General features: G+C 60.0%; 53 protein-coding genes (1 of these 53 running past the window's edge). 36 read left to right on the top strand and 17 right to left on the bottom strand.

Annotated features, from left to right (window positions below; all coding sequences use genetic code 11):
• The 6 genes from C7H10_RS18790 to pilG form a co-directional block, all read right to left on the bottom strand.
• On the bottom strand, positions 1–2,480 hold the beginning of the coding sequence (locus tag C7H10_RS18790; RefSeq protein ID WP_106696074.1) for an Hpt domain-containing protein. The gene continues 5,119 nt to the left of window position 1, outside the view; only the first 2,480 of its 7,599 coding nucleotides appear in the window; it begins with the start codon at positions 2,478–2,480; its stop codon lies beyond the left edge, outside the window.
• A gap of 11 nt (positions 2,481–2,491) precedes the next feature.
• Positions 2,492–3,391: a CheR family methyltransferase gene (locus tag C7H10_RS18785; protein ID WP_106696073.1), complete on the bottom strand. Its 900-nt coding sequence runs from the start codon at positions 3,389–3,391 to the stop codon at positions 2,492–2,494.
• 27 nt (positions 3,392–3,418) lie between these two features.
• Positions 3,419–5,494 carry a methyl-accepting chemotaxis protein gene (locus C7H10_RS18780; RefSeq protein WP_058090782.1) on the bottom strand — a complete coding sequence of 692 codons (2,076 nt, stop codon included), beginning with the start codon at positions 5,492–5,494 and terminating at the stop codon, positions 3,419–3,421.
• A 94-nt stretch (positions 5,495–5,588) separates the two neighbouring features.
• On the bottom strand, positions 5,589–6,134 hold the full coding sequence (locus tag C7H10_RS18775) for a chemotaxis protein CheW (RefSeq protein ID WP_106696072.1): 546 nt from the start codon (positions 6,132–6,134) through the stop codon (positions 5,589–5,591).
• Positions 6,135–6,154: 20 nt separating this feature from the next.
• Positions 6,155–6,517 (bottom strand): twitching motility response regulator PilH, encoded by a 363-nt coding sequence (pilH, locus tag C7H10_RS18770; protein ID WP_011787171.1) that lies wholly within the window; start codon positions 6,515–6,517, stop codon positions 6,155–6,157.
• A 32-nt stretch (positions 6,518–6,549) separates the two neighbouring features.
• Positions 6,550–6,942: a twitching motility response regulator PilG gene (gene pilG, locus C7H10_RS18765; protein WP_058090780.1), complete on the bottom strand. Its 393-nt coding sequence runs from the start codon at positions 6,940–6,942 to the stop codon at positions 6,550–6,552.
• Positions 6,943–7,233: 291 nt separating this feature from the next.
• Here pilG and gshB point away from each other — a divergent pair, with 291 nt between their 5' ends.
• The 8 genes from gshB (at position 7,234) to C7H10_RS18725 (ending at position 14,180) form a co-directional block, all read left to right on the top strand.
• Positions 7,234–8,187, top strand: coding sequence for a glutathione synthase (gene gshB / locus C7H10_RS18760; RefSeq protein WP_061331965.1), 954 nt, complete (start codon positions 7,234–7,236; stop codon positions 8,185–8,187).
• Positions 8,188–8,233: 46 nt separating this feature from the next.
• Positions 8,234–9,100, top strand: coding sequence for an energy transducer TonB (locus tag C7H10_RS18755; protein ID WP_106696071.1), 867 nt, complete (start codon positions 8,234–8,236; stop codon positions 9,098–9,100).
• Entirely contained in the window at positions 9,097–9,663 is a 567-nt protein-coding gene (locus C7H10_RS18750; protein WP_061331963.1) for a YqgE/AlgH family protein, read from the top strand. The genes C7H10_RS18755 and C7H10_RS18750 overlap by 4 nt, the downstream gene beginning before the upstream one ends.
• Positions 9,656–10,087, top strand: a complete 432-nt coding sequence (gene ruvX / locus C7H10_RS18745; RefSeq protein ID WP_106696070.1) for a Holliday junction resolvase RuvX — start codon at positions 9,656–9,658, stop codon at positions 10,085–10,087. Before C7H10_RS18750 ends, ruvX begins: the two co-directional genes overlap by 8 nt.
• A 19-nt stretch (positions 10,088–10,106) precedes the next feature.
• Positions 10,107–10,616 (top strand): bifunctional pyr operon transcriptional regulator/uracil phosphoribosyltransferase PyrR, encoded by a 510-nt coding sequence (gene pyrR / locus C7H10_RS18740; RefSeq protein ID WP_058090775.1) that lies wholly within the window; start codon positions 10,107–10,109, stop codon positions 10,614–10,616.
• A 26-nt stretch (positions 10,617–10,642) separates the two neighbouring features.
• Positions 10,643–11,662, top strand: coding sequence for an aspartate carbamoyltransferase catalytic subunit (locus C7H10_RS18735; protein WP_061331960.1), 1,020 nt, complete (start codon positions 10,643–10,645; stop codon positions 11,660–11,662).
• Positions 11,659–12,954 (top strand): dihydroorotase, encoded by a 1,296-nt coding sequence (locus C7H10_RS18730; protein WP_106696069.1) that lies wholly within the window; start codon positions 11,659–11,661, stop codon positions 12,952–12,954. The genes C7H10_RS18735 and C7H10_RS18730 overlap by 4 nt, the downstream gene beginning before the upstream one ends.
• A 206-nt stretch (positions 12,955–13,160) precedes the next feature.
• Positions 13,161–14,180, top strand: a complete 1,020-nt coding sequence (locus C7H10_RS18725) for a putative solute-binding protein (protein ID WP_106696068.1) — start codon at positions 13,161–13,163, stop codon at positions 14,178–14,180.
• Between the two features lie 65 nt (positions 14,181–14,245).
• Here C7H10_RS18725 and C7H10_RS18720 read toward each other — a convergent pair whose 3' ends face one another.
• Positions 14,246–14,518, bottom strand: coding sequence for an HU family DNA-binding protein (locus tag C7H10_RS18720; RefSeq protein WP_058090771.1), 273 nt, complete (start codon positions 14,516–14,518; stop codon positions 14,246–14,248).
• Positions 14,519–14,791: 273 nt separating this feature from the next.
• Between C7H10_RS18720 and C7H10_RS18715 the strand changes: the two genes are divergently transcribed.
• Complete coding sequence (locus tag C7H10_RS18715) at positions 14,792–15,835, top strand: hypothetical protein (protein WP_106696067.1); 1,044 nt, start codon at positions 14,792–14,794, stop codon at positions 15,833–15,835.
• A gap of 26 nt (positions 15,836–15,861) precedes the next feature.
• Positions 15,862–17,928, top strand: coding sequence for a TRAP transporter large permease subunit (locus C7H10_RS18710; protein WP_106696066.1), 2,067 nt, complete (start codon positions 15,862–15,864; stop codon positions 17,926–17,928).
• Positions 17,929–18,011: 83 nt separating this feature from the next.
• Here C7H10_RS18710 and C7H10_RS18705 read toward each other — a convergent pair whose 3' ends face one another.
• The 6 genes from C7H10_RS18705 to mutM form a co-directional block, all read right to left on the bottom strand.
• Positions 18,012–19,547, bottom strand: a complete 1,536-nt coding sequence (locus tag C7H10_RS18705) for a phosphoenolpyruvate carboxykinase (RefSeq protein ID WP_106696065.1) — start codon at positions 19,545–19,547, stop codon at positions 18,012–18,014.
• A gap of 176 nt (positions 19,548–19,723) precedes the next feature.
• Positions 19,724–20,578, bottom strand: a complete 855-nt coding sequence (gene hslO, locus C7H10_RS18700) for an Hsp33 family molecular chaperone HslO (RefSeq protein WP_106696064.1) — start codon at positions 20,576–20,578, stop codon at positions 19,724–19,726.
• Between the two features lie 99 nt (positions 20,579–20,677).
• Positions 20,678–21,085 (bottom strand): ribosome-associated heat shock protein Hsp15, encoded by a 408-nt coding sequence (hslR, locus tag C7H10_RS18695; RefSeq protein WP_061331953.1) that lies wholly within the window; start codon positions 21,083–21,085, stop codon positions 20,678–20,680.
• Between the two features lie 63 nt (positions 21,086–21,148).
• On the bottom strand, positions 21,149–21,835 hold the full coding sequence (gene yrfG, locus C7H10_RS18690) for a GMP/IMP nucleotidase (protein ID WP_106696118.1): 687 nt from the start codon (positions 21,833–21,835) through the stop codon (positions 21,149–21,151).
• A gap of 91 nt (positions 21,836–21,926) precedes the next feature.
• A complete protein-coding gene (locus C7H10_RS18685; RefSeq protein ID WP_106696063.1) occupies positions 21,927–22,259 on the bottom strand; it encodes a hypothetical protein in 333 nt (110 codons plus the stop codon).
• A 105-nt stretch (positions 22,260–22,364) separates the two neighbouring features.
• Positions 22,365–23,177 carry a bifunctional DNA-formamidopyrimidine glycosylase/DNA-(apurinic or apyrimidinic site) lyase gene (gene mutM / locus C7H10_RS18680; protein WP_106696062.1) on the bottom strand — a complete coding sequence of 271 codons (813 nt, stop codon included), beginning with the start codon at positions 23,175–23,177 and terminating at the stop codon, positions 22,365–22,367.
• Positions 23,178–23,362: 185 nt separating this feature from the next.
• On the opposite strand from mutM, the gene C7H10_RS18675 reads away from it, so the two are divergent.
• Positions 23,363–24,541: a DesA family fatty acid desaturase gene (locus C7H10_RS18675; RefSeq protein ID WP_106696061.1), complete on the top strand. Its 1,179-nt coding sequence runs from the start codon at positions 23,363–23,365 to the stop codon at positions 24,539–24,541.
• Between the two features lie 75 nt (positions 24,542–24,616).
• Here the strand turns inward: C7H10_RS18675 and rsmD are convergent, their stop codons facing one another.
• A complete protein-coding gene (gene rsmD / locus C7H10_RS18670) occupies positions 24,617–25,249 on the bottom strand; it encodes a 16S rRNA (guanine(966)-N(2))-methyltransferase RsmD (protein ID WP_106696060.1) in 633 nt (210 codons plus the stop codon).
• A 159-nt stretch (positions 25,250–25,408) separates the two neighbouring features.
• Between rsmD and ftsY the strand changes: the two genes are divergently transcribed.
• From ftsY to C7H10_RS18630, 8 genes are all read left to right on the top strand, one after another.
• Positions 25,409–26,632, top strand: a complete 1,224-nt coding sequence (ftsY, locus tag C7H10_RS18665; protein ID WP_061331948.1) for a signal recognition particle-docking protein FtsY — start codon at positions 25,409–25,411, stop codon at positions 26,630–26,632.
• A gap of 28 nt (positions 26,633–26,660) precedes the next feature.
• Complete coding sequence (gene ftsE, locus C7H10_RS18660) at positions 26,661–27,353, top strand: cell division ATP-binding protein FtsE (protein ID WP_058090759.1); 693 nt, start codon at positions 26,661–26,663, stop codon at positions 27,351–27,353.
• On the top strand, positions 27,343–28,350 hold the full coding sequence (ftsX, locus tag C7H10_RS18655; RefSeq protein ID WP_106696117.1) for a permease-like cell division protein FtsX: 1,008 nt from the start codon (positions 27,343–27,345) through the stop codon (positions 28,348–28,350). The genes ftsE and ftsX overlap by 11 nt, the downstream gene beginning before the upstream one ends.
• A gap of 192 nt (positions 28,351–28,542) precedes the next feature.
• A complete protein-coding gene (rpoH, locus tag C7H10_RS18650) occupies positions 28,543–29,403 on the top strand; it encodes an RNA polymerase sigma factor RpoH (RefSeq protein ID WP_058090758.1) in 861 nt (286 codons plus the stop codon).
• 233 nt (positions 29,404–29,636) lie between these two features.
• Positions 29,637–30,569: an NAD(P)-dependent oxidoreductase gene (locus C7H10_RS18645; protein ID WP_106696059.1), complete on the top strand. Its 933-nt coding sequence runs from the start codon at positions 29,637–29,639 to the stop codon at positions 30,567–30,569.
• Between the two features lie 10 nt (positions 30,570–30,579).
• Positions 30,580–31,359 (top strand): hydroxypyruvate isomerase, encoded by a 780-nt coding sequence (hyi, locus tag C7H10_RS18640; protein ID WP_106696058.1) that lies wholly within the window; start codon positions 30,580–30,582, stop codon positions 31,357–31,359.
• A 103-nt stretch (positions 31,360–31,462) separates the two neighbouring features.
• Positions 31,463–32,143, top strand: coding sequence for a winged helix-turn-helix domain-containing protein (locus C7H10_RS18635; protein ID WP_011787144.1), 681 nt, complete (start codon positions 31,463–31,465; stop codon positions 32,141–32,143).
• Complete coding sequence (locus tag C7H10_RS18630; protein ID WP_106696057.1) at positions 32,130–33,611, top strand: HAMP domain-containing sensor histidine kinase; 1,482 nt, start codon at positions 32,130–32,132, stop codon at positions 33,609–33,611. The genes C7H10_RS18635 and C7H10_RS18630 overlap by 14 nt, the downstream gene beginning before the upstream one ends.
• A 3-nt stretch (positions 33,612–33,614) precedes the next feature.
• Here the strand turns inward: C7H10_RS18630 and C7H10_RS18625 are convergent, their stop codons facing one another.
• A complete protein-coding gene (locus C7H10_RS18625) occupies positions 33,615–33,887 on the bottom strand; it encodes a hypothetical protein (protein WP_058090754.1) in 273 nt (90 codons plus the stop codon).
• Positions 33,888–34,175: 288 nt separating this feature from the next.
• Here C7H10_RS18625 and greB point away from each other — a divergent pair, with 288 nt between their 5' ends.
• Positions 34,176–34,691 (top strand): transcription elongation factor GreB, encoded by a 516-nt coding sequence (gene greB / locus C7H10_RS18620; protein ID WP_106696056.1) that lies wholly within the window; start codon positions 34,176–34,178, stop codon positions 34,689–34,691.
• 109 nt (positions 34,692–34,800) lie between these two features.
• Positions 34,801–35,262, top strand: coding sequence for a hypothetical protein (locus C7H10_RS18615; protein ID WP_058090752.1), 462 nt, complete (start codon positions 34,801–34,803; stop codon positions 35,260–35,262).
• Between the two features lie 26 nt (positions 35,263–35,288).
• Here C7H10_RS18615 and C7H10_RS18610 read toward each other — a convergent pair whose 3' ends face one another.
• Positions 35,289–35,600, bottom strand: a complete 312-nt coding sequence (locus tag C7H10_RS18610; RefSeq protein ID WP_061331940.1) for a site-specific integrase — start codon at positions 35,598–35,600, stop codon at positions 35,289–35,291.
• Positions 35,601–35,742: 142 nt separating this feature from the next.
• Positions 35,743–36,003 (bottom strand): acyl-CoA-binding protein, encoded by a 261-nt coding sequence (locus tag C7H10_RS18605; protein ID WP_061331939.1) that lies wholly within the window; start codon positions 36,001–36,003, stop codon positions 35,743–35,745.
• Positions 36,004–36,274: 271 nt separating this feature from the next.
• Between C7H10_RS18605 and tssB the strand changes: the two genes are divergently transcribed.
• The 15 genes from tssB to tssI form a co-directional block, all read left to right on the top strand.
• Complete coding sequence (gene tssB / locus C7H10_RS18595; RefSeq protein WP_058090748.1) at positions 36,275–36,772, top strand: type VI secretion system contractile sheath small subunit; 498 nt, start codon at positions 36,275–36,277, stop codon at positions 36,770–36,772.
• Between the two features lie 61 nt (positions 36,773–36,833).
• Positions 36,834–38,315: a type VI secretion system contractile sheath large subunit gene (gene tssC, locus C7H10_RS18590; protein ID WP_058090747.1), complete on the top strand. Its 1,482-nt coding sequence runs from the start codon at positions 36,834–36,836 to the stop codon at positions 38,313–38,315.
• Positions 38,316–38,318: 3 nt separating this feature from the next.
• The gene (gene tssE, locus C7H10_RS18585; protein ID WP_106696054.1) at positions 38,319–38,756 is read left to right on the top strand and encodes a type VI secretion system baseplate subunit TssE; all 438 of its coding nucleotides are present in this window, start codon (positions 38,319–38,321) and stop codon (positions 38,754–38,756) included.
• Between the two features lie 337 nt (positions 38,757–39,093).
• On the top strand, positions 39,094–40,866 hold the full coding sequence (gene tssF / locus C7H10_RS18580) for a type VI secretion system baseplate subunit TssF (protein ID WP_061331937.1): 1,773 nt from the start codon (positions 39,094–39,096) through the stop codon (positions 40,864–40,866).
• Complete coding sequence (tssG, locus tag C7H10_RS18575; RefSeq protein WP_072676012.1) at positions 40,830–41,846, top strand: type VI secretion system baseplate subunit TssG; 1,017 nt, start codon at positions 40,830–40,832, stop codon at positions 41,844–41,846. The genes tssF and tssG overlap by 37 nt, the downstream gene beginning before the upstream one ends.
• Positions 41,847–41,863: 17 nt before the next feature.
• Entirely contained in the window at positions 41,864–43,198 is a 1,335-nt protein-coding gene (gene tagH, locus C7H10_RS18570; RefSeq protein WP_106696053.1) for a type VI secretion system-associated FHA domain protein TagH, read from the top strand.
• Positions 43,195–43,728, top strand: a complete 534-nt coding sequence (gene tssJ / locus C7H10_RS18565) for a type VI secretion system lipoprotein TssJ (RefSeq protein ID WP_058090742.1) — start codon at positions 43,195–43,197, stop codon at positions 43,726–43,728. The genes tagH and tssJ overlap by 4 nt, the downstream gene beginning before the upstream one ends.
• A complete protein-coding gene (gene tssK / locus C7H10_RS18560) occupies positions 43,728–45,062 on the top strand; it encodes a type VI secretion system baseplate subunit TssK (protein WP_061331933.1) in 1,335 nt (444 codons plus the stop codon). Before tssJ ends, tssK begins: the two co-directional genes overlap by 1 nt.
• A 3-nt stretch (positions 45,063–45,065) precedes the next feature.
• Positions 45,066–45,887: a type IVB secretion system protein IcmH/DotU gene (icmH, locus tag C7H10_RS18555; RefSeq protein ID WP_106696052.1), complete on the top strand. Its 822-nt coding sequence runs from the start codon at positions 45,066–45,068 to the stop codon at positions 45,885–45,887.
• Entirely contained in the window at positions 45,853–48,540 is a 2,688-nt protein-coding gene (gene tssH / locus C7H10_RS18550; RefSeq protein ID WP_106696051.1) for a type VI secretion system ATPase TssH, read from the top strand. Before icmH ends, tssH begins: the two co-directional genes overlap by 35 nt.
• A 249-nt stretch (positions 48,541–48,789) precedes the next feature.
• Positions 48,790–50,355: a sigma-54 interaction domain-containing protein gene (locus C7H10_RS18545; RefSeq protein WP_106696116.1), complete on the top strand. Its 1,566-nt coding sequence runs from the start codon at positions 48,790–48,792 to the stop codon at positions 50,353–50,355.
• Positions 50,352–50,993, top strand: a complete 642-nt coding sequence (gene vasI, locus C7H10_RS18540; protein ID WP_106696050.1) for a type VI secretion system-associated protein VasI — start codon at positions 50,352–50,354, stop codon at positions 50,991–50,993. The genes C7H10_RS18545 and vasI overlap by 4 nt, the downstream gene beginning before the upstream one ends.
• 10 nt (positions 50,994–51,003) lie before the next feature.
• Positions 51,004–52,446, top strand: coding sequence for a type VI secretion system protein TssA (tssA, locus tag C7H10_RS18535; RefSeq protein ID WP_106696049.1), 1,443 nt, complete (start codon positions 51,004–51,006; stop codon positions 52,444–52,446).
• Between the two features lie 24 nt (positions 52,447–52,470).
• The gene (gene tssM / locus C7H10_RS18530; RefSeq protein ID WP_106696048.1) at positions 52,471–56,064 is read left to right on the top strand and encodes a type VI secretion system membrane subunit TssM; all 3,594 of its coding nucleotides are present in this window, start codon (positions 52,471–52,473) and stop codon (positions 56,062–56,064) included.
• Between the two features lie 102 nt (positions 56,065–56,166).
• Positions 56,167–57,314, top strand: a 1,148-nt coding sequence (tssI, locus tag C7H10_RS18525; RefSeq protein ID WP_146136836.1) for a type VI secretion system tip protein TssI/VgrG, incomplete at its 3' end; no start/stop codon positions are given.

The raw sequence follows: 57,314 nt of genomic DNA, 5'->3' as shown, positions 1-57,314 counted from the left end.
CCCTTCAGGGTGTGGTAGGCGCGGCGCACTTCCGCCAGGGCGGTGCGGTCGTCGTGCTGGCGCAACAGCATCGGCAGGTATTCGCGGATGGTGTCGAGCACTTCCCCGGCTTCTTCGATGAAGATTTCCAGAATCTCATCGTCGATCAGGTCATCACTGTCACCGGCGTCGGTGGCGGCCGGCTGTGCAATCTCTTCCGACAGAGACTCATCCGGTTGCGCAGATTCGGGAACAGAACTGGTCTCAGGCTGCTCTGCTGGTGCGGGGGCTTCGTCTGCCTCGGCCCGGCGAGTAGTGGCCAGGGCTTCGGCCCGCTCGATCAATTCGGCAACGTCACCGCTGCTGTGGCCATCCCTGAATTCGTTAATCAGTGATGGAATTCGGCTGTTAACTTCGTCGACCAGCGCAAACAGGTCGTCACCGGGCTTGATGGTCTGATCGATCACCCGGTTCAGCAGGTTCTCTACCGACCAGGCCAGTTCGCCGATACTGGAAGCCCCTACCAGACGGCCACTGCCTTTAAGCGTATGGAACGCCCGGCGCACTTCGGTGAGTGCCTCACGATCGTCGTGGCTCTGGCGCAGTCGGGGGTAGAATTCATGGATGGTCTGGAGAACCTCTTCGGCCTCCTCCACGAAAATGCCCAGAATTTCGTCATCGACCAGCTCGTCATCCGATGCCTTGGCCACATCTGGCGTCTCGCCTGGCTCCTGAACGTCCACAGTCGGCACGGAGGTGGATTCGGACGCCTGCTGGTCGAGGTTCCAGGTTGGCTCCTGTCCTACCGGGAAACCAAGCCCTGCCAGGCTGTCTTCGGCCACTCTCAGAATGGAGTCGTTATCGCTGATGCCTTCCGCTAGGCGCTCCAGATAGTACTCGATACTGGTGACGGCATCGGCCAGGGTGTCCAGCTGTTTCCAGTCAGGCACCTGTTTGTTGCTCAGCAGGACATCGGAAACGTAACGCTCGGCCGAGGCCAGCATGTCTGCCACGCGATCCAGGGGTACCAGGCTCAGCCCGCCGCGGATGCTGTGCAACAGGCCGGGAACATGGTCGATTTCGCGGGTATCCCATTGCGAGGCAATGAAGTTGACGATGGCCGACTTGACCTGCTCGAGGGTGTTGCGCGACTCCCGGAGCAGGGCTTCACTGGCGTCGCCCAACTCGAGACTGCCCATGTTGGGGCGTTCGCCATCCTGGCTGCCCGACTCAACGTCAGTCCGCCGGTCACTGTCCAGGCCGGCAAGGCTGGCTTCGACATAGAGCAGTGCCCCGGCGATGTCCATCAAGGTGCCATCGTCGGCGGGCTCGGCCTGGCCACACAGTTTTTCGACCAGTTCAACCTGTTCGGTCACCACCTTGCGGGGAATGCCGAGGCCCAGAACGGCCAGGGTGTTGGCAACTTGGCGAAGGCCCGGTAGTAGCTCGTCAAGCTCGGTGTTCTGACGCAGTTCGGCGCGCACGAACAGATCGAGCTGATCTTTCAGGCGGGCCAGCTCCTCGTTCAGGGCGCTGACAACAGAATGGATGGCATCACGGCCCGGCCCGGACACGCGGGTACGGGCCGCGTCAACGTCGTCTTCGGACGGTAACGCACTGGTCAACTGATAGGCGTCCCTGAGCGCGTTGACCTGCGGGCTGTCCAGGTCACGGGCACGTGCCACGTAATACAGCAGGTGCTTGAACAGGGCTTCCGGTACTGGTTGCTGCAGAATATCGGCGTGCTCGTCGGTCAGCCGTCGAATCTCGGCGTCCAGCTCCCGCAACAGGGATTTGACGGCGGTATTGACCGGATTCACGTTGGCCCGAAGGGTCTCGACAAAGGCGCTGGCAGCTTTCCAGAGTTCACCGCGGGGTGTTTTCTGGCACAGGCGGATCAGGCGCTGGATGACCTTCTGCATGTAATCGAAATGGGCGGCCAGGTCGGCCTCCCGGACCACGCCGGCAAGGGCAAACTGATACATCTGCCGCAGCTTGCGCAGATGGCCGAGAACCTTGGGGTCATGCAGTCGTTCGGAGACTTTGCTGCTTACCCGGATTCGGGACGGACTGAGATCCGGCTTGAACAGTGACGTGTCTGACAATAGGGCTTCGCCCCGGGCGGCCCGGAGATCGTTCAGCAGCGGCAGCAACACCATCGGAAAATCGTCACGACTGCTGCCGAGGTGTTCGAGGTACTGGGGCAACTGCAGGATGGCCTGCATGAGGACATCAACGGCTTCGTCAACATTGGTGACGGTTTCGTTCAGGATGGCCTGGGTCAGCTTTTCCATCTCTTCGGTCAGCAAGGCCGCACCGTAGAGTTCCACCATCTGCAGGGTACCGTGTACCTGATGGAGGTAGTTCAGGCAGAAGCGCAGGCGCGCGGTATCGTCACGATTATCGACGTACGCTTCAAGTGCATGCTGGCCCTGGGTCAGCGTGTCCTGTATTTCGCCCCGAACCCAGTCGAGGGCGATACTGTCATGGTGATTGCCCATAACCACTCCGGTTATTCTTCGTCGGACTGACGTTTGATCCACGCCAGCACATGTTCCGAGGGAAGCCTCTGCAGGCCCGGTGGCTGCCAGTCGGTCAGTTCACCCTGGCCAAGCACCAGTAACCCCCCCGGTGCCAGACGCTCTGCTAGCCGTTTGACAATTTCCCGCCGGCGCCAGCGGCGGAAGTAAATCAGCAGGTTCTGGCAGAAGATAATGTTCATGCCGTGCATCGGTGCCTTGTCCAGGTCCAGGACATTGAGCCTGGTAAAACAGACGCGGTCACGGATGCTGTTCACAATCTCAACGGTATTCCGTTCTGATGGACGGAAATACCGGGCTTTCATGTCTTCGTCCATGCCCAGCAATTTGCGGGCATTGAACTGGCCCTGGCGTGCCTTTTCGATGGCGGGCAGGCTGATGTCAGAGCCAGTGACGCCAAACAGGGGCTGCAGTGCCAACTGCCCCATGCATTCATTGAGGATCATCGCCAGGGTGTAGGGCTCTTCGCCGGTTGAACAGCCAACACTCCAGGCTTCCAGGGCACGTTTTCTGAACTGTTCCCGGGGGCGGGTCAGAACATAGTCTGCAACCAGCCGGAAGGCGTCAGGGTCCCGGAAAAACCGGGTTTCCTGAACCGTCAGGCGATCAACCAGTGTCGCCCATTCCCTGACGGCATCAGGCCCGTTAACGATTTTCTCGTAATAGGCCTGATAGCTGCTGCAGCCGATTTCCCGCATTCGTATACCCAGATTGGTTTCCAGGAACGAACGGCGTTCGGCCGTCAGGGTGATGCCGGTGCGATGCTCCAGCAGGGTCTGCCACTGGTTGAACTGCGCCTCGTCCATGTCCGGGAGTCGGCGCAGTGCCCAAATGCCTTCGGCGGGTGACAGTTGGTTATGCATCTGAGCCATAAACCGTCATTCGCCCCGGGCCGGTGATCAGCTGACCACCGGAACGTCGTTGTCTTCCTCTTGCTCCTGATCTGCAAGCTCTTCGTCTGGCAGGGTGAAGCCGGCAACGGAGGACCGCAGTTCAGACGCCATCTCGGCCAGGTTACCGATAGACTTCGCGGTCGCGTTGGTACCGGACGAGGTCTGCGAGGTGATTTCCTGGATGACGTTCATCGTATTGGAAATGTGCGCCGCAGAGGACGACTGCTGGCGGGCCGCGTTGGAGATGTTCTGGATCAGTTCCGCCAGAGACATGGATACGTTCTCGATTTCCTCGAGGGCGATACCCGCGTCCTGGGCCAGGCGGGCACCACGGACCACCTCGGCGGTGGTGTGTTCCATGGAGATAACGGCTTCGTTGGTGTCAGACTGGATCGTCTTAACCAGCGCTTCGATCTGCTTGGTCGCTGCAGAAGAACGTTCCGCCAGGCGCTGAACTTCGTCCGCAACCACCGCGAAGCCCCGGCCCGCGTCACCGGCCATGGAGGCCTGGATGGCTGCGTTCAGGGACAGGATGTTGGTCTGGTCGGCGATGTCGTTGATCAGCGATACGATGTCACCGATTTCCTGGGAGGACTCACCCAGGCGCTTGATCCGCTTGGAGGTTTCCTGGATCTGCTCACGGATGTTGTCCATGCCGCGGATGGTGTTCTGTACCACTTCCGCGCCTTTCTTGGCGATCGCAACCGACCGCTCCGCAACCGCTGAGGATTCGGCGGCGTTGGAAGATACCTGGTCGATGGACACCGCCATCTCGTTAACCGCGGCAGAGGCGCCGGCAATTTCCTGGGCCTGGTGCTCGGAAGCATCGGCGAGGTGCATAGCCGTGGCCTGGGTTTCCTGGGCGGCTGACGCTACCCGTACCGCCGTGCCACGAATCGCCTGTACCAGTCCACGCATCTGGTCGATCGCGTAGTTGATGGAGTCCGCGATGGCACCGGTGAAGTCCTCGGTTACCGTGGCCTCGGTGGTCAGGTCACCATCCGCCAGGTCGGCGAGTTCGTCCAGCAGTCGCAGGATCGCGTTCTGGTTCTGTTCATTCTGCTCCTGAGTCGCAGACAGTCGAGCCTGGGCATCGCGATACAGAGCCACACCGATGATGACCACGATCGCCACCATGGCTGCCAGCAGGAAGAAGGCCAGGGTCGGGCTGATGAAGCGGGAGCTGGACTGACGGGCAAAACCGTCGGCCAGAACGGAGAGCTCAGACAGCAGGATCTCGGAGTTCTGGAAGATGTCACTGGCAGCGGTACGAACCTTGAAGAGGTCGGGAGAGGCTTCAAGGATCGCATCAACGTTCTGGGAAACGAATTCGAACAGCTCGTCTACCGCCTCCAGGCCGTAGATAGCGTCTTCATCGGCTACCCTGGAGATGCCCATGGCGGGGTTGCCGTTAAGCTGACCGTCCAGTACCCGGCCAAACAGGCTGGCGTCACGGCCGAAACGGTCAGCGGCGATAACCGCGTCTTCGTCACCGGACAGGACGTTGTTGACCGAACGCACGATACGCTCTGCCAGCAGCGACTGGCGCTGGGCCAGGGCGATCTGCTCCGCCGGAGCGTTGTTGTCCAGCAGGATCTGTACGATGTCATCGTACTCCACCTGCAACTGGGGAATGGTTTCGTTCAGGGTCCGGGCTACTTCGTGCAGGCCAAGTACCGCATCCCGGGTAGACAGGATGCTGTCGGCGTTGTCCCGAACGGTGTTCCAGTTCTGCTGAACGCCACTGCGCTGGGCCATTTCACTGGCAGGCAGGCCGGTGGCCGGATTACCTTCTGAGACGAATGACCAGAGCTGCTGGAAGTCATCCCGGGAGCGACGAAGCTGGTCGAAGGCTTCGGCGGTACCGCCGGCGGCCTCGGTGGCGTTCTTCGCGATCTCCTGGGAGAGCACCCGCATTTCGGCGGTGTTGGCGATGTATTCCTGGTCGTTCTGGCTATCCCTGTTAATAATGAACAGGACCACAACGAGCAGGACGGTGAGTGCAATCAGCGCAGCGATCAGGCCGGCAACCAGTCTGTTGCCCCCCTGTCCCATGCTGAGTCTTCCGGCTCTGTTTTTCATTTTCTGGCTCCCGGCCTCTTTCTTTCTGGAAATGGCAAGTTTTTGTAACGGGTTTCAGACGGTCAGGGTGATGTTCCTGCCAGTGCTCACACCCTTACCACTGTGCGACATCGAGAAAACGCTCATCTTCCACCAGATCGGCGGCAGAGAACACTTTCCAGACCTCCTCGTTGCGCTCATAACCACCGGTCACGAACGGACGAATGCTGTCGGGTACTCCCTCGGGAGTCGCCCTGAAACTGTCTTTTGCAAAGTACTGCATGCCCAGCACGGAATCGACCACCAGGCCGCTGAATACGTCGCCTTGCTCAATGACCAGAACCCGACGCTCGCGCATACTGCGGGAGGATCGGGGAACATCGAAGAAGCCGGCGAGGTCAACCAGGGGCAGAAGGCGGCCGCGAACATTGGCAGCACCCATCAAAAACGAGCGAACCCCCGGGATATGAGTAAACCGGGGGACGTGCAGGATTTCGGTGACTTCACCCATGGGTGCGACATAGCGCTCACCCGCCAGAACAAAACCGATGCCGTTCCAGAGTTCAACGGCTTCCTGTTGTTCCGGAAGGCCGGCGGCTAATGACCGGCTGCGCTGGGCGATATCCGTCAGAACGGCGAAAGGGGCGGCCTGGGCGGACATGCTTACTCCACGGTTAGGGATCAGGCAATCAGGCTGTTGATTGTTTTGATCAGGTCATCTTCGTTAACCGGCTTGACCAGGTAACCCTTGGCGCCCTGGCGGGTTCCCCACACGCGGTCGGTTTCCTGATCCTTGGTGGTAACAATCACAACCGGAATGGACGCGGTTTCTGGCGCGCGGGTCAGCTGGCGGGTGGCCTGAAAGCCATTGAGGCCAGGCATGACCACGTCCATCAGAACCAGGTCCGGGGTTTCTGCGCGGGCTTTGGCCACGCCGTCCGCACCGTTGTCGGCGGTCAGCACTTCGTGCTTGTGTTTTTCCAGGATAGTGGAAATCTTTTTAACTTCTGTTGGCGAGTCGTCAACAATCAGAATGCGGGCCATGTTTTCCTCGATAATTACTGGTGTCAGCAGGTTTACTGTTGCGCCTGTGGAATGTACTGGCGAATAGTATTGAGCAGCTCATCCTTGCTGAACGGTTTGGTCAGATACTGGTCCGAGCCAACGATCCGGCCTTTTGCCTTGTCGAAAAGGCCGTCCTTGCTCGAGAGCATGATAACCGGCGTCTTTTTGAAAGAGGAATTGTTCTTGATAAGTGCGCAGGTCTGGTAGCCATCCAGTCGGGGCATCATGATATCAACAAAAATGATGTCCGGCTGGGAATCGGCAATCTTGGCCAGAGCGTCAAAGCCGTCAGTGGCGGTGATGACCTCACAACCGACCTTTTTGAGAAGGGTTTCTGCGGTGCGACGAATGGTTTTGCTGTCGTCAATCACCATAATCTTCAGATTCTCGAAGTTGTCATCCATTGTCCAACTGCCTTGCGCTCTAGCGACTGTCGTTATTTTCAAACGGGGGTTTTAACACAAACCTTAAGGTTGTTCTATAAACCCCGCTCATTTATAGAGTATCGATGGCCGGATAAAAAGTATTAGTTTGTGACCAAATGTACTTCTGCCTGTGCCGTCACGGATTTAACTGTGGATTTCACCGGGTGCAATCAAGGCTCGGGTACAATACCATTTCCAGCATAGCACTTTATCGCTGGTTCGCTCTGCTGACCGGTTCGTGTTTTCACATCGAAATTCCAGGAGACTCTGATGACAGTCCGGCTCGGGATCGTGATGGATCCTATCGAAGACATCAGCTTCAAGAAAGACAGTTCGCTGGCCATGTTACTGGCGGCGCAGAAACGCGGTTGGCAGATCGAGTATATGGAACAGCACGATCTGTATCTGGCGGGTGGCCAGGCCCGTGCCCACACCCGCGATCTCACCGTGCATATGGACCCGGAAAACTGGTTCAGCTATGGCGCCAGCCAGGATCGGGCCCTGGGTGATCTGGATGTGATTCTGATGCGCAAGGATCCGCCGGTGGATCGCGAGTTCCTGATGGCCACTTATATATTGGGGGCTGCTGAGCAACAGGGTGCGCTGGTGGTCAATCCGGCGGCCACGCTGCGGGATTGCAACGAGAAGCTGTTTGCCACCCAGTTCGAGGACCTCACGCCACCGTTGATCGTCACCCGTTCCTCCCAGCGTTTCCGGGAGTTCTATGCCGAGCATGGCGACATCATCATGAAACCGGTGGATGGCATGGGCGGCCGGTCGATTTTCCGGGTCAGGGAAAACGATGCGAACCTTGGGGTGATCATTGAAACCCTGACCAACCATGGCGCCCACCAGGCGATGGCGCAGAAATTCATTCCGGAAATCACCGACGGCGACAAGCGGATTCTGCTGATCGAGGGCGAGCCGGTGCCTTACGCCCTTGCGCGAATTCCATCCCAGGGTGAAAATCGCGGCAACCTGGCGGCCGGGGGGCGTGGAGAGGGGCGCGAACTGACCGCGCGGGATCGGGAAATCTGTGCCCGCGTAGCGCCAGTGATCAAGGAAAAAGGGCTGATGTTTGTCGGGCTGGATGTGATCGGCGATTACCTCACCGAAATCAATGTCACCAGCCCAACCTGTATCCGCGAGCTGGATGCGGCCTTTGGCATCGACATTGCCGGCATGCTGATGGATGCCATTGATCGGCGCCTGGGCCGGAGCTGAGTCAGGCTTCCTCCAGGCACGTGCAGATAAACTATCAGGAAAGGTAATGGCAGTTCAGGTAAGCGATTTCGACCGGTTGTCCTTCACGCTGTTCATGGCGCTGGCGGTGCATGCCATTGTGGTTCTGGGCATTACCTTTGCTCCGGAGTCTCCCCGTTCGTCTGCCCAGACCATGGAGATTACGCTCTCGCAGTTTGATGATGAGCAGGCTCCGGATGAGGCGGATTTTCTGGCCCAGACCAGCCAGCAGGGTAGTGGCACGGAAGAAGAGGCCATGGAGATGACCACGCCGGAACCAGCCGAAATCAGCCAGCCCGAAATGGCCCAGGTGCAGCCTGAGCCCCAGACCACCACACAACCGCAACCCCGGGAAGAGCGTGCGGTGGTTCAGACCGAAACGACGGCGAGCCGGCAGGTAGAGCAGCCCGAAGACCGGTCAGAGCCTGAGCCGGAACCGTTGCCACGCAGTGAGCGCAAAAGCCTGATGGAGCGGAGCCTGGAAATTGCCAGCCTGGAAGCCCGGTTTGATGCCCAGCAGCAAGCCTATGCTCGCAAGCCAAGGGTCATGCGGGTGACGGCGGCCTCCACCCTCAGGTCAAGCAATGCCTGGTACGTTCAGAACTGGGTAAACAAGGTTACCCGGGTGGGCAACATCAATTATCCGACTGAAGCGAGGCAGGCCGGAATCTACGGAAATCTGCGTATGCTGGTTTCTCTGCGCAAAGATGGCACAATCAAGGAAGTGGCGATACTCCAGTCGTCCGGCAGCACGGTACTTGATGATGCCGCCATTCGCATTGTGCGCATGGCCGCGCCCTTTGCACCCTTCCCGGAAGAGATGCAGCAGGAAGTGGACGAGCTGGAGATCATACGTACCTGGTCGTTCCAGCAGCGGGGGCTTACATCCGGATGACAGCGTCCAAACAAACCGACGGTAATCTCAGGCACCACTTTCTGGTGGCGTCACCGTGGCTCGCCGACCCCCGTTTCCATGGCGGTGTTATTTACCTCTGCGAACATTCCGAAGAAGGGGCCCTTGGGCTGATGATCAATCAGCCTCTGGATATCCACCTGGGAGAAATCCTCGAGCAGCTGGACATGCATGGCGGTGAGTTGGACCTGCCGGTGTTCACCGGTGGCCCGGTGCAGCCGGAACGGGGTTTTGTGCTCCACTCGCCTGGCCAGCAATGGCAAAGTACGGCACTGGTGACCGATGACGTTCTGCTCACCACCTCCCGGGATATTCTGGAAAGTATTGGTCGCGATGAGGGACCGGATGAGTTTCTGGTGGCTCTGGGTTACTCAGGCTGGGGTGAAGGGCAGTTGGAAGAAGAACTCGGCAGCAACGCCTGGCTGACCTGCCCGGCGAGCACCGATATCCTGTTCCGGACACCGGTCAGCCAGCGTTATGAAGCGGTACTCAGGTTGATTGGTGTCGATCTGAACCAGCTCAGTGATTCGGTGGGCCATGCCTGAACAAGGTAACCGTCGGCTGCTGGCCTTTGATTTCGGAACCCGTCGCATTGGTGTCGCTTCCGGTCAGGAACTGCTCGGCACCGGCCAGCCCCTGGCCATGATCCCGGCGAGGGACGGTATCCCGGACTGGCAGCAGGTCGAGAAACTTCTGGCGGAATGGCAGCCGGATATGGTGCTGGTTGGGTTGCCGCTGAATATGGATGATACCGAAAACGACATGTGTGCCCGGGCCCGTAAATTCGGCAAGCGCCTACACGGTCGTTTTCATGTGCCAGTGGAAATGGTGGATGAGCGACTGACCAGCTTTGAAGCCAAGGGCGATGTGATGGCTGCCGGTGGCAACCGTGATTTTGGTCGCCACGGGGTAGATGACCGTGCTGCGGTACTGATACTGGAAACCTGGTGCCGGGAACAGGCCGGCTGACCTGACTGATGAGGCTCTGATGACCGCATTGATGGATATCAACCAGTTGCTGGATGAGCTGGAAACCGGGTTACGCCGGATTCTGGAGCAACGTGGTATCGACAACCCTGTGCTGATTGGCATTCGCACCGGTGGCGTCTGGCTGGCGGATGTTATTGGCAAGCGCCTGGGGATTGAACAGCCGTTTGGTGAGCTGGATATTTCCTTCTATCGGGACGACTTCAGTCGCATTGGCCTGAACCCGAAAGTAAAGCCCTCCAGCCTGCCTTTTGACACCGAAGGCCGTGACATCATCCTGATTGATGATGTGATCATGAGTGGGCGAACCATTCGCGCCGCGATGAATGAGATCTTCGATTACGGTCGTCCTGCCAGTATCATACTGGCCACCTTGATTGATCTGGGTGCCCGGGAGCTGCCGATTCAGCCCGATGTGGTCGGCCATTCCCTGGCGCTGGAAGCGCACCAGCGCGTCAAGTTGCGCGGCCCCGAGCCGTTGCGCATCGAACTTCAGGACTCCGGGCAGTAACACCCCCAATTGACGACAGGCGAGCCATGACCGCAAACGATCCCTCCCCGAACCACTTGCAGCTGACCCGGGATGGTCAGTTGCGGCATTTTCTCACTTTGGACGGCCTGGGCCGGGAGCTGCTGACCGACATTCTGGATACCGCCGATTCCTTTATCGAAGTGGGTGAGCGCAGCATCAAGAAGGTGCCGCTGTTGCGGGGCCGCACCGTCGTTAACCTGTTCTTCGAATCCAGTACCCGTACCCGCAGTACCTTTGAGCTGGCCGCCAAGCGGCTGTCTGCCGATGTGCTGAACCTGGACATCAACACGTCGGCCACCTCCAAAGGGGAATCCCTGTCAGACACCCTGCTTAACCTGGAGGCCATGGCCAGCGACATGTTCGTGGTGCGGCATTCCCAGAGCGGGGCGCCGCACTTTATCGCGGAAAGCGTGACCCCGGGCGTGGCCATCATCAATGCGGGCGATGGCAGGCATGCCCACCCCACCCAGGCGATGCTCGACATGCTCACCATTCGCCAGCACAAGGGGCGTTTTGAAGGCCTGAAAGTGGCCATTGTCGGCGACGTATTACACTCCCGGGTTGCCCGTTCCCAGATCCGGGCCCTGAACGAACTGGGCGCAGAAGAGGTGCGGGTGATTGCCCCCGGTACCCTGTTGCCCAGGGATGTGGAAGATCTTGGCTGCACCGTGGAATATGACATGGCCCGCGGCATGAAAGACTTGGACGTGGTGATCATGCTGAGGCTGCAAAAGGAGCGTATGGAAGGGGCACTGCTGCCCAGCGAGCGGGAATTCTACCGCCTGTATGGCTTGAATCAGGAGAAGCTGGCGCTGGCCAGGCCGGACTGCATTGTGATGCACCCGGGCCCGATCAACCGGGGTGTCGAGATTGAATCGGCGGTGGCGGATGGTCCTCAATCGGTGATCTTGAACCAGGTAACCAATGGTATTGCCATCCGGATGGCGGTCATGTCGATGGCGATGGGTGGGCAAATGGCAGAGCGACAGCAAAAACAGACAGACAGCGAGGGACATCGGGCATGAGTGGCAGCCAGCAAGATAACAGCACCAGCCTGGTGATTACCGGTGGCACCCTGTTCGATGCTCATGGGCAATTGACCGACAATCCCGGGCTGTTGGTTCGCGACGGAAAGATTGCCGCTGTCGGTTCTGAGGCGCAGCAGGCCGGTGTAGCCCGGAGTGTTGACGCCAGTGGCTGTGTGATTTCCCCGGGGTTTGTGGATTTGTGTTGCAACCTCCGGGAACCCGGTAATGGTCAGAAGGGCAATATTGCCTCGGAAACCCGGGCAGCCGCCCACGGTGGTTTCACCACGGTTTGCGCCAGCCCGGAAACCTCTCCGGTCAATGATTCCAGCGCCGTGACCCATCTGATTCGTGAAGGTGCGGCTACCCGTGGTGTGGTGAATGTGTTGCCCGTTGGAGCGATTACCCGTGGCCTGGAAGGTGACTTGCTCAGTGATATGGCGGGCCTGAAGAACGCCGGTTGCGTGGCAGTGGGTAACGGTTCCCGTGGGGTGCGCAATGCCCGTATCCTGCGCCGGTGTATGGCCTATGCCCAGACCTTCGACCTGACAGTGATGTTCAGTCCGGAGAACCAGGCCCTGGCCGCGGACGGCTACGCTCACGATGGTCAGGTGGCGACCCGCCTGGGCCTGCTGGGCATTCCGGAAGTAGCGGAGACGGCTGCGGTCATGGAAATGCTGTTGCTGGCGGAGGAGACCGGGGTACGACTGCACCTGAGCCAGTTGTCCTGTGGCCGCAGCGTCGAGATGCTGGCGGAGGCCCGGAAACGGGGAATCCAGGTGACTGCCGATGTCGCCATGCATCAGCTGGTGTATACCGAAGATGCACTGGCGGGCTTTGATAGCCGTTTTCACGTACGCCCGCCGCTGCGCTCCGAGAGTGATCGCCAGGCGCTGCTGGCAGGCGTTCGCGAGGGTGTGATTGATGCCATCGTCAGCCAGCATCAGCCCCACGACAGCGCCGCCAAGCAGGCGCCACTGCCGGCCACCGAACCTGGCCTGTCCAGCATCGAGAGCGTGTTGTCCCTGGGGTTGGGGCTGGTGGCGTCTGGTGAACTTGAGATGCCTGACCTGCTGTCTGCGCTGACCCTTGGTCCATCCCGGGTTTTGGGCCGGGAATGGGCGCTGGCTGAGGGTGTGGCGGCAGACCTGTGCATTTTCGACCCCAAAGGCCATTGGGTACCGTCCCCATCTACCCTGGTGTCAGCCGGACACCATGCCCCCCGTTTCGGATGTGAGCTGCCGGGGTTAATGAAGCTAACGCTGGTTGGCGGACGGACCGCCTGGCAATAGTGACACTGCTGAAAATGCGGCAGAGGTTGGCCAACCTCTGTCGACGCCATCACAGATTACCCTGTTTTTGCTGAAAAACTCTTGAAGAGAGGCACCTGAGCCAACGTATTCTATGGCTCGGCCACTTATGGTCATCAAAAGGACGACGGAAAATGCCGGCGGCCTGCTGTGCCGGTGTCCGACAATAATAATTCAGGAGTCATCCCGTGAAATCAGTCAGTTTATCCCGCCGTATTGCCATGGCGGCTGCTTTGTGCGCCACCCTGGTTACCCCTGCTCTGGCGAAAGCCGAAACCGAGATTCTCGAGCGCAGCTTTTGCGTGTTTGATCCCGTGGGCGCCAACGGCCCGCTGTTTGCCATTACCAAAGAGTTCCAGCCGGTCGCCATGCAGCGAGGCATCAGGCTGAACCTGCGGGCTTACACCGATGAAAAGGTTGCCGCCGAGGACTTCAAGGCGGGCCAGTGCGACGCAGTGCTGCTCACGGGCACCCGCGCCCGTGAGTTCAACAAATTTACCGGCAGCCTGGAGGCCATGGGTGCCGTCCCTGGCGAGCAGGAAATGCGCCTGTTGTACAACACCCTGAGCCAACCCCAGGCACGCCAGTTCCTGGTTGAAGGGCCCTACGAGGTGGCCGGTGTATTCCCCGGTGGTGCTATCTACCTGCACACCCGTGATCGCAACGTCGACTCGGTTGAAAAGCTCCAGGGCAAGCGCATCGCCACCCTGGATTATGACAGTGCGTCGGTGCGCATGGTTCGTCATGTAGGCGCGTCAGTGGTGGGCTCCAATTCCGCCAACTTTGCCGGCAAGTTCAACAATGGCAGCGTGGACCTGGCCTACGCCCCGGCGGTGGCCTATCAGCCACTGGAATTGTACAAGGGCGTTAACACCAAGGGGGGCGTGTTCAAATACGCCCTGGGGTACATGAACTTCCAGGTCATCATCCATCGTGACCGGTTCCCGGATGATGCGGGCCAGATGGTGCGTGATGAATCGATCAAGCGGATTGATCAGGCCTACGAGATTATCGCCGAGGCAGAAGCGGGCATTCCGGAAGAGGTATGGATGCACCCGCCTCAGGAAGATGTGGCCGAGTACGACCGGATGCTGCGCCAGGTGAGGCTGTCTCTGCTGGAGGATGGCGTGTATGACGAGCGTGCGATCAAACTGATGCGTGCCATTCGTTGCCGGGTGGACGGTTCGCGTTCGGAGTGTGCGTCTTAGTTCTGAAGGGCGTTGCTGGGCCTGTCGGATAGAAGCTGGCCCGCCGGTTGGCGGGCCGGATCCGGTTAACGGATCGCGTCTTTCAGGGCCTTGCCGGCCTTGAACCCGACGGTCTTGCTGGCGGGAATCTGGATGGTGGCGCCGGTTTGAGGGTTGCGGCCTGTGCGAGCCTCGCGGGAGCGAATGCTGAAGGTGCCGAAGCCAATGAGCGTGGTGTCTTCACCCCGGGCCGCTGCCGCAGACAGCTGATCGGTAAAGGCGTTGATAACTTCGCTGGCTTTTTCCCGGGTCAGGCCGGTTTTATCGGCAATGGCGGCGGCAAGCTCTGGTTTGCGCATCGGATACTCCTGTTTGATTTCGTTCTGATTATTGTGTTTGACCGCAAGGCAAACCCTGCGGTTGAAGCAATCTATAGTGGCTTTGGCCGAAATGTGCAAACCCTGTTCGGTTACGAACTGTGGCCGCAGGCGTCATTTGCGGGGTTGGTCTCATAAACCGGAGCCCGGTTTGGTCATAATGCATGGCCGGTTACAGGATGTAACAAAACGATTCTGGCGGCGCCAGGCGCTGACGTTTTCTGAATAACACAAGAATAAAAGGGTGTTGATGCTATGAATGATTTCCGCAAAGCCGGTTCCGGAATTCGTGGGCTGGTGGCCGCTGTTGGTGCCAGCCTGGCGCTCACCGGTTGTGGTGCCGTCAATCACATGATCTACAAAACCACCGGTGATGTGATGCAAGGGTTCTCACGCAATCACACGGTGCCTTACCTGCTGGAATCCGATGACCTGGCCATGGGTTGCTCCATGAGTGAGGCGACAGCCCCCCTGCTGATGTCGTTTGGCCGCGTGACCCGCGAACCGGACCAGCTTGCGGTTATGCTGTACCTCTCGGCGGGCGGTTGTGCGGAGGAGCAGGCCAGGGAGCATGAGCTGGCTGCGGCGCGGGCAATGTATTCCATGAACGCCGGTGAGGCCCAGGATGCGATGATCCGGCAGAAACGGTCCCATACCCAGGCGGCAAAACGATACCTGAAGGGCTGGCAGCATCACCACGCCCATTACGGTGATCCGGACGGCGGGGAATGCCCCAAATTCAAAGACGATCTGGATGAGTTCATTTACCTGGCCGGCTTGTTGTCCGGGTTGCAGGCATTGAATGCCCAGATACAGGCATCGTCCTCAATTGGTGTGCCATTCAATACCGGTTCAGTGGTTGGCCGGGCGACCCAGTGCCTGGACAACAAGAAATGGTGGGGCGCGCCGATGGGGCTGCGGGCAACGGTCTGGGCCATGATTCCGGGCACCCAGCCGGAAGGTGAAGACGCCTTTGAACGACTGGCTATCGCCAGCAAGCAGGGCGAAGAGGCGGGCGTCAGGCTCGGCCACGTTTTCCACGCGATCGCCGCAGTAAACAAGAACGACGAAGCCTTGATCAAATCGGTGATCCGGGACCACGCCGAATCGTTGAAGAATGACTCGTCCAGCGACCAGTGGCGGTTTGTTGATGCCATGGCCAGCAACATGCTGGTGGCCATTTCTGATCGTTTGTGGGTCGAGAACACCGGCCACCGGACCCCCATCGGTCAATTCGGCAGCTTCTGGGATGATCAGCGGGCGCCGGTCGAAACCATGGATCTGGATGATCTGCTGTAACTCCTTCAAATTCCAGGGTAGGTTTTATGACTAAGGGTGGTCTGCAACGTTCCGGGCTGGAATGGTTCTCTTCCTTGCCGGCGTGTCTGTTGCTGCTGGCTGTGGTGTTGTTCTCGACCAGCAGTGATATCCACAACCAGATGCTGCGCGGTGGTGAGCAGCTCTGGAGCGGATACTACAAACTCCGCATGGATCCGGTGCAACCGGAGTGCAACCCGGACCGGGATATTGAAGCTGCGGTTGCGGAGGAAATGGCGGCAGGGGCTCCAGACGATGACCCCATGGCGGCTTTGCTTGGTGCACATGAAAAGAATCCGGCGGATGTCCGGCTGGCCATCGAGCGATCAGTCGGTGAGTGTCAGGCGGCCCATGCCAGCTATCTTGAGCTGCAGGATCAATTGACGCCCGGGGTGAAAGCCTATCGTGCGGTGGAATTGTTCGTGGCTGATCTGATCGCCTTCGGCCTGGCGGGCCAGCGTTATATCCTGGTGATTCTGGTGATGCTGTGTGCGGTTACCGCAACCCTGACCCGACACCACATCGCCATGCGGGCGATGGAAACCAGGCTCGATTACATCGTTTCCCATACCCTGCAGACCATTGCCAACGCCATGCTGTTGGGCTCCAGTGCCATCTTCCGGCAATCCAGCCTGGGTAGCAGTACTGCGGTTTCCGGTGAGGAGCTGATGCTCCACAATCTGTGGATTGTCGGTTTTGCCTGTCTCACCCTGGCCAGCCTGTATCGGCTGTTCCGGGTGCCTTCCAATCTACAGGAGGGTGGTCGGCTCGGGCAGGCCTTCCTTGCGGTGCCATTGTATACCGTCATGTGCCTGATCTCCGGCACTTATTTTGCGATGATCGGCCACTCCTCGGGTATTGGTATCTACCTGGGTAAGATGATGGAGCTGGCGGACATGTTCCTGAACGTTGGGCTGTACGTTTGGGTAGGCATGATGCTCAAGCAGACCCGTCTGGCGACCCTCGTGTTCAACGTATTCCGGCCCTGGCGCATGCCCCCGGAAATGCTGGCGGTTGTTGCTGTATTGGTGGCCGCTGTGCCGACGGCTTATACCGGTGCTTCCGGGATCTTTGTCATCGCAGCCGGCGCCGTGATTTACAGCGAACTGCGGGCCGCGGGCGCGAGACGGCACCTCGCCTTGGCCGCCACGGCCATGTCCGGTTCGTTGGGCGTGGTTCTGAGGCCATGCCTGCTGGTGGTGGTGATCGCCTACCTGAACCGGGAAGTGACGACCGACGAACTGTTCGGTTGGGGTATCTGGGTATTTGTCCTGACCGCGACCATGTTTGGTCTGGTGGCGATGTCGGTCAACCGGCAGAGCAAATTCGACCTGGCGCCGACCGCTCAGGCTTTCCCGGCCTCGTTCCGGGCACTCCGGCCACTGCTGCCCTACGCCCTGGTGATCGCCGGTGTTGTTCTGGTGTATCGATTCGCCCTGGACGTGAAGATGGATGAGTTCTCCGCGCCACGGTTGCTGCCGGTGATCATGCTGGCGATTCTGGTCTATGAGCATGTCAGTCTGAAGAAGCGGACCAGCCCGGAACCAGGGCAGGCTCGCCATCCGGGCCTCGAGCGCAGTATTCGTGGCGCAACCAACGATACCACCGCTGAAATCGGAGCACTGCTGTTGCTCCTTGGCCTGTCAGTCAGCATTGGTGGTGTCATCGAGCGTTCCCACATCATGGAAGCCTTCCCGCAGGCCTTCGATAGCGCCTGGTCTGCCATGTTGCTGATGGTGGTCATCCTGGTAATCCTGGGTATGATCATGGATGCTTTCGGTGCCGTGATTCTGGTCACTGCTACCGTAGCCACCATTGCCTATTCCAGTGGTATTCACCCGATCCACTTCTGGATGGTGACGCTGGTGGCCTTCGAACTGGGTTACCTGAGCCCACCGGTGGCACTCAATCACCTGCTGACCCGTCAGGTGGTGGGTGAGGCCGAGGTGCTGGCTGCCCAGCGTGAGGGTGGCACCTTCTACCAGCGCCATGAGCGTATCATCATGCCGCTGATTGCCATGGGTATTTCCCTGCTGCTGGTGGCCTTCGTGCCGCTGTTGTTCTACGCCACCTGACCCGAGGGGCTTCGGCCCCTGCCAGTATCAGACAACAAAAAAAGCGCCGTGCTCTCGCAGGGCGCTTTTTTGTTGGGGCAGGCTCAGCTCAGTTTCGGGCCGGCCTCGACGATGGCGTCTGCCACATCGAACTTCTTGAAGTTTTCCACGAACTGGGCAATCAGCTCCTGGGCCTTGCCGTCATAGTATTCCGGGCTGGTCCAGGTGTTGCGTGGGTTCAGCAGTTCGGTGTCGACACCAGGGATATGCTTGGGCACGTCCAGGTTCAGGGCGTCCAGATGCTCGGTTTCCACGTCATCCAGATCGCCATTCTGGATGGCGGCAATGATGGCGCGCGTGGTCGGAATGCTGAAACGCTTGCCTTCGCCAAAGGGGCCGCCGGTCCAGCCAGTATTGACCAGGAATACCTTGCTGCCGAACTCGTCGATCCGCTTCATCAGCAGCTCGGCGTATACGCCGGCCGGACGCGGGAAGAAGGGGGCACCAAAGCAGGTTGAGAAGGTGGACTTCAGCTTGGACGAAGAGCCCATCTCGGTTGAGCCAACCAGCGCGGTGTAACCACTCAGGAAGTGGTAAGCGGCCGCTTCACGGCTCAGGATGGATACCGGAGGCAGAACGCCGGTCATGTCGCAAGTCAGGAAGATGATGTGTGACGGCTCACCGGCGCGGTTCTCCAGAACCCGCTTCTCAACGTGCTCCAGCGGGTAGGCGCAGCGGGAGTTTTCGGTGAGGGATACATCGGTGTAATCCGGCTCACGGGTTTCCGGGTCAATCATCACGTTTTCAACGATGGCGCCAAAACGGATGGCATCCCAGATGATCGGCTCGTTCTTCTGGCTCAGGTCGATGCACTTGGCATAGCAGCCACCTTCGATGTTGAACACGGTGCCAGGGCCCCAGCCGTGCTCGTCGTCACCAATCAGGAACCGGTGCGGATCGGCAGACAGGGTGGTCTTGCCGGTACCGGACAGGCCGAAGAACAGACAGGTTTCGCCGTTCTCGCTGACGTTGGCGGAGCAGTGCATTGGCAGTACGTCTTTTTCCGGCAGCAGGAAGTTCTGCACGGAGAACATGGCTTTTTTCATTTCGCCAGCGTAGTGCATGCCTGCCAGCAATACCTTGCGCTTGGCAAAGTTGATAATGACGCAGCCGTTGGAGTTGGTGCCGTCACGCTCGGGCACACACTCGAAATTGGCGGCGTTGAGGATTTGCCATTCTTGCTTGTCGGCCGGGTTGTAGTCATCCGGGCGGATAAACAGGTTGCGGCCAAACAGGTTCTGCCAGGCGGTTTCCGTGGTCATTTTGACCGGCAGGTAGTGTTCGGGGTCAGAGCCGACGTGGACGTGGGAGACAAAACTGTCTTTTTCAGCAATGTAGGCTTCAACACGATCCCAGAGGGCGTCGAACTTGTCGGCGTCGAACGGGCGGTTGATCGGGCCCCAATGGATGTCGTCAGCGGTGCTGGGCTCCTCGACGATAAAACGGTCCATGGGAGACCGGCCGGTGCGTTCGCCGGTGGTGACCACCAGGGAACCGTTGGCTGCCAGTTGTCCTTCATTTCTGGCCAGTGCCACTTCAACCAGTCTTGCTGTACTCAGATCATTATAAGTGTTGCTCACTTCGACCTCGCCCTCGGGATGTCTTCGTGATTGCTCAGGCCGTCCCCCCGAAAAAATTGACGGAAATCTGAACAATCGGGTCAATTCAGGCGCGCTATTATGCCAGAGACGCCGGTAAAAAACGACTGCCCTGAAAGCCGCGCCAGATGCGGCTTCCGGACAAGTTGAGTGCCTGCTTAGTGTAACGTATGACCGGTGAAAAGGTGATCAATGTCATTTCTATTGAAGCGATAGTTTGCGTGACAGAACTGGCAGTCCATGTTGATGCTGCCCTGCTCGTCGAGGATGCTGTAACACTCGTCTTTGCCGATGGCCTCGAGGGCGGCGAGGGTGCGCTCCCGGGAGCAGCTGCAGCGAAAGGCCACCGGTTCGGGATCGAACAGCCGCACGGTTTCCTCGTGGAACAGCCGGTGCAGAAGGGTTTCGCTGTCGAGCGCCAGCAACTCTTCGGCCTCGACAGTGCGCGCCAGGTGATTGACCCGGTTCCACAAATCATCGTCTTCTTCGGTATGGCCCGGCAACCGCTGCAGCATCAGGCCGGCGGCGGTATCTTCGTTGGCGAACAGGAACAGGCTGGTGGCAATCTGCTCGGAGCGCTCGAAATACTCCTCCAGGCAGCCGGCCAGCGTATCGGCTTCCCTGGGCACCACGCCCTGATAGCGTTGGCCCTGGTCCGGGGTGATGGTGATCGCCATGCGGCCGGTGCCCAGAAGTTCGTTCAGGGTATCGCCGGTAACGGCCTGATCGTCATGGCGGGCCAGGCCCCGGATATGGCGGTCGTGGCTGCATTCGGCCATCAGTGTGCGCAACGAGCCTTCGCCGGCCGCCTGCAAGGACAGGGTACCCTTGAACTTCAGGCTGCTGCTCATCAACACGCTGGCTACCAGCGATTCGCCCAGTAACCGGCGAACGGATTCGGGGTAAGGGGCCTGGGTGCTGATGTCACTGAAACTGTTGCCCAGTTGAACCCAGGCACCCCGAACCTGGCTGTGTTCGAAAATGAAACGTTGGAATTGATCTCGGGATGCCATGGTGTCTCCTGACGCTGTCTGTGGGGTTGATGGTACTGCCCGCGCGGAAGGGTAATGTGAGGCGGGCGTACTGTTTACGAGCTTTGGTGTGATCCGGTTTTATAGGCCGTTCTGGTCCCGGAACCGCTGAATATCCCGGCGGTCTTTCTTGCTCGGCCGGCGGGCGGGTGGCAGTTGAGCTGCCTGCATGGTCTTGCGCTGCCAGGCCAGTTCTTCGCGTTTTTTTACGCTGTCATTGGTTTCGTGGTAAAGCTTCTGGGCCTCCGGAGCACCCCGGCGCCGGTCGCTGATCTCATCCACGATCACGATTTTTTCCTGCCAGCCCAGGCGCAGGGTTACTTTGGCGCCGGCTTCGACAATCTTGCCGGGCTTTGTGCGCTGGCTATTGTAGTGCACCTTGCCGCCTTCGATGGCTTCTTTTGCCAGGGAGCGGGTTTTGTAGAAGCGGGCGGCCCAGAGCCACTTGTCGAGCCGTACCTTTTGTTCGTCAGCGCTGGTTGCCGTCATATCTCCTCACCGGGTTGGCACCTGCCATCGTGCCTATGTATTAACCGGATTATAACCGGCCCGTCATCGGGATGGCAGGGGCTGTTGCGAGCGCAGTGATGGCAGCACCTCATCAAAGTGGCGAATGCCGGGAATGTCCGGATGCTGTGCGTTGGGTGCCTGGGTGCTGTCGGGTTCAAGGATGGCCAGGCATTGGCCGATGCCGGCCTGGCGGGCGCTCTCCAGCACCGGAAAGCTGTCGTCCACCATCAGGGTTCTGTCGTGGCGGTAGGGAATCCTTCTGCCAAGGTCGCGCCAGAACTCCCGGTCCTCCTTGGGTTTGCCGAACTCGTGGCTGGACACGATGGCATCCACGTGTTTGTCCAGGCCGGTGCGTTCCAGTTTCAGCGCCAAGGGGTCCGGGTGGCAGTTGGTCACAATGACCGAGCGCAGTCCGGCCCGGCGCAATGAGGCTAGAAAATCGGACGCGTGGGGGCGGTAGCCGATGCGGTCACTGACTTCCGCCTTCAGCTGGTTGATATTCACCGACAGCCGTTCGCTCCAGTAGTCGGTGCAGTACCAGTTCAGGGAGCCCCGTTCCGCCATGATCATGGCCAGCAGGGTCTCTTTCGCCTGTTGGGGATGCAGGTCGTACTGCTCGGCGTAACGTCTGGGCAGGTGCTCAAGCCAGAAGTGCGAGTCAAAGTGAAGATCCAGCAGTGTTCCATCCATATCAAGGAACACCGTATCGAGGGTTGACCAGTCCACCACCATAAACAAAAACAGCCTGAAAGATTTCTTTCAGGCTGCCTCAGATTCCGGCGTCTGGCAAGCCGGGATTCTGCGGATCGCCGGGGTAGGCTCAGTCAGCAGCTTGCTCAACGGTTTCGGACTTGCGGCCGGTACGCGAGCAGCCCAGGCAGCGAACGAAGGTAGCCTTGGCCGGGCCAACTACCAGCACTTCGCCAGCCTCACCGGCGTTGCCGCCGAGGGCGGAGAATGGCAGAGATACCAGATAGACGGCACCGCCAACAATGGTGGTGGCCAGTAGGGCAGGTCGCAGCAGAACCGCATCGGCCGTCATGGCCAGTGCCGAGGGGCTCTCATCGACCGCTCTGGCGTGGCCCAAAGATGAAAAAGCCAGCAGACAGGCTGCCACCGTTGCAACCAGAGTGCGGGAAATCTTGCGGGTCATGACGATTCTCTCCTGTTAATTCTCTGTTAACTATGAATCATATTGCCTGAATTTCAAACGGTTTTTGTTTGTATTGTGTGAGTTGTGTGATGTTGGTTTGCAGTTTCAGCGTTGGCAACGAGGGCAGTACACGGTGGAGCGATTGTTCATCCGGATTTCCTTCAGTACGGTGTTACATTCCGGGCAGGGGGCGCCACCATGCCCATATACCAGCAATGACTGGGCAAAATAACCCGGCTTGCCGTCGCTGTTAACGAAATCCCGCAAGGTGGTGCCGCCCATCAGGATGGCTGCGCTCAGGGTTTCCTTTATGGCTTCAGCCAGCCGGTGATAGCGGTCCAGGCTGATCCGGCCCGCCTTCCGTTTCGGGTGTATGCCGGCTTTGAACAGTGCTTCGTTGGCGTAGATGTTGCCAACCCCGACCACCACATGATTGTCCATGATGAAGGATTTGATCGGGCTCTGTTTGCCCCGGGACAGCCGGAACAGCCAGGCACCACCAAATTCCGGCGACAGCGGTTCCGGGCCAAGATCCCGTATCAGTGGGTGCAGGGTGCAGTCGTCGGACCACAGCCAGCAGCCAAAGCGCCGGGGATCATTGAAGCGCAGGGTGCGGCCGTTGGCGAGACAGACATCAACGTGGTCATGGGCGGCGGCCGGGCTGCCGTCGGTGATCACCCGCAGGCTGCCGGACATGCCCAAGTGTACAATAACAGTGCCGCCATCCAGGTGCAGGAACAGATATTTCGCCCGGCGGTCTACGGACCGGATAACCTGCCCCTGCAGGCGCTCCGGTAAATCCTCGGGAATCGGCCAGCGCAGCCGGGCATTACGAATCACTACCCCGTTTATCTTCTGGCCTTCACAGTGGGGCGCAATGCCCTGACGAGTGGTTTCTACTTCGGGTAATTCGGGCACGAAGCCTCCGCTGGCAAACGTATTCTGGGGCCATAAGTGTAAACAGTAACAAAAAAGCCACCAAACGGTGTTGTTGACGCGTACAGCTGTACGCTAAAGTTGGTCAAGCATATTCCCTTCGAGTGTTTGCGAATCTCCCTCCGCAGTATCGCCTTTCGAAGTTGATGAATTCTTGAGGATAATTTATGTGGTTTAACGGTCTCCTTGACCTCTCGGTATGGCAGTTGATAGCGGTCACCCTGGTGCTCACCCATATCACCATTGTCAGTGTTACGCTCTATCTGCACCGTCACTCGGCCCATAACGCCCTGGATCTGCATCCGGTGCTCAAGCACTTTTTTCGCTTCTGGCTGTGGATGACCACTGCGCAGAACACCAAAGAGTGGACCGCGATCCACCGCAAACACCACGCCAAGTGTGAAACCGAGGAAGACCCCCATAGCCCGGTGGTCCTGGGTATCCGCAAGGTCCTGCTGGAAGGCGCAGAGCTTTACGCCGAGGCGGCCACCCCGGAAACCCTCGAGCGCTATGGGCAGCGCACCCCGGAGGACTGGATCGAGCGCAACGTCTATAGCCGATACAAGATGCTGGGCATCATGCTGATGGCGGTACTCAATCTGGCACTGTTTGGCGTCCACGGGATCTGGATCTGGGCGGTACAGATGATGTGGATCCCGGTATGGGCCGCAGGCGTGGTCAATGGCGTTGGCCATTATCTGGGTTACCGCAATTTCGAATGTGCCGATAATGCCCGCAATATCTCGCCCTGGGGCATCCTGATCGGCGGCGAAGAACTCCACAACAACCATCACACCTATCCGAATTCCGCCAAGCTGTCCCGCCGTTGGTACGAAGTGGATATCGGCTGGGGCTATATTCGCCTGTTCCAGTTGTTTGGTCTTGCCAAGCCCAAGGGCTACCGGCCGATTGCTCATTACGTTCCGGGCAAGCAGGAGATGGATGTGGAAACCGTTCAGGCCATCACCAACAGCCGTTTCGACATCATGCGTCAGTACCGCAAGCGGGTCATGGAGCCGGTCTTGCGCCAGCAGCGTTCACTGATGGACGACGAAATTCGTCCCCGCTACCGGAAGCTGAAGCAGCTGTTATCCCGAGAAGCTACGCTGATCAAGCCCAAGGACAAAGAACAGCTGGAAACGGTACTGGAGCGCCACGAAATCCTGCGCCAAATCTACGAGAAGAGCCACGAACTGCAACGGTTGTGGCGTCAGCGCGGGCTGAAACCCCAGGAAAAACTGCAGGCGCTGATGGAATGGTGCAAAGAGGCGGAAGCCAGCGGCATTCGCTACCTGGAAGAGTTCGCGGCGCACCTGCGGGCCTACTCCCTGCGTCCGGTTGCCTGACGCGCCCCGCCGTTGAGGCACCAAAAAAGCCAGATGGGTTCGCTCATCTGGCTTTTTTGTTTTATCGCGACAGCACTAATCCGTTTCCGGGTTAACCCGGTACAGGCTGTAGGTTACCTGGCCCGCGGTCTTCTGCCTGTGCAGCATCCAGCCCGCAGGCACCGGCGGTGTTGCCCGTTCGCTCTCATGCTCCACGTACACCCAGCCACCCGGTTTGATCCATTGGCCGGATTCCAGTAGCGGAAATAATCGTTCCAGCCAGTCCTGTCGGAACGGTGGGTCCATGAACACGATGTCGAAGGGTGGACGCTGCCGGTTGGCCAGAAAACTTTCTGCGCCCTGACACACCACCACACCCTTGTCAGACTTCAATAACCGGAGATTGTCTCGCAGGGCGCTGGCCAGTGCCGGGGTATGGTCGACCAGCGTGGTGCTGGCGGCACCTCGGGAAAGCGCCTCCAGGCCCAGGGCTCCGGAGCCGGCAAACAGGTCCAGACAATCGCTGCCGGCAATCTGGAAGTTGAGCCAGTTAAACAGGGTTTCGCGGGTACGTGCAGGGCTGGGGCGAACACCGCCGGCATCCGGAAATCTCAGCTTTCGGCTGCGCCAGTCGCCGCCGATAATACGCAGCGACCCGGTACCGCTGGAGAGCGCGCGCGCCGCAGGCGTCGGGCCGGTTTTGCGGTTTGCCGGTTTGCGTCTGGCCATGGTTGTGCTCCGGAGTTCTGAACAGGTTGAATTGTGGGCGATTATGTTACCGGAAAGCAGCCGGCAGGGGATAATGGGCCAGCCCCTCACTTAGGCCTGCAGGTCTGTTAGAATGTGCGCTTTATTTTCGCCCGCCCCTTTCAGACTGATGGTAAGACTATGACGGCAGAGTGGATTTCAATCGGCCTGTTGGCCCTTCTAGTTCTGTTCTTTGTACTGGATATCGCCGGTAACCGTAAGCGTGCCCCCCGGCCGAAAGCGGTGGTTCAGAGTAAACCTGAGGTAGCTCGGGGCCCGGCTCCAGCGGAACCAGAACCAGCCCGGGAAGAACCGGAAGCCGCGCAAGAAGCGCCGGTGGCCGAGGCGCAACCCGAGGCAGCCGCTGCGGAGGCAGAGCCGGCCAAGGAAGTGCCGGCGGCCGAGTTGACCCCAGAGCCCGAACCGGCTCCAGAGCCGGAAGCCCAGGTCAGTGTTTTTGAGCGAATCAGGAAGGGCCTCGGTAAAACCCGCGCCAGCCTGACCGGCGGCCTGGCAGACCTGTTCTCGGTGGGCAAGAAGATCGATGAAGACTTGCTGGAGGAAATCGAAACCACCCTGTTGATGGCCGATGTGGGCGTTACCGCCACTTCCGAGATCATTGAGTCGCTCACTGACAAACTTGAGCGCAACCAACTCAAGGACGGTGCGGCCCTGCGTAAGGCCTTGCGTGAAGAGCTGCATGGCCTGCTGAAGGACGTCACCAAGCCGCTGGATATCCACACCGACAACAAGCCTTACGTCATACTGATGGTGGGCGTGAACGGCGTCGGCAAGACCACCACCATTGGCAAGCTCGCCCGGAAGTTCCAGGCGGAGGGCAAATCCGTCATGCTCGCGGCCGGTGATACCTTCCGTGCGGCGGCGGTGGAGCAGTTGCAGGTGTGGGGAGAGCGCAATAACGTGCCGGTGGTGGCCCAGCATACCGGTGCCGACAGTGCTTCGGTGATTTTTGACGCTATCCAGTCCGCCCAGGCCCGGGGTACCGATGTGGTGATTGCCGACACCGCCGGTCGCCTGCAGAACAAAGACAACCTGATGAACGAATTGACCAAGGTTGTCCGGGTCATGAAAAAGCTGGATGAATCGGCGCCCCACGAAGTGATGCTGGTGCTGGACGCCGGTACCGGCCAGAATGCCTTGAGCCAGGCCCAGGTCTTCCAGCAGGCGGTGGGCGTCAGCGGTATTACCTTGACGAAACTGGACGGCACCGCAAAAGGCGGTATTGTATTTGCCATTGCCCGCCAGCTGCAGCTGCCTATCCGCTTTATCGGTGTGGGCGAGCAGGCCGAAGACCTGCGCAGTTTTGATGCGGAAACCTTTGTCGACGCCCTGTTCGACGACTGAAGCACCGGCTACGGAGCCCGCGCCCGAAATGATCGAGTTTCGCCAAGTTACCAAACGCTATGACAGCGACCACACCGCTTTGCGCCAGGTGAATTTTCACCTGGACCGGGGGGAGCTGGCGTTTCTGACCGGGCACTCCGGCGCGGGCAAAAGTACCCTGCTAAAGCTGATCATGGTCATGGAGCGGCCGACGGCCGGTGAGCTGATCGTCGGTGGCCAGCGCCTGAATAGTTTGCCACGGCGCCAGATCCCCTACATCCGCCGGCATATCGGCGTGGTGTTCCAGAATCACCAGCTTCTGTTTGATCGCACTGTATTCGATAACGTCGCGATGCCATTGGAGGTGATGGGCGCCTCGCCCAATGACATCGGCCGTCGGGTGCGGGCGGCGTTGGATAAGGTGGGGCTGCTGAACAAGGAGAAAATGAACCCGCTGCAGTTATCCGGCGGTGAGCAACAGCGGGTCGGCATTGCCAGGGCCGTGGTTAACAAACCGCCCGTGTTGTTGGCGGATGAGCCCACCGGTAACCTGGATCCGGAGCTGTCTGCAGATATCATGCATTTGTTTACCGAGTTCAGCCAGGTGGGCGTGACCGTACTGATTGCCACCCACGACATTGCCCTGATCAATGAGATGGGACGGCGAAAGCTGACCCTGGATCATGGCCAGCTGATCGCCGGTGGGCATGCCCCGGCAGCGGGAGGTGCCAGTGGCTACTGAACCCCGGCACAAGCAGGATAACCGGCGCGGGGCTGCCAATCGGGGGAAGTCTCCGGTGAACGCCCAGGCCCGTAGCTATCTGGAGCATCACCGGAAGGTGGCCCGGGATTCCGCCCGGCGTCTTTGGCAAACACCGGTGGCCAGTATGATGACCTGGACCGTGATGGGCGTGGCGCTCGCCTTGCCCGTCGCACTGTTGCTGCTGTTGGGCAGTTTGCAGGGCGTGAGTGCCGGCTGGGAGAGCAGTGCCAGGATCACTGCCTACCTGGCCATGGATGTCTCTTTGGAGCAAGCCGGGGAACTGGCGGAGGAGGTCCGGGGCGATGGCCGGGTCCTGTCGGTTCAGCTGGTGGATCGGGATCAGGCCCTGGAGGAGTTTCGCGCATCGTCCGGCCTGGACGATGCCCTGGATTTTCTGGATGACAATCCGCTGCCCCATACCTTGTTGATCACCCCCCAGGACAGCGCCCGCTCCGCTGATGGCGTGCAGGCCCTGGTGCGGTTTGTTGATGGAATGGATGGCATTGAGCAGGTGCAGGTGGATCTTGGCTGGTTGCAGCGGCTCAATGCCATGACCGACATTCTGGCCCGGGCGGTATGGGCCCTGGCGCTGTTGCTTGGCTCGGCGGTCATTCTGGTGATTGGCAATACCGTACGCCTGGCGATTGAAAACCGGCGGGATGAAATTCTGGTAGCCAAGCTGGTGGGCGGCACCGATGCCTTTGTCCGCCGGCCGTTTCTGTACACCGGGGCCTGGTTTGGCCTTGGAGGTGGGGTGGTTGCCTGGTTGTTGATCCAGCTCTCTTTGTGGTGGCTGAACGGGCCCATTGAGCGGCTGGCAGGCCTTTACCGCAGCGAATTCTCGCTGCAGGGGCCGGGCTTTGACGGTGCATTGGCATTGATTATCATCGCAATGCTGCTAGGCTGGCTAGGCGCTTGGCTCGCGGTAAAGCGCCATCTGGATGACATTGAGCCGGGTGATATTGCCGGCGGGTGATCCCGGTATCGGGAAAACCGTATTGAAGAGAGAGTTTGTTCTGGCGTAGCTTAAGGGTCAGAAAAGCCACGGTGGACTTTTCAGGTTGTTGTTTTGTAACGTTTTACTGGAAAGTTCGGGAACTAATCAAGTTCTTGGCGGTCTAAGTTTTAGTTGTTATATTTAATGGCTGTCAGGTTCGGAGGTTAATGCATGGGTACGAGTTTACAGCTGGCTGACAGACTGGTTCCGGGTGCCAATCTTGAGTCTTATATTCAGGCGGCAAGTCGCATTCCGGTGCTTTCCGTGGATGAGGAGCGGGAGCTTGCTGAGCGTCTGCACTATGATGGCGATGTGGAAGCCGCCCGCCAGCTGGTGCTGTCGCACCTGCGATTTGTGATTCATATTGCCCGGAGCTATTCCGGCTACGGCCTGGCTCAGGCGGATTTGATCCAGGAAGGTAACGTGGGCCTGATGAAGGCCGTCAAGCGCTTCAATCCTGAGTATGGCGTGCGTCTGGTGTCGTTTGCGGTGCACTGGATAAAGGCCGAGATCCATGAGTTCATTCTGCGCAACTGGCGTATTGTGAAGGTCGCTACTACCAAGGCTCAGCGTAAGCTGTTCTTCAACCTTCGCAGTCAGAAGAAGAAGCTGGCTTGGCTGAACCACGATGAGTTGAATGCGGTCGCGAAGGATCTGGGGGTAGAGCCTCGGGTGGTGCGCGAGATGGAAGGCCGGCTGGCGTCCCACGACACTTCGTTCGAAGGGCCGATGGATGACGACGATGACAGCAGCTACCAGGCGCCTGCTTACTACCTGGAAGATCGTCGCAGTGATCCTGCGGTGCAGCTGGAGAACGCCGATTGGTCTGAAGATTCCAATGGCCGGTTGATGCAGGCGTTGTCGGCGCTGGATGAGCGCAGTCAGGATATTCTGCGTGAGCGCTGGTTGACGGATGGTAAGTCGACGCTGCATGAGTTGGCTGACAAGTATGGTGTGTCGGCGGAGCGCATTCGGCAGTTGGAGAAGAATGCCATGAAGAAGATCAAGGCGCAGATGATCGAAGCGGCTTGATTGGCGCCACCCGGCTTGGCTTGAAACGCCACCACCGTTCGCGGTTGGTGGCGTTTTTGTTTGTATACCTTATAGAATCCAGACTTCCGGGCAGAAGCAACTGGGTGGACCTTTCCAAAACACGCTCCTTCGGCACATCCATGTGACGCTTGGGCTCCGCCATCCATGGCTCCGCACAGTTTTGGAAAGGTCCACCCAGCCGCTTCTACTACTTTTGGAGCGGGACCAGAAAAATGACGAGCAGACTTCCTCACATCGCCTTCCTCGGCATCGGCCTGATGGGCGCACCGATGACCCGTAACTTGCTGACGGCCGGTTACCCCATGACCCTGTGGAACCGCACTGCGAGCAAGTGTGAGCCTTTTGCCGGCGAGGCAACGATTGCCGGGAGCCCGGCTGAGGCGGTCACCGGCGCCGATATTGTGATCACCATGCTGGAGAATGGCGCGGTGGTTGAGGACGTGCTGGTGGCTCAGGGCGCTCTGTCGGCGTTGAATTCCGGGGCGCTGGTGATTGATATGAGTTCGGTGCAGCCGTCGCTGGCGCGGCGGTTGGCCGGGTTGGCGGCGGAGCGGGGTGCCGGGTTTGTGGATGCGCCGGTGTCGGGCGGTACCCTCGGTGCGGCTGAGGCCCGGTTGAGTATTATGGCCGGTGGGTCTGAGGCGGATGTGGCGCGGGCCCGGCCGGTGTTTGAGGTGTTGGGTAAGTGCACCCGCATCGGTCCGGTGGGGGCCGGGCAGTTGGCGAAGTTGGCGAATCAGGCGATTGTTGGGATTACCATTGGTGCGGTTTCTGAGGCGTTGTTGCTGGCGGCCAAGGGTGGGGCAGACCCGGCGGCGGTGCGGGAGGCGCTGATGGGTGGGTTTGCCGGTAGTCGGATTCTGGAGCTGCACGGGCAGCGGATGATTGACCGGGATTTTGCACCCGGTGCGCCGGCGCGGATTCAGTTGAAGGATATGCGGATGATTCTGGACGAGGCCCGGGCCGAGGGGCTGACATTGCCGTTGGCGCAGCAGACCCATAACGAGTATTTGTCACTGGTGGCCAATGGCCACAGTGATGTGGACCACAGTGGTCTGTTACTGGAGCTGGAGCACCTGAACGGCACTCTGTTGGGGTCGATGGGCCGTGGCCCGAAGGAAGACACTTCAAACTCAAAGAACTAAGGAGCGGACAATGCCACGGTTTGTTGCCAATCTGTCGATGTTGTTTACCGAGGTTCCGTTTCTGGAGCGCTTTGCCCGGGCGCGGGCCGCAGGGTTCACCGCGGTGGAGTACCTGTTTCCCTATGACTGGCCGGCAGAGCAGCTGGCGGAGCAGCTACGGGAGCAGGGCCTGACCCAGGTGTTGTTCAACCTGCCGCCGGGAGACTGGCAGGCCGGGGAGCGGGGCATTGCCTGTTTGCCGGACCGGGTTGAGGAGTTTCGTGCCGGGGTGGATCAGGGTATTACCTATGCGCGGGTGCTGGGCAACCGGCAGCTGAACTGCCTGGCAGGGTTGAAGCCGGCAGATCTGGATGGGCAGATCGCCTGGGAGACGCTGGTGGCGAACGTGCAGTATGCCGCTGATCGCTTTGCCGACGCGGGTCTGACCCTGTGCCTTGAGGCGATTAACAGCCGGGTGGATATGCCGGGGTTCATGCTGGACACCACGGGCAAGGTGATGGCATTGCTTGAAGAACTCGATGCCGACAATGTGCGGTTGCAGTATGACGTCTATCATATGCAGATTATGGAAGGCGATGTGATTCGTACCATGGAGTGTCTGCTACCGTGGATTGGCCACATCCAGTTTGCCGATAATCCGGGCCGGCATGAGCCCGGTAGCGGCGAGATTAACTTTTCGAATGTTTTCGCAGCGCTGGATCGAATGGGCTATCAGGGCTGGGTGAGTGCGGAATACCGGCCATCGTCGGTAACGGAGGACACTCTGAGCTGGTTCCGGTCGGCAAATTGACCGTCGTCATAGGCGACACCCTCTTACAAGATGGTAACTGGCTGGTTTCCGGAGTTCTTCGTACCCTAAGAGTCAATGTAATCCGCTATCAGGAGGAGCACCGGTGAAAGCGCTGGTAATCGAAGACGATCGGGATGTAGCAAATTATCTGCTGAAGGGACTGAGAGAATCCGACTTCGTGGTGGATCATGCGGCCGACGGCAAGGAAGGCATGATGATGGCGGCCAGTGAAGAGTATGACATCATGATTGTGGACCGCATGCTGCCTGGCATGGATGGCCTGTCCATCATCAAGACGGTGCGGGCAACGGGGAATCAGACCCCGGTACTTATCCTCAGCGCCCTGGGCGATGTGGATGACCGGGTAGAAGGGCTGCGTGGTGGCGGTGATGACTACCTCACCAAACCCTTTTCCTTTACCGAACTGCTGGCCCGTATTGAATCTCTGATTCGACGCAATCGCCAGGCGGCGGAAACGGAAACCGTGCTGAAGGTTGCCGATCTGGAGATGGACCTGCTGGCCAGGACTGTCAAGCGTGCCGGTCAGAACATTGATGTTCAGCCGCGGGAATTCCGTCTGCTGGAATATCTCATGCGTAACGCCGGCCAGGTGGTCACCCGGACCATGCTGCTGGAAAAAGTCTGGGACTATCACTTTGACCCCCAGACCAACGTGATTGACGTGCACATCAGCCGCCTGCGGGCCAAGATCGATAAGGAATTCGACACGCCCCTGCTGCAGACGGTTCGGGGTGCGGGATACATGCTGCGTGAAACTGCTTAGTCAGCTCAGGACATCCTCTTTTCAGCTGGCCCTACTGTACATGGTGGTGTTTGCCACATCGGTATTCCTGTTGCTGGCATTCATCTACTGGCGCACGGCCGGCTTCATGACCGCCCAGACCGATGAAACCATCGAAGCGGAAATCGCCGGTCTGGCGGAGCAGTACCGTGGGCGTGGCGTGAACGGACTGATCACCATCATCCGTGAGCGCGTCGCCCGGGACCCCAACGCCAAATCCATCTACCTGCTCACCACAGACGACTTCCTCAAGCTGGCCGGTAACATTGAAACGTGGCCAGGGGGCAGTCGCTCGTCGGACACCGGCTGGATCAACTTTACCCTGGATTCCTCAGTGGGCTGGCAAGGCCCGGAGCGGCTGGCCCGTGCCCGGATTTTCGAGGTCCAGGGCGGGTTGAAATTATTGGTGGGGCGGGATGTTGAAGAACTCACCAATCTCAAGCGGGTGATCGAAACCGCCATCAACTGGGGAATGGGCATCACCCTGGCATTGGCGTTACTGGGTGGCTTTTTGATGAGCCGTGGCACTACGCGCCGAATCGAAGTCATCAATAACACTTCCCGGCGAATCATGAATGGCCATCTGTCACTACGCATACCCACCCGCGGCACCGAGGACGATTTTGATCAGCTCGCCGAAAACCTGAACCAGATGCTCGACCGCATTGTTTACCTGATGGAAGGTATTCGCCATGTGTCAGACAGCATTGCCCACGACCTTCGCACCCCGCTGACGCGCCTGCGCAACCAGCTTGAGAACACCCTGATTGCCGTGGACAACGATGAGGCCCGGGAACAGGTGGGCAGGGCAGTGGCCGAGGCGGACCAGTTGCTGGCAACCTTCAACGCTCTGTTGCGGATTGCCCGGCTGGAAACCCGGGGGAATTCGGCGGACATGAAAGTGGTGTCCCTGGACGAGCTGGTCAGTGATGCCTGTGAATTGTACGAAGCCCTGGCGGAGGACAAGGAGCAAGCCTTCGCCCAGTCGCTGGAGCAAGGCGTGATGATCGAGGGTGATCGAGACCTGCTGTTCCAGATGATCAGCAACCTGATCGACAATGCGATCAAATACACACCGGAGCACGGTTCCATCCAGGTGGTGGTTCGCCGCGATGGCTCGGGCGCGGTGTTTGAGGTGCAGGACTCCGGTATCGGTATACCGGACGACGAGAAAAGCCAGGTGTTCCAGCGCTTCTATAGGGTGGGCAAGAGTCGGTCACTGCCAGGCAACGGCCTGGGATTGAGCCTGGTCAGTGCGGTAGCGGAAATTCACCAGGGCCAGATTTTGCTTAGTGATACCCATGAGGGAGAGGAGCCGCCTGGCTTGACGGTCACCGTGCAGATGCCCGCCTATACCGGGGTCCGCAAGCGGATCAAGGCAACACCGGCCGAACAGGCAGAGGAGACCCAGAACGATAGGTCGTCCTCTACCGAAACCAGTAGCGCCTGAGTCTTACTGACTGGCGCGAAAACGGTTAACCACCGGGCTGATCAGTGCACCAGCGCGGGCTTCGACCAGGCCGCTGATGTGCTCGAACTGAGAGCGGCGACGGTCCACTTTGGCCTGAATGCTGTCCCATTCCCCTTCCAGATGCTTCTGCTCAGCCATCAGAAAGGCCGCGATGTTGTGGCGATTCAGTTTGCTGGTGATGCCCAGACTGTCCAGGCGAAAGCCCAGGCTATCGACACCTTCCAGAGCCAGGTTCATCAGTTTTTTGGTGTTCATGGATTGGTCTCCAAACGAAAAGTCAGTGTTGATTACCTCGCACGCTATCTCCGGCGCCTAGAGTGTACAACCTAATTTCAGCCGATCAGCCAGGTTTCAGCCTTGCAAAAAGGTAATTCCTTGGCCACCGCCGGGTAATGCCCGCTCTGTAGAATGGAAATTGTAGATGCAGAAGCAGGTAGAAAGTTGCTTGCTTCTCCCTCCAGCACAGCGCTAGCCTTATACCCCGTGACCCACGGGGTTTTTTTATGCCCTGAATTTTCTGTTTAACCCGGAATCCCTGATCTGATGAGCAAGACCGAAGGTTCGACGGCTCCAAGACCGCGCTATATCACACCGGACGGCGAGCAGGCGTTACGGGAGGAGTTGCAGTACCTGTGGAAAGTGAAGCGCCCCGAAGTCACCCAAGCCGTGCGCGAGGCTGCCGCCTTGGGGGATCGCTCTGAGAATGCCGAATACATCTATGGCAAAAAGCAGCTACGGGAAATCGATCGGCGGGTAAGGTTCCTGAGCAAGCGCCTGGATGAACTTACCGTGGTCGACCGGCTGCCGGACGATCAAAGCCGGGTATTTTTCGGGGCCTGGGTCACCATCGAGGACGATGACGGTGAGGAACAGACCTACAGGTTGGTGGGTGCGGATGAATTTGACCTCGCCAAGGGCTATCTGAGCATCAATGCCCCGCTTGCCAGGGCATTGATCGGCAAGCATCTGGACGATGAGGTCTCCGTGAAAACGCCGGAGGGCTGGAAGACGGTGGTCATCACCGGTATTCGGTATCAGCCGGCAGACACTGGCAAGTGAAAATCGTCACAGAATCGTCTTTTGGTTGAGCAAAGCGTCACCAATGGCGATAGACTGATCAAAAATTGTCACCCGAAAGGGCAATGGAAGATCAATCAGGGTTGATGCGATGAATTCGTCAGAGTCACACACCGGTTCAAAATGGGCAGGCCTGGTCGCCATGGCTACCGTGGTGCTATCGCTGGGGCTGATATCAGCCAGCGCTCAGGGTCAAAGCGCCGGCAACACAGCACCGGCGTTTGAACTGGAGCAGCGCTCTACCATTGATACCATTCCGTTCCGCTCCATCGAAGAGGAAACCCTGGCCAATACGGTCATTGAGGGCGGGCTCGAAGCGCCGGCCGCAGGCGTTCCCGTGCAAACCGCCAGTGACGACGATTTCTATCTTGATCCTCTGGCATTGCAGCCCAGAGACAGCCGTACCGATCTCGGGCGCTCCGAAATTCCGGTGGATATCCGGTTCAGCAATCCCAAGCTCATCCCGGGCCAGACCCACAGCAACACCTACTCGATCCGGCCACCGGAGAATCGCACCTACGATACTCTGAACGTCAATATGACCGGGCGCTGATTCCCCCGGCGCCACTTCGAACCTGTTCAGGCCACTGCTGCGTTCGGGGTGGCCGTCTTACCAAGTACGTCCTCGTAAAAGAAGGTCAGCGCCTGGGTGGCCTGGTTAAGCCTAGCCCGAGATACGCGGATCTTGTTGCTCAGATAATCCAGAAACAGCAGTTGATCTTCTGCCGCCAGATGAGCCGGGTCTTTTAGATCGTGAAACAGCACAAAACGGCTGATCCAGTGCAGGTAGGTTTGCTCGGCCCGCTGATTCAGCTGGCGTTTGCGGATGGCGGCCTGTACATCTCCGACCATACCGGGCCGTGACTGCTCGAGCGCCTGGGTAATATCCATGGTGTGTACTCTTCGGAAAGCTTGTTGTTGTTATGTTGCGCGCATCATATGACAAACGTTTGAACGGCGCAAAACCGAAGGCGGTATTTTCCTGCGGTTGAGGGCTGCACGCGCCAAAGGGGCGGGCACAGCCCAAGGGGTATTACTTCAGTGAGTCGAGCTTATCGATGTACTGCTGCATAGCTTGATCGCTGGAGGTGCCTTTCAGCTTCTCCCAGGCGTCGTATTTGGCGCGGCCCACGAAATCCATCATGCCCGGGCGCTTGCCGGATACGTCGCCTTCGGTAGCCTGTTTGTACAGGGCGTAGAACTCCAGTTTCAGCTCGTTGGACGGTTTGAAATCGCCCTCGGCGGTCTGGATATAGTTTACCGCTTCATCAAATTTCGCCTTCAGGTCACTCATGGTGTGTCTCCTTGGTGTAAATGGTTGTCTCCTCGAAGGATATCGCGAGTATAGCCTTGGCCGGCAGTGCCGTCATTGACTGAAACTGCATTCGGTCCGGCAACAGGGCTATCTGGCAAAAGTTTGCCCGACAGCACAGTTTGGGCCATTGCTGGCCAGTTTTTGCTTGAGAATGCCAGATCACCTGTGTACAGTTTGACGCGTTGTCTGCCAGGACGGCAGGCATCAAGGACTGAACAACACTGCAAATGAATTGCACAGGGAGCACGCCATGTCTGCCAAAGACGGTTCCGTCGCGCCGAAAGAGCGCATCAATATCAAGTATGTCCCCGCCACCGGCGACCAGCAGGCTGAAACCGAGCTGCCGCTGAAGATGTTTGTGGTTGGCGATTTCAAGGGCCATGCTGAAGAAACCCCCATCGAAGACCGCAAAGCCATTTCCGTTGACAAGAACAACTTCCGTTCTGTCATGAAGGAAGCCGGTCTGACTTTGTCTACGTCGGTCTCCAACAAGCTCGAAGAGAATGCCGATGACCTGCCGGTCAATCTGGAATTCCAGGGTTTGGACGACTTTTCTCCGGACAGCATTGCCCGCCAGGTACCCGAGCTGAAAAAACTGATCGAGCTGCGTGAAGCCCTGGTTGCCCTCAAGGGCCCGCTGGGCAACGTGCCTTCGTTCCGTTCCAAGCTGCAGGAGCTGCTGGACAACGACAGCGCCCGGGAAAAACTGCTGGCCGAGCTCGAACTGGCCACCGAAGGCGGCGAGTAAGCGCACCACCGGAACCCGGTAACCAACACCGATTATCAATCACGTACTGAAGGGATGTGGTATGTCTGATACTGCTGTGCAGCAATCTGCTGCCTCCGAATCCGTAGCAGAAGGGTCCTTGCTGGACCAGGTCATGGCCAATAGCCGTATGGCGCCGGCCGACGAAGGTTACGATGTTGCCCGTAAAGGGGTAGCGACGTTTATCGCCAACCTGCTGAAAAGCGACGAAAAAGGCCAGCCGGTCAACAAGGCCCTGGTGGACCAGATGGTGGTCGAGCTGGACCGCAAGATCAGTGCCCAGATGGATGAAATCCTGCACGCCCCCAAGTTGCAGGAACTGGAATCGTCCTGGCGCGGCCTGAAACTGATGGTCGACCGCACTGAATTCCGCGAGAACATCAAAGTCGACATCCTGCACGCCACCAAGCAGGAGTTGCTGGAAGACTTCGAGTTTGCACCGGATGTTACCCAGACCGGCTTCTACAAGCACATCTATGCCGCAGAATACGGCCAGTTCGGTGGTGAGCCGGTGGGTGCCATTGTCGGCAACTACGCCTTCAGTCCATCAACGCCAGACATGAAGCTGCTGCAGTACGTGTCCTCCGTAGGCGCCATGTCCCACGCGCCGTTCCTGTCCTCGGTGGCGCCGTCGTTCTTTGGTGTCGACAGCTACCAGGAACTGCCGGCTATCAAGGAGCTCAGTGCCGTCTTCGAAGGCCCGAAATACGCCAAGTGGCGCTCCCTGCGGGAATCGGAAGACGCCCGTTACCTGGGCCTGACCGCACCGCGCTTCCTGCTACGTGTGCCCTATGACCCAACCGAGAACCCGGTGCGCAGCTTCAACTACAAAGAAGAAGTCTCCGGCGACCACGAGCACTACCTATGGGGCAACACCGCCTATCTTTTGGCTACCCGCCTGACCGAGAGCTTCGCCAAGTACCGCTGGTGCCCGAACATCATCGGCCCGCAAAGCGGTGGTGCCGTGGAAGACCTGCCGGTGCACACCTTTGAGTCCTTCGGCCAGCTGGAAGCCAAGATTCCCACCGAAGTGCTGATCACCGACCGCCGGGAATACGAACTGGCGGAAGAAGGCTTCATCGCCCTGACCATGCGCAAGGGCAGCGACAACGCCGCGTTCTTCTCCGCCAACTCGGTGCAGAAACCCAAGCAGTTCCCGAACACCAAAGAAGGCAAGGAAGCGGAAACCAACTACAAGTTGGGTACCCAGCTGCCGTACATGATGATCGTGAACCGCCTGGCCCACTACATCAAAGTGCTGCAGCGCGAACAGATCGGCTCCTGGAAAGAACGCCAGGATCTGGAGCGGGAACTGAACACCTGGATTCGCCAGTACGTGGCCGACCAGGAAAACCCGCCCGCCGAAGTCCGCAGCCGCCGCCCGTTGCGTGCCGCCAAGGTGGAAGTGTCGGAAGTGGAGGGCGATCCGGGCTGGTACCAGGTCTCCCTGGCCGTGCGCCCGCACTTCAAGTACATGGGTGCCAACTTCGAACTCTCGCTGGTCGGCCGCCTGGACAAGGATTAATCCATGTTCGGCGCCACTGGCACTGACGGCGTTCGCAATACTGGCAGCCTGTTTGAACGGCTCGAACAGGCCGCCGCCCCCGCGGGGCAGGGCATGGGTGAAGTGACCCATGTGGTGGAATCCATCAAGCGTCACCTGGTGCGCCTGCTGAATGCCCACCCGGGCAACAGCGCCAGCGTACCAGACCTGGGATTGCTGGATTTCAACGATGCCACCCTGGGTACTCAGGATTTGAGTATCCAGATTCGCGGGGCGATTCGTCAGTGCATCGAGAAGTTTGAGCCGCGGGTCAAGCGGGTGGATGTGGTGGCGTTGCCACCGGGCCCGGACCCGCTGCAGTTGAAGTTTCAGGTGACGGTTTATCTGCAGGTTGCAGGGAGTGACGACCGGACGACTATTGACCTGGTTTTGGATGACAAGCGGTATTACCGGGTGGTTTAGATTTGGTTGCTTTGGCCTGTGGGGGCTGGAGGGGGCGGTGATACTTTTCTTCTGGGAAAAAACAACTCGCTGCGCTCAGACATCTTTTTTCCCGGCAGAAAAGTATCACCGCCCCCTCCGGCAAACTCTGGTTTAAGTGGTTCCGGTGACCGTGAAGACTGTAAAGGCTTTGAATACAGGGATGAGAGACAGGGTGTGGGTAGGCCTTTCCAAAAGTGTGCGGAGCCATGGATGGCGGAGCTCAAGCGCCCCATGGATGGGCTCGAAGCGTCTTTTGGAAAGGCCTACCCACACGCTGGCTCGGAGCTAGGCAAAGAGCAGACAAGGTTCAGTAAAGATGAAGTTGAACAGGTTCTACAGGGATGAGTTGAGCTTTCTGCGGTTGCAAGGCAGGGAATTTGCCGAGGCACATCCGCAGCTTACCCGCTTTTTGTCCGAACAAAGCACCGACCCGGATGTGGAACGGCTGCTCGAAGGCTTTGCCTTCCTGACCGGCAAATTGCGGGAAAAGGTTGAGGACGAGTTTCCAGAGCTGACCCATTCCCTGCTGAACATGCTCTGGCCCAACTACCTGCGGCCGGTGCCCAGTTGCACCATCATGCGCTTTGACCCGCAATTGCACGCCATCAGCGAGCGGCAAACCGTTGAGCGCCATACCGAAATCAAGAGCCGACCCCTGGGCGAAGCCAGCCGCCAGACCCAGTGCCGGTTCCGTACCTGCCGGGCGGTCGATATCTTCCCGGTCAGCGTGGCCGATGCCCACGCCGAGCATTCCCGGGAAGTGTCTTCGGTCACCGTCGACCTGGGACTGCACACAGACCAGCCGTTGAATGCTTTGGGCCTGGGCAGCCTGCGGTTCTATCTGGGCGGCGATAACCACACCGCCGAAACCCTGTACCTGTGGCTGAACCACTACCTCACCCGCATGGAGCTGGTGGTGGGCGACAATGTATACAACCTGCCGTCGTCGCTGTTGCAGCCGGTGGGTTTTGCCGCCGATGAGGCGATTTTGCCGTATCCGAAGAACGCCTACGCCGGGTACCGCATCATTCAGGAATACCTGAGTTTTCCCGAGGCCTTTCGGTTTATCGACATCGCCGGCCTCAAGTCCCGGTTGCCGGCGGTGCAGGCCGATGAGATCAGCTTGCGTTTTCATTTCAGCCGGATTCTACCGCCCGATGTTCGGGTCACCCGGGACTCCCTGCAGCTCTACTGCACCCCGGCGGTCAACCTGTTCAGCCACGAAGGCGAGCCGGTAGATCTGAACGGCCGGCAGACCGAGTACCGTATTTCACCGTCCAGCCGCTGTCCGGAGCACTTTGAAGTGTTCAGCATCGAACAGGTGGAAGGCTGGCTTGAAGGGCGTTCCGGCCGGGGGGAACCTCGGCTGTACACCGCGTTCGAGAGTTTCCAGCACGAGGTGGAGCGGGACCGTGGCCGCACGGCGCTGTATTACCGGGTTCGCACCCGTGAAAGCGTGCGCGGTGATGGCTTTGATCACTACATCTCGTTTGTCCGGGGCGACGAGTCCGAATGCATGAACCGCCAGGAAGCGGTGTCGCTGACGCTGACCTGCACCAACCGGCAACTGCCCCAGCAGCTGGCCGTGGGTGAGATCTGCATGGCCACCGAGACCACCCCGGCGTTTGCCTCGTTCAGCAACATTACCCGGCCCACGGCCACGCTGCGGCCAACGCTGGACGGCAGCCTGTTGTGGACGCTGATTTCCAATCTGTCCCTGAACTACCTGTCCATGCTGGATGTGGATGCCCTGCGCACCGTGCTGCGGGTATACGACTTTCGAGCGCTGGTCGACCGACAGGCCGAGCGGGTGTCCCAGAAACGGTTGGCGGGCATCAGTGAGATCACCACTCAGCCGGTGGACCGCATGGTTCGTGGCTTGCCGGTGCGAGGTATTCGCTCGGTGCTGAAGCTGGATCAGCAGAATTTCGGCAGCGAAGGGGATCTGTACCTGTTCGGAACGGTACTGAGCCAGTTTTTTGCGCTTTACGCGAGTATCAATGCCTTTCACCAGCTGGAAGTGGTGAATACAGACAATCAGGAACGGTACACATGGACGTTACAGCAAGGTCAGCAGCCGCTGATGTAGCCGGGCTGGAACCTGTCCTCGGCAACGCGCGGCGTTACAGTTTTTTCCAGTTGGTGGATCTGATTCACCGGCACCATGGCGACGATCTGGAAAGCTCCGGCAGCGGCGAGCCCCGCCAGGAGCGTATCCGGTTTTCGGCCTCGGCCGGCCTGGGCTTTCCGGGTAGCGATGTGGTCTCGGCCCTGTCGCCGGAACACGAGCACGCGCCTTACCAGATGGAAGTGAGCTTTCTCGGCCTGCACGGCTCCCAGTCGCCGTTGCCGGGCTACTACCTGGAGGACCTGGCCTGGGAAGCAGGCCAGAACCTGGGAGTGCGCCGTCACTTTCTGGACTTTTTCAACCACCGGTTGGTCACCCTGTTCCACCGGGCTTGGCGCAAGTACCGGTACTACGTGCGGTTCCAGCCCGGCGCCAGCGACGGGTTTTCCGAACTGGTGTTTTCCCTGGTCGGTCTGGGTGACAGCCGCTTGCGGGAAGCCACACCGGTCAACTGGTCCAAGATGCTGGCCTACGCCGGCCAGATGGCGGGCCGCAGCCGGTCGCCGGAAGTGGTCAGTGGCATTGTCGCACACTGTTTCGACCTGGAAGACGTCAGCATCGAGCAGTGGGTGTTGCGCAAGGTGGCCATCGGGCAAGACCAGCAAACGCGGTTGGGCCAGGCCAATGCCAGCCTGGGCCAGGACACCCTGGTTGGCTCCAGCATCCGGGATCGCAGCGGCAAGTTCATCCTGCGCCTGCGCAACCTGAGCCGGCAGCGCTTTGCGGATTTCCTGCCCAACGGCCGGGACCATGAGCGCCTGGTGAAGCTGGTGGAATTCACCACCCGGGAGCAGCTGGCCTACGACCTGGAGCTGCAAATGCGGCCCAAGGATATCCGGCCCATGCAGCTGGGTGAGGATGTGCGCCTGGGCTGGAATTCCTTTGTGACACCGGACCGGGCCCGTGAACGCCCGGCGGTGCGCATCCAGATACGACGATAAGGCAAGGAGCCAGACAGGTGTCAAACCGGACAGCAGCATTAACCCTGGTGATCATCAACCCGACCGAAACCGGCGGTGGTGCCAGCATTGAACACAGTTTTGGTACCGGTGGCGGGTCGATTGGCACGGCGGCCAACGACACCTGGCGGTTGTCGCCCCATCGCACCGGCGCCGTAGCCGGCCATGCCGAGGTTCGCTTCCTGGATGGTGGCTTCTGCCTGATTGACCGCAGTGGCCGCACCTACATCAACAGCAGCAGCCAGCCTGTGGGCCGGGGCCGCAGGGCGCGGCTGAATCATGGTGACACCCTGACCATCGGCCGTTACCGGATGCGGGCAGAGCTGAACGGTGATGCGGTTGACCGCTCAGAGCTGGAAGAAGGCTCCGGGCAGGACCGGCAGCTGGTGGATGTGGAGGAAGATTCACTGTTGCGGGCAGAAACCGGTCAGAGGATGCCGGATGGCCGGGAACCCCTCGAGGGACTGCATACTCCGGCGGGAGAAACGATGAGTGACGACCCGCTGGCGCCCTGGCAGGAAACGGCCCGTCAGCCTGCGGAAGAAGCCCCCGAGCTGTTGGCCAGTGACCAGTCCTGGTTTGCCCGCTCGGCCGAGGTCAGCGATGAATACCGGGAGAACCGGGATGTGGCCATGGGCCTGCCAATGAACCGTAACGCCCGCAAGAACGGGCACGACACACGGGAGCGACAGGGAATGTCAGAGTTCAGGGAACACAGCCGGGAAGCCAAAGACACCAGCCGGCAACACATCAGCGGTGCCCCCCTGATGCGAGGTATGGAAGCCGACATTGATTTTGCCGACAGCGATGAAATGCGGTTGTTCCTGGAGGAAGCCGGCCAGACCCTGAAAGCCACGGTCGAAGGCCTGCTGGCCCTGCATCAGGGTGAAGATTCGCGGCACCGGGCCCTGCGCACCCGCCTGCAGCCGATTGAAGACAACCCGTTGCGCCTGGGTGACGACTACACCGGCACCATGCAGACCCTGTTTGCCGCCGAGCGCAGCCCGGTGCACCTGTCTGCTCCGGCTGCGGTTCGGGAAAGCCTGGAGAGCCTGAACCATCACCAGCAGGCCACCCGTGAAGCCATTCGGGAAGCCCTGGAAGCCATTCTTTATGCCTTCTCGCCGGAGGCCCTGTTGCGCCGGTTCCACGGCTACCGCCGTGGCCTGCAAGACAACGAAGACGAAGGCCGTTGGGCCTGGAACATGTACCAACACTATTACCGGGAACTCAGATCCAGTCGTCAGCAGGGATTTGAACGCCTCTTCCAGGAGGTGTTCGACCAGGCCTACGACCAACACTTGCGCCAATTACAGAGGGAGAGCCTTTCATGAAGTACTGCAAATGGAGCTTGCTGGCTATTGTCATGCTGATGGTGGGGTGCAGCACCCCGTACAACGCGGTGACCAAAACCGCCAAGGTGTTGTGGGACCCCGATATTCCCGTGGGCTATCCGGAAGAGCTGCCCAGCAAGGTGGCGCTGACCATGCTCGCTGAACCGGATGTAAACCCGAACGAATCCCTGGCGCCCACGCCGATTGCCTATCAGATCATCGAGCTGCGGGACAGCTCCCTGCTGATGGCCGGCGACTTTGATCAACTGTTGAACGACCTGGAAAAGTCCCTGGGCCGCAACTACGTGGACCACAGCGACTACACCCTGGTACCGGGCCAGTTCAAGTACGTGGCACCGTTCGAGATCAGCAAGGACACCCGGTTTATCGGCGTTATCGCCTTCTATGCTTACCCGAACCTGTCCCAGTGGAAAAAGGTCATCCGGGTGGATCCGGTGGGCGACACCTACCACCTGCTGGTCAACCTGCGTGAGCGGGAAGTACAACTCAGACGTTCGGAAGATACCTGATGGCAGCTACCAATCGAGTCGTCTGGAGTGACGGGCTGTTTATCAAGCCCCAGCACTTCCAGCAGCAGCAACGATATCTGGAACACCAGATCAACGAGCGGGCGCTGGCGGTCTCGGACTACCTGTATGGCTTCAGTGACCTGGAGCTGAACGCCGAGTACCTGAGCTTTGGCCGGGTTGGCCTGGTGCGGGCTTCCGGACTGTTTCCGGATGGTACCCGGTTCAATCTGCCCCAGGACGATGTGATGCCGGAGCCCCTGGAAATCACCGATGCGTCGGTGGCCAATCAGGTGGTGTATCTGGCGCTGCCCCTGGGCAGCGATACCCTGGCGGAAGTGGAGTGGCCGGATGCCCCGGTAGCAGGGCGTTTTCGTGCCCAGACCGTGGAAATCCGGGATCTGCATTCCATTGATGGCGACGCCCACAGCATCGATGTGGGCCGGGTTGCGCCGCGCCTGATGCTGGAGCGGGACGATCGCAGTGCCTATGCCTCGGTGGCCATCGGCCGGATCCTGGAAAAACGCCCGGATGGCAGCCTGGTGATGGACCCCAACTTCCTGCCCACCATGCTCAGCGTCCGTTCAGCCCCGCGCTTGCAGCGGTTCGTCGGCGAAATGGCTGGCTTGATGCAGGAGCGGGCCCGCAACATCGCCGAGCGCGTAGGTGCGCCAGGGCAGGGCGGTGTGGCGGATGTGTCTGACTTCATGCTGCTGCAGATGCTGAACCGGGCGCACCCGAAATTCATGCACCTGGCCCGGCTGCGCCAGCTGCATCCCGAGCGCCTGTACGAGGCTCTGCTTGAGCTGTGTGGCGAGTTGGTGACCTTTACCGACGAAAGCCGGCTGCCCAAGGAATTCACCCCCTATGACCACGACCTGCCGGAAGCCTGCTTCAGCCCGCTGATGCAAGTGCTGCGACAGGCCCTGAGCACCGTGCTGGAACCGAGAGCGCTGTCGATCACGCTGCAGCAGCGCCAGTACGGGCTGACGGTGGCACCGGTGCAGGATGGACAGATCATCAAGGATGCCGAATTCATCCTGGCGGTGAAGGCCGACATGCCGCTGGACGACCTGCGCAAGCAGTTCACCCAGCAGTGCAAAGTGGCGTCGGTGGAGAAGATTCGCGACCTCATCAGCCTGCAGCTGCCGGGTATTCCGTTGTCGGCTCTGCCGGTGGCGCCGCGCCAGCTGCCGTACCACGCCGGCTTTGTTTACTTCCGGCTGGACGACCAGAGCCAGGCCTGGCAAATGCTCGACAACGCCAGTGGCTTTGCCTTCCACGTGGCCGGCAGCTTCCCCGGGCTGGAAATGCAATTCTGGGCAATCAGGAGCTAAACCATGGCAGGTGCACCGGTAATGGACAGACCAGACAACACCAGGGATTCGGGTGACAGTGCATTCAGTGACCTTCTGTTTGCGGACGCCGGCAACAGTGGCTCCCGAACCGAATTCGACAACGCCGGCTTCCAGCTGCGAGGGCTGGAAGAAAACCGCCTGATCGACGCCGCCACGCCACTGCTGGGCCTGGTGATCCGGGTCCGCCGGCTGGCGGATTTCCGGGACGTGGAAAACCTGTACCAGCAAGTGGTCGACGAAGTGGCGGCCATTGACCGGGAGCTGATCGAGCAGGGCTATGAGCGCCCGACGGTGGTGGCCTATCGCTACGTGCTCTGCGCCTTCATTGATGAAGCGGTGCTGGGCACCGATTGGGGCGCCCATAGTGTGTGGTCCCAGCACTCCCTGCTGTCCCGCTTCCACAATGAAACCTGGGGTGGGGAAAAGGTGTTCGCCATCCTCGCTCGCATGGAAAAGGAGCCAGCCCGCTACCGCGATATGCTGGGCTTCATCTACCTGTGCCTGTGCCTGGGTTTTGAAGGCCGTTACAAGGTCATGGAGAACGGCCGGGATGAGTACGACCGAATTGTTCGCGGCCTCTATGAGCAACTCCGTGAACTGCGCGCCGACCGGGACCCGCAGCCGCTGGCCGACGCCACGGAGAACGTAGCTCCGGCCCGCAACCGGCTGCGCAGCGGCCTGCCCCTGTGGGGTATTGGCGGCCTGTTTATTGCTGCCATGGCGGGCATTTACCACTTGTACAACGTCGCGCTGAACGAACGCATCAGGGATGTGCTCAGCGTACTGGACCAACTACCGAAATAAGGATATCACTGTGATTCGGGTAGAACTGCCGGCGCTGATCGGGCGCCTTAACGACATTTCACGCCAGGCCCTGGAAGCCTCCGCCGCCCTGTGCATCAGCCGCCAGGGCGCCGAGATTACCCCGGCCCATTTGCTGTTCAAACTGCTGGAAACGCCGTTCTCTGACGTACGCCAGATTCTGGAACACACCGGCATCAATCATCAGCAACTGCAGCCATTGGTGGGCGACAGCCTGAACGGCGAGCCGCAGACCGCCGAGCCTTATCCCTCGTTCTCGCCTTTGCTGGTGGAACTGATGCAGGACGCCTGGCTGCTGGCCTCCACCGAGCTGGGCCACACCGAACTGCGTTCCGGCGCCGTATTCCTGGCCCTGCTGATGAACGCCGACCGCTACTTGATGCCCCGGGTGGCCCAGACCCTGGTAGACATCAACCGGGAACAGTTGCGCAAACAATTCGACCGCCTCACGGAAGGTTCCGTCGAACGCCCGCAGCTGACGGAAAACGGCTCTGCCAAGCCTGTGGCGGATACCGACATGGACCCGCTCAAGCGTTACGCCACCGACTTCACCAAGCTGGCCCGGGAAGAAAAGTTGGACCCGGTGGTGTGCCGGGATGCAGAAATCGACCAGATGATCGACATCCTCTGCCGCCGCCGCAAGAACAACCCCATCGTGGTGGGCGACGCCGGCGTCGGTAAAAGCGCCCTGGTGGAAGGCCTGGCGCTGCGCATTGTCAACGGCGACGTGCCGGACCGCCTGAAAACCGTCGAACTCTGGACCCTGGACATGGGCGCCCTGCAGGCTGGCGCCTCGGTCAAGGGCGAGTTCGAGAAGCGCCTGAAAGGCGTGATCGAAGCGGTCAAAGGCTCCGTCACCCCGATCATTCTGTTCATCGACGAAGCCCACACCCTGATCGGTGCCGGCAACAGCGAAGGTGGCTCCGACGCCGCCAACCTGCTGAAACCGGCCCTGGCCCGGGGCGAGTTACGCACCATCGCTGCCACCACCTGGCGCGAATACAAGAAATATTTCGAGAAAGACCCGGCCTTGAGCCGCCGCTTCCAGCCGGTCGCCCTGGACGAGCCGACCCCGGGCGAAGCCGTCCACATACTCCGGGGCCTGCGTACTGTCTACGAAAAAGCCCATCAGGTACTGGTCGCCGACAGCGCCCTGAAAGCCGCCTCGGAAATGTCTGCCCGTTACCTCGCCGGCCGCCAATTACCGGACAAAGCCATCGACGTAATGGACACCGCCTGCGCCAGGGTCAGCCTGAACCTGAGCACACCTCCGCGCCGTCTCAGCCACGTGCGCAGCGAGTTGCACCAACTGGCCATGGAACAGGACCTGCTGAGCCGGGAACATACTCTGGGCCAGAGCGTTGACGCCGAGCGGGAACAGGAACTTGAACAACGCATCGCCGACCTGACCGCCGAAGCCGAAGCCCTGGAGCAAAGCTGGAACGACCAACGCGACCTGGTGGCCCGGCTGGTCGGCATCCGCGAACAGCTGTTGCTGGGTGATGTCGAAGCCGAAACCGCCGCTGACGCCGCTGTTGAGTTGGCCGAGAGCGATCACGAAGAACGCCCGGACCTGAAAAGCGAAGCCGCCGCCATCGAACAGGAACTGGCCGAGCTGCAAGCTGATGAACCCCTGGTCCATGCCCGCGTGGACGCTCGCCAGGTCGCCGAAGTCATCGCCGACTGGACCGGCATCCCGGTCAACCGCATGACCACCGACGAGCTGGAAAAAATCACCCATTTGCCGGCGTACCTGCAGGCCCACATCAAAGGCCAGGACACCGCCATCGACTGCCTGCACCAGCACCTGCTCACCGCCCGCGCCGACCTGCGCCGCCCCGGCCGCCCCATGGGCGCCTTCCTGCTGGTAGGCCCCAGCGGCGTCGGCAAAACCGAAACCGTGGTGCAACTGGCCGAACTGCTCTACGGCGGCCGCCAGTTCCTCACCACCATCAACATGTCCGAATACCAGGAGAAGCACACCGTCTCCCGCCTGATCGGCTCACCCCCAGGCTATGTGGGCTTTGGCGAAGGCGGCATCCTCACCGAAGCCATCCGCCAGAAGCCCTATTCCGTGGTCCTGCTCGACGAAGTCGAAAAAGCCCACCCGGAAGTCCTCAACCTGTTCTACCAGGCCTTTGACAAAGGCGAACTGGCGGACGGCGAAGGCCGGTTGATCGACTGCAAAAACGTCGTCTTCTTCCTCACCTCCAACCTCGGCTACCAGACCATCGTCAACCACGCCGAAGCACCGGAAAAGATCGAAGAAGCCCTGTACCCGGAACTGGCCAACTTCTTCAAACCTGCGTTGCTGGCACGAATGGAAGTGGTGCCCTACCTGCCGCTGGGTGAAGACACCCTCAACCGCATCGTCGGCGACAAACTCCAGCGCCTGGCCGACCAGATCAAAGCCCGTTACCACACCGATGTGGAACTGGAAGACGGCCTGGTAGAAGCCATCCGCAGCCGCGCCACCAGAAGTGAAAACGGTGCAAGGATGCTGGAGTCGATCATCGAAGGTGAGCTGTTGCCACCGGTGTCGCTGGCGCTGCTGGAAAAACTGGCGGCAAGAGAGCCGGTGACCAAGGTCACTCTTGGAGTTAACGAAAACAAATTCACAGGAACAGTCGCCTAGCGTGGAAACTCGCTGAAAGTAGCGCACTGCGGGGTTAAGTCTTCCAAAACCCTGCGGAGCCATGGATGGCGGAGCGGAGCCTACAGGGACGTATTCACGGCGTGTTTTGGAAGACTTAACCCCGCAGTGTGCGGGCGCCGAACGGCAGCGGAGCGTACAAGGATGTATTCACAGCGTGTTTTGGAAAGCTATCCCCCACGGTGTGCGGGCGGCGATCTCCATAAAGAAGGAACGATAGCAATGGGACGGATGCAGAAGGAACTGCACACCGGCATAGACCTGGCGGTGGCACTCATCAAACAGGACACCCTGCCTGCGTTGCTGAACACCGCCACCAGCCAGCTCCAAAAGGCCTTCGGCCTCACCAAATGCTGGGCCCTCGAACTCGACCTCAGCGGCCGAACCCTCCACTGTGGCCAACTAGGCGACACCAGCGAATTCGACTGCAGCGACTTCAGCCACCCGTTTGCCCATGTACTGCAAACCGGCCAGCCCAGAGAGCTTACCCGCGCCGCCAGCTACCGCCTGGACCACCCCGGCTTCCAGACCCTGTTCGACGCCAGCGACCGCCCCAGAAGCCTCTGGCTTGAACCCCTCGCCGGCGAAGACGGCCGCACCCTCGGCATCCTCGTTCTTTGCAGCGACCACCCAGACTGGCAAGGCATCGTCGGTCAGCCCCTGTACGCCGGCATCAAACAACTGCTGGTACACCAGTGGATCAGCCAATTGCAAACCCGCGACCAGGTCTGGCAGCGGCGCATGCTCAAACGCTCCCTGGACCACCTGCACGACGCCGAAACCCTGCGCCAGCGCTGTGAACAACTGGCCCACACCCTGGTCGGCAACTCCGAAGCCATGGTGAACCTCCGGGCCCAGGTGGTGCGTGCCGCCGGCAGTCAGCTGTCCGTGCTGATCCAGGGCGAAACCGGCTGCGGCAAAGACGTGGTCGCCCGGGGCATCCACGACATGTCCGACCGGGCGAATGGTCCGCTGGTGGTGGTCAACTGCGCTGCCATCCCGGACACCCTGCTGGAAAGCGAACTGTTCGGCCATACCAAAGGCGCCTTCTCCGGCGCCGACCAGGCCAAAGAAGGCCTGCTGGCCCAGGCCAATGGCGGCACCCTGTTCCTGGATGAAATCGGTGACATGCCCATGGCCCTGCAGTCCAAACTGCTGCGGGTACTGGAAAGCCGCCAGTTCCGCCCCCTGGGCGCCCGGGATGAACAGCACTCCGACTTCCGGCTGGTGGCGGCTACCCATCAGCCCCTGCAGGAAGGCATCGAAGACGGCCGCTTTCGGCGTGACCTGTTCTATCGCCTCAGCCAGTTCCCATTGCGGGTTATTCCGCTGCGCGAACGCACGGAAGACCTGGAAGCCCTGAGCCGGCATTTCATTCGCCTGTACACCGAACGCGAAGGCAGTGGCCCATTGGGTATCAGCAGCCACGCGCTGCACACGCTGGCTGGTTACAACTTTCCCGGCAACGTGCGGGAACTGCGCAACATCGTGGAATTGGCTTGCCTGCAAACGCCCGCCGGCGATGACATCCAGCCGGAAGTGTTACGCCTGGATGACCTGTTTGCCGATCCAGGCCCGGCCATGGATGCCAGCGTTGAACCGAAAGCCATGGTGGGGGTTCCGGTGGCGGATGACATCCGCGACCTGAAAGCCGCCGCCCAGGCCTTCGAGGCCGCCATTATCCGTGAACGACTGCGCCAGTACGGCGGCAACCGTGCCCAGGCTGCTGAAAGCCTGGGCCTGCCCAAACGTACCCTGGCCCATAAATGTCTGAAGTATCAGGTAACTGACGTATGACCCTGAAAGACCGAATCCAACCCGGGCTGCTCGGCCTGGCCATGGTGCTGGCCAGCACCGTCACGCTGGCCGACACCCGCCTGGCGGAAGCCGAGGCCTGCACGGCCGAAGCCAACCGGCTCGACCGGCTGGCCTGTTTTGATGAGGTGTTTGCCACCCCACTGGCCCGTTACGAGGAAGGTCGGCGGGTGCCGGAGGTCAACCAGTCCGAACGCTGGCGCCGGGCCTTTGCCCAGGCCAGTGGTGAGGATGCGTCCGGGGTGACCTATCGGGATACCGGTGCCGCGGCTGGCCACTTGGTAACCGTTTCCGCGCTGGGCGTGCAGCCTCCGCGACCAGTGCTGGCACTGCAGTGCCACAACAACATCACCGAATTGACCGTCATGCTGCCGGAACCCATCAACCGGGAGCGGGTGGAGGTGGCACTGGGGCCCGAGCGAGCCTATTGGCGGGTACGGGATGACGGCCTGGTGGTCAGTGCCGGCCGGGGCTTACCGGCAATCCGCATAGTGCAGCAAATCGTCGGGCAGCCGGACGCCCGCATTCACGCCGAAGCCCAGGAGCTGGATGGGTTGCTGTTTGATCTCTCTGGTTATGCAGAAGCGATCCGGCCACTGCGTCAGGCCTGTGGCTGGTAAGGGGGCAACGATGCAGGTTATTGAACAACACCCTTACGTTGAACAGGTACTCGGTGCGATCCCGGGGGAAAGCGGCACCGGCGACAGCCTGGCCGAAGACCCGGTCCTGGAGTTCCTGGAAGACGAAGTGATGAAAGTGGGTTCTCTGGCCCACAACGACATCGACTGGAACAAGGTAGAGAGCGAGGCCCTCAAGCTGCTGGCAGACCGCAGCAAAGACATCAAGGTATTGGGTTTTCTGATGCTCAGCCTGCAGCGCAGTGGCGACGGCGAACGCTTTGCCTTGTCACTGTACCTGTTGCATCGGGTGTTGGATGGCTGGTGGGAGAACGCCTGGCCCTATCCCGGCGCCAAGGGCCAGCGTGCCCGAAAAATGCTGTTTACCCAGATGCTGCAACGCGCCCTCAAAGGTGTGGAGAGCCTGAATTTTGATGCCAGCGTGGGTGATGGCCGCCAGTACTGCCTGGACCTGATCGACAAGCTGGATGACCAGGCCAAAGCCAAAGACCTGCCGGGTGACGCCTTGTTTGATCTGAAGCGGGCGGCAGAGAAACTGCCCAAACCAGACCAGCCTGGCAGCCAGGCCAGTGCCGGGGAGCCTCAAACCGCTCCGAGCCAGCCGGCAGCGGCGGTAGTAAACAAGCCGGCGGCTACCACTGCCGCAAGCGCCTCACTGGGCAACCTGACACTGGACCCGAGTAATGAGCGGGCGACCCGCCAGAGCCTGCTGAAAGTGGCTGAACTGCTCACCGGCACTGAGCCGGACAACCCCTTGGGTTATCAGATGCGCCGCCATGCCATCTGGCAAAGCATCACCAGCCTGCCGCCCACCCGGGATGGCAAGCGAACAGACCTGGCTGCTGTGAGTGCAGACCGGGTGGCGGAGTACAAGGAAAGTCTGGATAAAACCCCGGATAACGAACTCTGGCAGCGCATCGAACAGAGCCTGTCGGTCAGCCCGTTCTGGCTCGATGGCCACTGGCTCAGTGCCCGGGCGGCGATGGCGTTGGGCCATAGCGATTGCGCCGAAGCCATCCGGGAAGCCCTGAAAGCCTTTGTGGAAAGGCTGCCGGAACTGGCAGAGCTGACCTTCAATGACGGCACCGCCTTTCTCAGTGACGATGCCGCGGACTGGATGCATACCGCACCGGCGACGGTCAAAGGCAACGGCGGTGGCGCCAACCCCTGGGAGCAGGCGCTGGACAGTGCGGTTGAACTGGCAAGGCAGAGCAAACTGCCGGCGGCACTGGAGCTGCTGGAACAAGGCCTGGCCGATGCCCGGGAGCCCCGGGAACGGCTGTACTGGCGTCTGGCCAGTGCCAAGCTGCTGAAAGAAACCGGCCTGAAAGCCATGGCCGCGCAACAGATTCAGGACCTGCAAGGGCAGGTCCGAGGCCTGGTTCTGGAAGACTGGGAACCCGGCCTGATCAAACAACTGGAACGACTGGCGTAACGCCCGCACGCATCAAACGCAGGAATGGAAACCATGTGGAGAAAAGCCTTACTCATTGGTCGTTGGCTACTGCCTCATCTTCGTAACGCCGCACCGGTCACCCTGGCGCTGGCGGTCATCGCATTGCTGGTGGCCACCTGGTGGCTGGGCCCCCGCCTGGAAATTGGCGGAGAGTACCCGTTGATGGCCTGGCAGATGCGGGCCCTGGTGACGCTTGGTGTGATTTTGCTGGTGGTGGTGTTCTGGGGTATGGCCCTGGCTCGTCGGCTGGGCAAGGTGAATAAAGCCAAGGCCGAGGAGCAACAGGAACAGGAAGATCCGATCCTGCCTATGGAACGCCGGCAGCAGCGCTTGCTGGACCGCCAGTTGCAGGCCCTGAAAAGCAATCTGCCCGGCCGCAAAGGCCTGTACCGCCTGCCCTGGTACCTGGTGATGGGCCTGGAAGATGCCGGTAAGACCAGCCTGATTCAGCGGGCAGGGCAAACCTACACCCTTACCAACGTTACCCGAAATAACCGGGGCGACCGCAATCCCTTCGGTTTTGACTGGTGGATTGGCGACAACGGTGTACTGATCGACCCGGACGGCGAACTGCTGAGCCAGAACCAGGGCGAGGGCGCTACCGGCGAAATCCAGAACCGGCTGTGGAACCATTTTATCGGCTGGCTCGAGCGCAGCCGTCCCCAGCGCCCGCTGAACGGCGTGATTCTGGCCGTGGATCTGGCCCGCCTGAGCACCGCCAATGACCAGCAGCGGGAAGCCCACGCCATCCTGCTGCGCACTCGCCTGCGGGAGTTGATGGAACAGCTGGGTTCGCGGCTGCCGGTGTATGTCACCTTTACCAAAATGGACCTGATGTACGGCTTCGCACCGTTCGTGCGTACCCTGTCAAAAGCCGAGAAAGATAAGGCGCTGGGTTTCACCTTCCGACTGGATGGCCAGCAGGATCACGATCAGTGGCTGGAACAGTTCGCAGATCGCTACAACGACATGGTAGATGAGCTGAGCCAGCGCCTGCCGGATGTCCTGGCGGACACCCGCGACAACGAAGAGCGGGCCGCGGCCTACTCGTTCACTCGTCAGCTGGCGGGCCTGAAAACCACCATGGAGCAGTTCCTGACCGACCTGCTGTCAGCCGATGCCTTCTCCACCCCGGCCCTGGTTCGCGGTACCTATTTCACCTCGGTGCTGCAGGAAGGTGTGCCGGAAGATGCCTTTGTCTCTGCCGCTGCCCACAATTACCAGATGACCAGCCCCATCCAGCCAGCCCAGCGAGGCGGTCAGTCGGTCAGCCTGTTTACCAAAGGGCTGTTCCCGGAGGTGATCTATCCAGAGGCGGGCCTGGCGGGCGATAACCGCAAGGTGGTCGGCAAACGCCGTCGCAAAGTCGCTGTGGCCGCCGCCGTGGCGGTGTGTGCCGGTGCCGGCATGACCGCCGGCTGGCAGCACTATTTCATCAAGAACGCAGACGCCGCCGCCCAGGTGGAAAACCGGGTAAACGCCTTTATCAACAACTGGCAGCCGGTGGGCTACGAGCCCGACAGCACCGGCCGTAACCTGCTGCAACCGCTGGATGAATTGCGCGAGGCCACCATGGCGTTCGGCGACTACCGCAACGAGTGGAGCCTGGTAGCCGATATGGGCCTGTATCAGGGCCACAAAGTGGGGCCGGAAGTGGACGCCGCCTACCTCGACATGCTGGCCTACCAGTACCTGCCTGCATTGATGTTTGGCGTGATGGAAGAAATGGGCCGGGCACCTGACAACAGCACCGAGCGCCTGGAACACCTGCGGGTGTTGCGCATGCTGTACGACGCCAGCGGTCGGCGCAGTGACCTTGTCGCCGCTTACATGCGAAGCTACTGGCAGAACCGTTTCCCCGGCCAGCGGGAGGTGCAGAACCGTCTCTATGGCCACCTGCAATACGCCATGGCCCACACCAACCTGGCCGGCATGGCGGCCGAGGGCGACCAGACCGCCACCATGGCACTGGCACCGTTCCGCAGCAGTGTGCAGTGGGCGCAGCATGAACTGGGCCGGATCAGCACGCCAGACCGCGTGTACCGTGATCTGCAGGTGGAAGCCAACCGGGAATTCCAGGCACCGCTGGAGCTGGCGCGCAGCTCCGGGCCAGCCTTCTCCACCGTGTTCACCCGCATGGACGCGTACGGTGAACCGCTGGGCGATGAATTACCGTCCGCAGAGGATCCATTGTCCATCCCTGCGTTGCTGACCCGCGAAGGCCTGGAGAAGTGGTTCCTGCGCAAATCCGGTTCGGTGACCGAACTGGCGTTGGTGGATGCCTGGGTATTGGGTCGGCGCAATGATGTGGATTTCAGCAAGGCGGACGAGGCAGAGCTGCTGGCCAGCCTGCAAACGCTGTATGCCGAGAATTATGCGGAAGCCTGGCGCACCGCCGTCAGCCGGCTGGATGTCCACCGGTTTGAAGACCTGAACCACGGCGTGCGCATTCTGGAAAGCCTGACCAGCGGCCACGAACCCCTGGCCCGGTTCCTTGGCCAGGTCCAGAGTAATACCCGCCTGATCCCGGTGGGTGACGGTGAAGCTGAGGCAGCCCGAAAACTGCTGGAACAGTCGCCCCATTTCCGTATGTTGCAGGATATCGAGCGCCAGTTCGCCGACCTGAACCGGCTGACCCGCAAGCAGGGTGACCAGCCTTCTGGCCTGGATGAAATCATGCAGGTGGTGGGTGAACTGCATGAATACCTGCGCAACATCCAGGAGTCCCCGGATGCCGGCAAAGCCGCGCTCAGCGCCGCCCGTGCCCGCATGGGCCTGCAGGGGGCAGACCCCATCTTCACGCTGCAGCGCATGGCCAACCACCAGCCGGAGCCACTGAACCGCGTGCTCAACCGACTGGCCACGGAAAGCTGGCGCGTGGTGCTTGACCGTGCGGTGGCTCAGTTGGAGCGCGAGTGGTACCGGGAAGTTTACCAGCCGTTCCAGCAGAACCTGGCCCGGCATTATCCGTTCACCGCCGGTGCCGGTCGCGATGCCGCACTGCAGGACTTCGAGCGCTTCTTCGCCCCGGATGGCATCCTGGAAACCTTCTACAACGACAACCTGAAACTGTTCCTGGAAGACCATCCCGAGCATGTGGGCGACGCCCGCCGGGCCAGCCTGGTGCGCCGGGACGTGGTGGCCTCTCTGGATCGCGCAAGGCAGATTCGCCAGGCTTTCTTCACCCGCAGCGGCACCCTGGACGTAGAATTCGCCCTGGAACCCCTGAACCTCACCAACAACAAGCGCCGGGCGGTGGTGAACATCGACGGCCAGCTGGTGGAGTTCTCCCACGGCCCACGCCAGAGCATACCGCTGGTTTGGCCCAACACCCTGCGGGATTCCGTGGAAAGCCGCATCACTCTGGTGCCGATTCAGGTCAACCGTTCGCCCCGAAGTATCTCGGAAAGCGGCCCCTGGGCGCTGTTCCGGTTGCTGGATAAAGCGGAAATTGCCGGCGTCAGCAGCAATGCCGTGGATGTGAAGTTCACCGTGGACGATGGTGAGATGCGATATCGCCTGCATGCGGCCAGTAATACCAACCCGTTCACACAGCAGCTGCTCTCGGGGTACCGCATACCCCGCAGCTTGTATTAAACTGTGTCCCGTCGCCCGGGCTTGAATGCCCGGGTTGACCGGAGCTTGCACCTGGATGGTGCCGGCTGAAACGGAAATGTTCATTCTTCAGGGACCGAAGTCATGCCCCAGGCAAGCGGATTGCAGTTCACCGCCCGTGTAGGCGAATTCCCCTCAGATCACTTTTCGGTAGTTGGCTTTAAGCTGGCCGAACAGCTGTCTTCCTTGTTTCATGGCCGGTTAGAACTGGCGAGCACCGACCCCGATGTGGCCGCTGCTGACGTTCTGGAACAACCGGTGGACCTGGTGGTGTGGCAAGACGGCCAGCCAGTGCGGCGCTTCACCGGCGTGGTCAACGAATTCGTCCGAGGCAACACCGGCCACCGCCGCACCGCCTATCAAATGGTCATCCAGCCCCCGGCCTGGCGCCTGGACCTGATGCACAACAGCCGCATCTTCCAGACCCAGACCACCGATGCCATCGTGCGCACCCTGCTGGAAGAGCGGGGCATCATTGATACGGTCTTTGACTTCAAGCGCGCCCCCGAAGAACGGGAATACTGCGTCCAGCACCGGGAAAGCGACCTGCAGTTCATCAACCGCCTGGCCGCCGAAGAAGGCTGGCATTACCGCTACCAGCACGGCAGCGTGGATGGCGAAGAACAACCAGCATTAATCATCGCTGACCACCACGGCGACGCCCCCAAGCTGGACCCGGTGCCCTGCAACACCCAGGCCGGCGGCAGCAGCAAACAGGCCTGTGTGTTCAGCTTCGCCTACGAAGAGCGCATCAAAGCCGCTTCCGTGGCCATGAAGGACTACACCTTCAAGAACCCCGCCTACGCCCTGATGCACGAGCACAGTGCAGGTGAGGTAAGTCACCGTGAAGACTACCAACACTACGATTACCCCGGTCGCTACAAGGCCGACGCCAGTGGTCAGCCCTTCACCCAGGCCAGACTGGACGCCCTGAGAAACGACGCCTCCCTGGCAAAAGGCGAAAGCAACCGCCCGGACTTCACTCCCGGCGCCAAAGTAGAGCTGCAGGACCACGACAGCCAGAGCCTGAACCGGGAATGGCTGCTGACCGCCATCACCCACACCGGCAAACAGCCCCAGGCCATGGAAGAAGAGGGTGGCAGCGAACCCACCAGCTACCACAACGACTTCACCGCCATCCCGGCCGATAAAACCTGGCGGCCAGTGTGTGAACACAAACCCATGATGGACGGCCCCCAGATGGCCATCGTCACCGGCCCCGAGGGTGAAGA

Origin of the sequence: Marinobacter shengliensis (assembly GCF_003007715.1) — a bacterium.
Taxonomy (GTDB): domain Bacteria; phylum Pseudomonadota; class Gammaproteobacteria; order Pseudomonadales; family Oleiphilaceae; genus Marinobacter; species Marinobacter shengliensis.
The sequence above is the reverse complement of the archived record's forward strand: the minus strand, read 5'-3'. Positions and strand labels throughout refer to the sequence as shown.

Bases quoted from the DNA above. Each gene is read 5' to 3' on its own strand.
- C7H10_RS18675 (WP_106696061.1), top strand. From the start codon at position 23,363: ATGTGGTTTAACGGTCTCCTTGACCTCTCGGTATGGCAGTTGATAGCG.
- rsmD (WP_106696060.1), bottom strand. From the start codon at position 25,249: ATGGCCAGACGCAAACCGGCAAACCGCAAAACCGGCCCGACGCCTGCG.
- C7H10_RS18685 (WP_106696063.1), bottom strand. From the start codon at position 22,259: ATGACCCGCAAGATTTCCCGCACTCTGGTTGCAACGGTGGCAGCCTGT.
- tssC (WP_058090747.1), top strand. From the start codon at position 36,834: ATGTCTGATACTGCTGTGCAGCAATCTGCTGCCTCCGAATCCGTAGCA.
- ftsY (WP_061331948.1), top strand. From the start codon at position 25,409: ATGACGGCAGAGTGGATTTCAATCGGCCTGTTGGCCCTTCTAGTTCTG.
- ruvX (WP_106696070.1), top strand. From the start codon at position 9,656: ATGCCTGAACAAGGTAACCGTCGGCTGCTGGCCTTTGATTTCGGAACC.
- hyi (WP_106696058.1), top strand. From the start codon at position 30,580: ATGCCACGGTTTGTTGCCAATCTGTCGATGTTGTTTACCGAGGTTCCG.
- C7H10_RS18720 (WP_058090771.1), bottom strand. From the start codon at position 14,518: ATGCGCAAACCAGAGCTTGCCGCCGCCATTGCCGATAAAACCGGCCTG.
- C7H10_RS18750 (WP_061331963.1), top strand. From the start codon at position 9,097: ATGACAGCGTCCAAACAAACCGACGGTAATCTCAGGCACCACTTTCTG.
- greB (WP_106696056.1), top strand. From the start codon at position 34,176: ATGAGCAAGACCGAAGGTTCGACGGCTCCAAGACCGCGCTATATCACA.
- gshB (WP_061331965.1), top strand. From the start codon at position 7,234: ATGACAGTCCGGCTCGGGATCGTGATGGATCCTATCGAAGACATCAGC.
- hslR (WP_061331953.1), bottom strand. From the start codon at position 21,085: ATGACGGCAACCAGCGCTGACGAACAAAAGGTACGGCTCGACAAGTGG.
- C7H10_RS18730 (WP_106696069.1), top strand. From the start codon at position 11,659: ATGAGTGGCAGCCAGCAAGATAACAGCACCAGCCTGGTGATTACCGGT.
- pyrR (WP_058090775.1), top strand. From the start codon at position 10,107: ATGACCGCATTGATGGATATCAACCAGTTGCTGGATGAGCTGGAAACC.
- C7H10_RS18545 (WP_106696116.1), top strand. From the start codon at position 48,790: ATGCAGAAGGAACTGCACACCGGCATAGACCTGGCGGTGGCACTCATC.
- C7H10_RS18610 (WP_061331940.1), bottom strand. From the start codon at position 35,600: ATGGATATTACCCAGGCGCTCGAGCAGTCACGGCCCGGTATGGTCGGA.
- tssB (WP_058090748.1), top strand. From the start codon at position 36,275: ATGTCTGCCAAAGACGGTTCCGTCGCGCCGAAAGAGCGCATCAATATC.
- C7H10_RS18735 (WP_061331960.1), top strand. From the start codon at position 10,643: ATGACCGCAAACGATCCCTCCCCGAACCACTTGCAGCTGACCCGGGAT.
- tssA (WP_106696049.1), top strand. From the start codon at position 51,004: ATGCAGGTTATTGAACAACACCCTTACGTTGAACAGGTACTCGGTGCG.
- C7H10_RS18775 (WP_106696072.1), bottom strand. From the start codon at position 6,134: ATGTCCGCCCAGGCCGCCCCTTTCGCCGTTCTGACGGATATCGCCCAG.
- tssH (WP_106696051.1), top strand. From the start codon at position 45,853: ATGTGCTCAGCGTACTGGACCAACTACCGAAATAAGGATATCACTGTG.
- tssE (WP_106696054.1), top strand. From the start codon at position 38,319: ATGTTCGGCGCCACTGGCACTGACGGCGTTCGCAATACTGGCAGCCTG.
- ftsE (WP_058090759.1), top strand. From the start codon at position 26,661: ATGATCGAGTTTCGCCAAGTTACCAAACGCTATGACAGCGACCACACC.
- tssK (WP_061331933.1), top strand. From the start codon at position 43,728: ATGGCAGCTACCAATCGAGTCGTCTGGAGTGACGGGCTGTTTATCAAG.
- C7H10_RS18625 (WP_058090754.1), bottom strand. From the start codon at position 33,887: ATGAACACCAAAAAACTGATGAACCTGGCTCTGGAAGGTGTCGATAGC.
- tssM (WP_106696048.1), top strand. From the start codon at position 52,471: ATGGAAACCATGTGGAGAAAAGCCTTACTCATTGGTCGTTGGCTACTG.
- tssG (WP_072676012.1), top strand. From the start codon at position 40,830: ATGGACGTTACAGCAAGGTCAGCAGCCGCTGATGTAGCCGGGCTGGAA.
- C7H10_RS18715 (WP_106696067.1), top strand. From the start codon at position 14,792: ATGAATGATTTCCGCAAAGCCGGTTCCGGAATTCGTGGGCTGGTGGCC.
- C7H10_RS18645 (WP_106696059.1), top strand. From the start codon at position 29,637: ATGACGAGCAGACTTCCTCACATCGCCTTCCTCGGCATCGGCCTGATG.
- vasI (WP_106696050.1), top strand. From the start codon at position 50,352: ATGACCCTGAAAGACCGAATCCAACCCGGGCTGCTCGGCCTGGCCATG.
- C7H10_RS18605 (WP_061331939.1), bottom strand. From the start codon at position 36,003: ATGAGTGACCTGAAGGCGAAATTTGATGAAGCGGTAAACTATATCCAG.
- C7H10_RS18755 (WP_106696071.1), top strand. From the start codon at position 8,234: ATGGCAGTTCAGGTAAGCGATTTCGACCGGTTGTCCTTCACGCTGTTC.
- C7H10_RS18780 (WP_058090782.1), bottom strand. From the start codon at position 5,494: ATGAAAAACAGAGCCGGAAGACTCAGCATGGGACAGGGGGGCAACAGA.
- C7H10_RS18615 (WP_058090752.1), top strand. From the start codon at position 34,801: ATGAATTCGTCAGAGTCACACACCGGTTCAAAATGGGCAGGCCTGGTC.
- rpoH (WP_058090758.1), top strand. From the start codon at position 28,543: ATGGGTACGAGTTTACAGCTGGCTGACAGACTGGTTCCGGGTGCCAAT.
- tssJ (WP_058090742.1), top strand. From the start codon at position 43,195: ATGAAGTACTGCAAATGGAGCTTGCTGGCTATTGTCATGCTGATGGTG.
- hslO (WP_106696064.1), bottom strand. From the start codon at position 20,578: ATGGCATCCCGAGATCAATTCCAACGTTTCATTTTCGAACACAGCCAG.
- C7H10_RS18710 (WP_106696066.1), top strand. From the start codon at position 15,862: ATGACTAAGGGTGGTCTGCAACGTTCCGGGCTGGAATGGTTCTCTTCC.
- icmH (WP_106696052.1), top strand. From the start codon at position 45,066: ATGGCAGGTGCACCGGTAATGGACAGACCAGACAACACCAGGGATTCG.
- C7H10_RS18785 (WP_106696073.1), bottom strand. From the start codon at position 3,391: ATGGCTCAGATGCATAACCAACTGTCACCCGCCGAAGGCATTTGGGCA.
- pilH (WP_011787171.1), bottom strand. From the start codon at position 6,517: ATGGCCCGCATTCTGATTGTTGACGACTCGCCAACAGAAGTTAAAAAG.
- tssF (WP_061331937.1), top strand. From the start codon at position 39,094: ATGAAGTTGAACAGGTTCTACAGGGATGAGTTGAGCTTTCTGCGGTTG.
- pilG (WP_058090780.1), bottom strand. From the start codon at position 6,942: ATGGATGACAACTTCGAGAATCTGAAGATTATGGTGATTGACGACAGC.